Annotated in this window: 46 protein-coding genes and 1 pseudogene (1 of these 47 cut by a window edge); 19 read left to right on the plus strand and 28 right to left on the minus strand. The window is 72.0% G+C overall.

What is annotated here, in order from left to right; translation table 11 throughout:
• The 4 genes from IAG44_RS10220 to miaA form a co-directional block, all read right to left on the minus strand.
• Positions 1–151: the 5' portion of a RelA/SpoT family protein gene (locus IAG44_RS10220; protein WP_187746823.1), read on the minus strand. The gene continues 2,000 nt to the left of window position 1, outside the view; 151 of the gene's 2,151 nt are visible here — the first part of the coding sequence; its start codon is at positions 149–151; the stop codon falls past the left edge of the window.
• A gap of 289 nt (positions 152–440) precedes the next feature.
• On the minus strand, positions 441–1,319 hold the full coding sequence (gene dapF / locus IAG44_RS10225) for a diaminopimelate epimerase (protein WP_187746824.1): 879 nt from the start codon (positions 1,317–1,319) through the stop codon (positions 441–443).
• Positions 1,320–1,411: 92 nt separating this feature from the next.
• Positions 1,412–1,972: a hypothetical protein gene (locus IAG44_RS10230; RefSeq protein ID WP_425508518.1), complete on the minus strand. Its 561-nt coding sequence runs from the start codon at positions 1,970–1,972 to the stop codon at positions 1,412–1,414.
• A gap of 249 nt (positions 1,973–2,221) precedes the next feature.
• The gene (gene miaA, locus IAG44_RS10235) at positions 2,222–3,160 is read right to left on the minus strand and encodes a tRNA (adenosine(37)-N6)-dimethylallyltransferase MiaA (RefSeq protein ID WP_187746825.1); all 939 of its coding nucleotides are present in this window, start codon (positions 3,158–3,160) and stop codon (positions 2,222–2,224) included.
• A gap of 148 nt (positions 3,161–3,308) precedes the next feature.
• Between miaA and IAG44_RS10240 the strand changes: the two genes are divergently transcribed.
• Positions 3,309–3,566 (plus strand): antitoxin, encoded by a 258-nt coding sequence (locus IAG44_RS10240; RefSeq protein WP_187746826.1) that lies wholly within the window; start codon positions 3,309–3,311, stop codon positions 3,564–3,566.
• Positions 3,567–3,632: 66 nt separating this feature from the next.
• Here IAG44_RS10240 and IAG44_RS10245 read toward each other — a convergent pair whose 3' ends face one another.
• The 3 genes from IAG44_RS10245 to miaB all read right to left on the minus strand — a co-directional run bounded on the left by IAG44_RS10245 (position 3,633) and on the right by miaB (position 6,518).
• Entirely contained in the window at positions 3,633–4,352 is a 720-nt protein-coding gene (locus IAG44_RS10245) for a class III extradiol dioxygenase subunit B-like domain-containing protein (RefSeq protein ID WP_187746827.1), read from the minus strand.
• A gap of 338 nt (positions 4,353–4,690) precedes the next feature.
• Complete coding sequence (locus tag IAG44_RS10250; RefSeq protein WP_187746828.1) at positions 4,691–5,008, minus strand: hypothetical protein; 318 nt, start codon at positions 5,006–5,008, stop codon at positions 4,691–4,693.
• On the minus strand, positions 5,001–6,518 hold the full coding sequence (gene miaB, locus IAG44_RS10255) for a tRNA (N6-isopentenyl adenosine(37)-C2)-methylthiotransferase MiaB (protein ID WP_187746829.1): 1,518 nt from the start codon (positions 6,516–6,518) through the stop codon (positions 5,001–5,003). Before miaB ends, IAG44_RS10250 begins: the two co-directional genes overlap by 8 nt.
• A 174-nt stretch (positions 6,519–6,692) precedes the next feature.
• Here miaB and IAG44_RS10260 point away from each other — a divergent pair, with 174 nt between their 5' ends.
• Entirely contained in the window at positions 6,693–8,126 is a 1,434-nt protein-coding gene (locus IAG44_RS10260) for an FG-GAP repeat protein (protein WP_187746830.1), read from the plus strand.
• Between the two features lie 314 nt (positions 8,127–8,440).
• Here the strand turns inward: IAG44_RS10260 and IAG44_RS10265 are convergent, their stop codons facing one another.
• On the minus strand, positions 8,441–9,052 hold the full coding sequence (locus tag IAG44_RS10265) for a DsbA family protein (RefSeq protein ID WP_187746831.1): 612 nt from the start codon (positions 9,050–9,052) through the stop codon (positions 8,441–8,443).
• Positions 9,053–9,148: 96 nt separating this feature from the next.
• The gene (locus IAG44_RS10270) at positions 9,149–9,673 is read right to left on the minus strand and encodes a MarR family winged helix-turn-helix transcriptional regulator (RefSeq protein WP_187746832.1); all 525 of its coding nucleotides are present in this window, start codon (positions 9,671–9,673) and stop codon (positions 9,149–9,151) included.
• Positions 9,674–9,837: 164 nt separating this feature from the next.
• Here IAG44_RS10270 and IAG44_RS10275 point away from each other — a divergent pair, with 164 nt between their 5' ends.
• Positions 9,838–11,001 (plus strand): LLM class flavin-dependent oxidoreductase, encoded by a 1,164-nt coding sequence (locus IAG44_RS10275; RefSeq protein WP_187746833.1) that lies wholly within the window; start codon positions 9,838–9,840, stop codon positions 10,999–11,001.
• A 4-nt stretch (positions 11,002–11,005) separates the two neighbouring features.
• Here IAG44_RS10275 and IAG44_RS10280 read toward each other — a convergent pair whose 3' ends face one another.
• On the minus strand, positions 11,006–11,683 hold the full coding sequence (locus tag IAG44_RS10280) for a response regulator (protein WP_187746834.1): 678 nt from the start codon (positions 11,681–11,683) through the stop codon (positions 11,006–11,008).
• 536 nt (positions 11,684–12,219) lie between these two features.
• A pseudogene (locus tag IAG44_RS10285) lies at positions 12,220–13,161 on the minus strand (sensor histidine kinase); the annotation flags it as partial.
• A 242-nt stretch (positions 13,162–13,403) separates the two neighbouring features.
• Here IAG44_RS10285 and IAG44_RS10290 point away from each other — a divergent pair.
• From IAG44_RS10290 to IAG44_RS10300, 3 genes are all read left to right on the plus strand, one after another.
• Positions 13,404–13,889, plus strand: coding sequence for a cation:proton antiporter regulatory subunit (locus IAG44_RS10290; protein WP_187746835.1), 486 nt, complete (start codon positions 13,404–13,406; stop codon positions 13,887–13,889).
• Between the two features lie 4 nt (positions 13,890–13,893).
• Positions 13,894–15,117 carry a cation:proton antiporter gene (locus IAG44_RS10295; RefSeq protein WP_187746836.1) on the plus strand — a complete coding sequence of 408 codons (1,224 nt, stop codon included), beginning with the start codon at positions 13,894–13,896 and terminating at the stop codon, positions 15,115–15,117.
• Positions 15,118–15,463: 346 nt separating this feature from the next.
• On the plus strand, positions 15,464–16,978 hold the full coding sequence (locus IAG44_RS10300) for a hypothetical protein (protein WP_246561620.1): 1,515 nt from the start codon (positions 15,464–15,466) through the stop codon (positions 16,976–16,978).
• Positions 16,979–17,117: 139 nt separating this feature from the next.
• On the opposite strand, the gene IAG44_RS10305 is transcribed toward IAG44_RS10300, so the two are convergent.
• Positions 17,118–17,522: a pyrophosphohydrolase domain-containing protein gene (locus IAG44_RS10305; protein ID WP_187746837.1), complete on the minus strand. Its 405-nt coding sequence runs from the start codon at positions 17,520–17,522 to the stop codon at positions 17,118–17,120.
• Positions 17,523–17,711: 189 nt separating this feature from the next.
• Between IAG44_RS10305 and IAG44_RS10310 the strand changes: the two genes are divergently transcribed.
• Positions 17,712–18,713 carry a TAXI family TRAP transporter solute-binding subunit gene (locus tag IAG44_RS10310; RefSeq protein WP_187746838.1) on the plus strand — a complete coding sequence of 334 codons (1,002 nt, stop codon included), beginning with the start codon at positions 17,712–17,714 and terminating at the stop codon, positions 18,711–18,713.
• On the opposite strand, the gene IAG44_RS10315 is transcribed toward IAG44_RS10310, so the two are convergent.
• Both IAG44_RS10315 and IAG44_RS10320 read right to left on the minus strand, forming a co-directional pair.
• Entirely contained in the window at positions 18,710–20,116 is a 1,407-nt protein-coding gene (locus tag IAG44_RS10315; protein ID WP_187746839.1) for a sensor histidine kinase, read from the minus strand. The genes IAG44_RS10310 and IAG44_RS10315 overlap by 4 nt on opposite strands.
• A 9-nt stretch (positions 20,117–20,125) precedes the next feature.
• Entirely contained in the window at positions 20,126–20,812 is a 687-nt protein-coding gene (locus IAG44_RS10320; protein WP_187746840.1) for a response regulator transcription factor, read from the minus strand.
• 309 nt (positions 20,813–21,121) lie between these two features.
• Between IAG44_RS10320 and IAG44_RS10325 the strand changes: the two genes are divergently transcribed.
• The 8 genes from IAG44_RS10325 to IAG44_RS10355 all read left to right on the plus strand — a co-directional run bounded on the left by IAG44_RS10325 (position 21,122) and on the right by IAG44_RS10355 (position 27,603).
• The gene (locus IAG44_RS10325; protein ID WP_187746841.1) at positions 21,122–21,898 is read left to right on the plus strand and encodes an amino acid ABC transporter ATP-binding protein; all 777 of its coding nucleotides are present in this window, start codon (positions 21,122–21,124) and stop codon (positions 21,896–21,898) included.
• A 56-nt stretch (positions 21,899–21,954) separates the two neighbouring features.
• The gene (locus IAG44_RS10330) at positions 21,955–22,803 is read left to right on the plus strand and encodes a glutamate ABC transporter substrate-binding protein (RefSeq protein WP_187746842.1); all 849 of its coding nucleotides are present in this window, start codon (positions 21,955–21,957) and stop codon (positions 22,801–22,803) included.
• Between the two features lie 109 nt (positions 22,804–22,912).
• Positions 22,913–23,578: an amino acid ABC transporter permease gene (locus IAG44_RS10335; protein ID WP_187746843.1), complete on the plus strand. Its 666-nt coding sequence runs from the start codon at positions 22,913–22,915 to the stop codon at positions 23,576–23,578.
• On the plus strand, positions 23,575–24,480 hold the full coding sequence (locus IAG44_RS10340) for an amino acid ABC transporter permease (RefSeq protein ID WP_187746844.1): 906 nt from the start codon (positions 23,575–23,577) through the stop codon (positions 24,478–24,480). Before IAG44_RS10335 ends, IAG44_RS10340 begins: the two co-directional genes overlap by 4 nt.
• Before the next feature lie 175 nt (positions 24,481–24,655).
• A complete protein-coding gene (locus IAG44_RS10345; RefSeq protein WP_187746845.1) occupies positions 24,656–26,245 on the plus strand; it encodes an FAD-dependent monooxygenase in 1,590 nt (529 codons plus the stop codon).
• A gap of 200 nt (positions 26,246–26,445) precedes the next feature.
• Positions 26,446–26,493: a hypothetical protein gene (locus tag IAG44_RS44515; protein ID WP_309506048.1), complete on the plus strand. Its 48-nt coding sequence runs from the start codon at positions 26,446–26,448 to the stop codon at positions 26,491–26,493.
• Positions 26,494–26,563: 70 nt separating this feature from the next.
• On the plus strand, positions 26,564–27,091 hold the full coding sequence (locus IAG44_RS10350; protein WP_187746846.1) for a cupin domain-containing protein: 528 nt from the start codon (positions 26,564–26,566) through the stop codon (positions 27,089–27,091).
• 134 nt (positions 27,092–27,225) lie between these two features.
• Complete coding sequence (locus tag IAG44_RS10355) at positions 27,226–27,603, plus strand: rhodanese-like domain-containing protein (protein WP_187752606.1); 378 nt, start codon at positions 27,226–27,228, stop codon at positions 27,601–27,603.
• A 12-nt stretch (positions 27,604–27,615) separates the two neighbouring features.
• Here the strand turns inward: IAG44_RS10355 and IAG44_RS10360 are convergent, their stop codons facing one another.
• The 5 genes from IAG44_RS10360 to IAG44_RS10380 form a co-directional block, all read right to left on the minus strand.
• Entirely contained in the window at positions 27,616–30,144 is a 2,529-nt protein-coding gene (locus IAG44_RS10360; protein ID WP_187746847.1) for an FtsX family ABC transporter permease, read from the minus strand.
• Between the two features lie 504 nt (positions 30,145–30,648).
• The gene (gene recX / locus IAG44_RS10365; protein WP_187746848.1) at positions 30,649–31,512 is read right to left on the minus strand and encodes a recombination regulator RecX; all 864 of its coding nucleotides are present in this window, start codon (positions 31,510–31,512) and stop codon (positions 30,649–30,651) included.
• 6 nt (positions 31,513–31,518) lie between these two features.
• Complete coding sequence (recA, locus tag IAG44_RS10370; protein ID WP_187746849.1) at positions 31,519–32,652, minus strand: recombinase RecA; 1,134 nt, start codon at positions 32,650–32,652, stop codon at positions 31,519–31,521.
• A 288-nt stretch (positions 32,653–32,940) separates the two neighbouring features.
• Positions 32,941–34,182: an AI-2E family transporter gene (locus IAG44_RS10375; RefSeq protein WP_246561623.1), complete on the minus strand. Its 1,242-nt coding sequence runs from the start codon at positions 34,180–34,182 to the stop codon at positions 32,941–32,943.
• Between the two features lie 60 nt (positions 34,183–34,242).
• Complete coding sequence (locus tag IAG44_RS10380; RefSeq protein ID WP_187746850.1) at positions 34,243–34,437, minus strand: DUF3046 domain-containing protein; 195 nt, start codon at positions 34,435–34,437, stop codon at positions 34,243–34,245.
• 79 nt (positions 34,438–34,516) lie between these two features.
• Between IAG44_RS10380 and IAG44_RS10385 the strand changes: the two genes are divergently transcribed.
• The 4 genes from IAG44_RS10385 (at position 34,517) to IAG44_RS10400 (ending at position 42,203) form a co-directional block, all read left to right on the plus strand.
• Positions 34,517–35,461, plus strand: a complete 945-nt coding sequence (locus IAG44_RS10385; protein WP_187746851.1) for a hypothetical protein — start codon at positions 34,517–34,519, stop codon at positions 35,459–35,461.
• 68 nt (positions 35,462–35,529) lie between these two features.
• Positions 35,530–40,467: an ATP-dependent helicase gene (locus tag IAG44_RS10390; protein ID WP_187746852.1), complete on the plus strand. Its 4,938-nt coding sequence runs from the start codon at positions 35,530–35,532 to the stop codon at positions 40,465–40,467.
• A 78-nt stretch (positions 40,468–40,545) separates the two neighbouring features.
• Entirely contained in the window at positions 40,546–41,328 is a 783-nt protein-coding gene (locus IAG44_RS10395) for a DNA-formamidopyrimidine glycosylase family protein (protein WP_187746853.1), read from the plus strand.
• A gap of 32 nt (positions 41,329–41,360) precedes the next feature.
• Positions 41,361–42,203, plus strand: coding sequence for an SDR family NAD(P)-dependent oxidoreductase (locus IAG44_RS10400; protein WP_187746854.1), 843 nt, complete (start codon positions 41,361–41,363; stop codon positions 42,201–42,203).
• A 300-nt stretch (positions 42,204–42,503) separates the two neighbouring features.
• Here IAG44_RS10400 and IAG44_RS10405 read toward each other — a convergent pair whose 3' ends face one another.
• The 9 genes from IAG44_RS10405 to IAG44_RS10445 all read right to left on the minus strand — a co-directional run bounded on the left by IAG44_RS10405 (position 42,504) and on the right by IAG44_RS10445 (position 57,448).
• Positions 42,504–42,974 (minus strand): Dps family protein, encoded by a 471-nt coding sequence (locus IAG44_RS10405; protein WP_187746855.1) that lies wholly within the window; start codon positions 42,972–42,974, stop codon positions 42,504–42,506.
• A gap of 184 nt (positions 42,975–43,158) precedes the next feature.
• A complete protein-coding gene (locus IAG44_RS10410) occupies positions 43,159–43,539 on the minus strand; it encodes a helix-turn-helix domain-containing protein (protein ID WP_055724821.1) in 381 nt (126 codons plus the stop codon).
• Between the two features lie 109 nt (positions 43,540–43,648).
• Positions 43,649–44,194, minus strand: coding sequence for a CinA family protein (locus IAG44_RS10415; RefSeq protein WP_187746856.1), 546 nt, complete (start codon positions 44,192–44,194; stop codon positions 43,649–43,651).
• Positions 44,191–45,000: a CDP-diacylglycerol--glycerol-3-phosphate 3-phosphatidyltransferase gene (pgsA, locus tag IAG44_RS10420; protein WP_187752608.1), complete on the minus strand. Its 810-nt coding sequence runs from the start codon at positions 44,998–45,000 to the stop codon at positions 44,191–44,193. The genes IAG44_RS10415 and pgsA overlap by 4 nt, the downstream gene beginning before the upstream one ends.
• 218 nt (positions 45,001–45,218) lie before the next feature.
• Entirely contained in the window at positions 45,219–46,691 is a 1,473-nt protein-coding gene (gene rimO, locus IAG44_RS10425) for a 30S ribosomal protein S12 methylthiotransferase RimO (protein WP_187746857.1), read from the minus strand.
• 65 nt (positions 46,692–46,756) lie between these two features.
• Positions 46,757–47,599 (minus strand): helix-turn-helix domain-containing protein, encoded by an 843-nt coding sequence (locus IAG44_RS10430; protein ID WP_187746858.1) that lies wholly within the window; start codon positions 47,597–47,599, stop codon positions 46,757–46,759.
• Between the two features lie 599 nt (positions 47,600–48,198).
• Positions 48,199–50,910: a DNA translocase FtsK gene (locus tag IAG44_RS10435; protein WP_187746859.1), complete on the minus strand. Its 2,712-nt coding sequence runs from the start codon at positions 50,908–50,910 to the stop codon at positions 48,199–48,201.
• A gap of 192 nt (positions 50,911–51,102) precedes the next feature.
• The gene (locus tag IAG44_RS10440; RefSeq protein ID WP_187746860.1) at positions 51,103–51,786 is read right to left on the minus strand and encodes a response regulator; all 684 of its coding nucleotides are present in this window, start codon (positions 51,784–51,786) and stop codon (positions 51,103–51,105) included.
• Positions 51,787–52,030: 244 nt separating this feature from the next.
• Positions 52,031–57,448, minus strand: a complete 5,418-nt coding sequence (locus tag IAG44_RS10445; protein WP_187746861.1) for a HAMP domain-containing protein — start codon at positions 57,446–57,448, stop codon at positions 52,031–52,033.
• Positions 57,449–57,671 lie beyond the last annotated feature (223 nt).

The following is a 57,671-nucleotide window of genomic DNA, read 5'->3' on the forward strand; positions in this document are numbered from 1 at the left end:
TGATCGCGTCGGGCAGGCGGCCTCTGGTGGCCGGCCCCAGGAAGGCGGCGCGGCCCAGCCTGCGCAGGTCGATACGGGGGCGGTTGCGCCATCGGGGGACGGCGGGCACCACCGGGCCTGGGGTCGCGGGATTAGTCGCCTCCGCACTCATGGGCACCTCCGGCTGCGTGGACCGGCGGACGAGTGCCCCAGGGCGGACACGGCTCGGGGACTGGTTGCGGTCTCCCGTCCGGGCCGGTGCTTGATGCTACCGAGCCCACCATGTGCCGCTGACCGCCTCTCGCCGAGCGTGAAACGGATCACCCATTCGAGCGACCTCGATGGGGTTGACTGTTTCAAGCCATCATGGCTGATGCATGTCGCGTATTCCTCCTTCCGGAGTACGCGAAAGGGGCGCACCCGTACGGTGACGGGCCGCCCCTGCCTGCGATGTGAAGCCACTACACCGCGCGCCGGACGACGTCTTCCAGCCACCCGGATTCGATCGTTCCTTCGGCGACGATCACGGCGGGGCCGGTCATCTCGATCTCCCCGTCGGGCCGTTCGGTGATCACGAGGCGTCCGCCGGGCACGTCCACGGTGTACGTGACGGGGGTTCCGGTGGCGGCCGGGTCGGCGCCGTCCCTGCGCGCGGTGGCCACGGCGACGGCGCACGCGCCCGTGCCGCACGAGCGGGTCTCTCCGGAGCCTCGCTCGTGCACCCGCAGGGCGACGTGCCGGGGGCCCCGGTCGACGACGAACTCGACGTTGACGCCGTCCGGGTAGGCCGCGGCGGGGCTGACAGGCGGCGCGGTGAACAGGTCGCCCGCGTGCGCGAGGTCGTCGACGAAGGCGACCGCGTGCGGGTTGCCCATGTTGACGTTGCGCGCGGGCCAGCTGCGCTCGCCGACGGTCACCTCGACATCGCCCTCGGGGAGGCGGGCGCGGCCCATGCCGACCGTGACGTCGCCCTCCTTGTCGATGTGGACGGTCTTGACGCCCCCGCGCGTGGCGACCGCGAGGTCGCCCTCCTCGACGTGGCCGGCGTGCTGGAGGTAGCGCGCGAACACGCGCACGCCGTTGCCGCACATCTCCGCCACCGAGCCGTCGCCGTTGCGGTAGTCCATGAACCACTCGGCCTCGGCCGCCATCGCGCGCGCCTCGGGGTGCGCCGCGGACCGCACGACGTGCAGCAGCCCGTCGCCGCCGATGCCCGCGCGGCGGTCGCACAGGGCGGCCACGGCGGCGGGCGGGAGGTCCAGGGCGTTGTCCGGGTCCGGGACGATCACGAAGTCGTTCTCGGTCCCGTGCCCCTTGAGGAAGGCGATGCGCGTGCTCATTCCTCGATCGTACGGCGCGGGTACGACAGCGCCGGTCGGACGGGGTGACGGCGTCAAGCACGCGCGTGTGCGGCTCGGCTCCGTCCGGCGGCTCAGCGCAGCCGGGCGACCCGCCAGACGGCCAGGACGACAGCCGCGGCGACCATCACGGCGTACGCGAGGATCACGCGCCAGTCGGGGCGCCGTCCGGAGCCGCGCAGGGGCAGTCCTGGCCACGTGTAACCGACGCGGCGGGCGGCCATCATGCCCCACCCGGCGGCGCAGGAGCAGATCAGCAGGCCGAGCATGGCGACGACGGCGCCGCTGTCGCCGAAGTCGAAGGCGAGGGGGAAGGCGAACATCAGCGAGCCGACGGTGGCCAAGGCGACGATCGGGGCCAACTGCCAGATCCGCAGTCGGCGTTGGGGCCGCAGTTCGACCTCGACCTCAGGGCCTGAGGCGAACATCTCCTCGGGCTCGGGTCCGTCGTCCGTGACCCCGTCGGGCGTCTCGTCGTCCTCGTCGGGGCCGTCGGGGGCCAGCTCGCCGTCGGCGTCCAGGGGGCCGTCCACGGGCTCCTGGGAGGCGTCGGCGGGCTCGGTGGGGGCGTCGTCGTCCTGGCGTGCGTCACGGGGCTCGGAGGAGCCGTTCTCGCGCCCGCCGGGGCGCGGGATGCCGTCGATCAGGTGTGGGGCGCCCTCGGGGTCGGCCGCGAAGCCGTCCGCGCGCGGACGGTCGTCGTCCGGCTTCCGTTCGTCCCGCCCGGAAGGGCGGTTCTCGGTGCCTTGTGCGGTGTCGCGAGGGCCGGCCTCCATCGCCACGCGCCCTCCCAACTCGGACTCCACTTGGTCGATCGAAGCTCGATGATGGCACGGTACGAACGGCCCGGATGACGGCCTGGGCGTCCCGATGCCATGACGTGATCAGGCTGTAACCGGTCGTTCGACCAACGCCGATGCGAGGCGCGGAAGTTCCTCGCGGTCCGCCGCGCCCCCACTCAACCAGTGCACCCTGGGATCGCGCCTGAACCACGAATCCTGACGGCGCGCGAAGCGCTTGGTGGCGCGGACGGTCTCCGCCCGCGCCTCGTCCTCGGTGCACTCGCCGGAGAGGGCCGCCAGGATCTGCTGGTAGCCCAGCGCGCGCGAGGCGGTGAGCCCGTCGCGCAACCCCTGCGCCTCCAGTGCGCGCACCTCGTCGACGAGTCCGGCCTCCCACATGCGGTCGACCCTCAGGGCGATGCGTTCATCGAGTTCCGGGCGGGCGACGTCGACGCCGATCTGGACGGTGTCGTAGACCGAATCGTGGCCCGGGAGGTTGGCGGTGAAGGGCCTGCCGGTGATCTCGATCACTTCGAGGGCCCGGACGATACGGCGCCCGTTGCCCGGCAGGATCGCGCGCGCGGCGTCCGGGTCGGCCGCTGCCAGGCGCGCGTGCAGGGCGCCGGAGCCGCGCAGGGCCAGCTCGTCCTCCAGGCGGGCGCGCACCTCGGGGTCGGTGCCGGGGAACTCCAGGTTGTCGACCGCGCCGCGGACGTACAGGCCGGAGCCGCCGACCAGGATCGGCCAGCGGCCCTCGGCGAGCAGCGCGTCGATCCGCGCGCGGGCGAGGCGCTGGTACTCGGCGACGGACGCGGTCTCGGTGACGTCCCAGATGTCCAGGAGGTGGTGGGGAACTCCGCCGCGCTCCTCGATCGTTAGCTTGGCGGTACCGATGTCCATTCCCCGGTAGAGCTGCATGGAGTCGGAGTTGATGACCTCACCGCCCAACCGCTGGGCCAGGAAGACCCCCAGATCGGATTTTCCGGCCGCAGTCGGTCCGACGACGGCGATGACTCGGGGGGCGGGGGGTGCGCTGCTCACGGCACCAGTCTCGCAAACCTCGCGGGGCGCGCTCGACCGGTGAGGGTGACGGGATCAGAAGTGCGCGAGTACCGTATGAAGTGGGTATGAGCGCTTTTACGAAGTTCGTTCGCTGCAGGTGACGTAACGCGCGAGGGAAGGTGACCCGATGGGTCTCATGGACAATTTGAAGGCCAAGCTCGCCCCGGCCAAGGACAAGGTCTCCGACCTCGCACAGCAGCACGGGGGCAAGATCCAGGACGGCATCGAGAAGGCCGCCAAGGCGGTCGACGAGCGGACCAAGGGCAAGTACAGCGACAAGATCCACTCCGGTACCGACAAGGCCAAGGACGCCGTGGACCGCATCGCGCACAAGGACGACGGCACGACCGGCACTCCGCCGAGCGCGCCGCCCCCGGCGTCCTGATCCGCACCCAGGACGCCTGCCGGCGGACGGCCCTCCGGGGTCGTCCGCCGGCGCGCACCCGAGGGGCTACGACCAGGTCGCGACCACGTACCCGACGCCGTACGGCGCGTCCTCGTACAGCAGCTCGCCGCTGAGCCCCGCGTCCTTGCCCGCGCCCGCCAGGACCTGCCAGGGCGCCCGGCCCGACACCATGAGCTGGCGGGCCAGCTCGACGTCCATGGCTTCGAGCGCCGTCACGTCCGCCTTGCCGAGCGCCTGGCCCGCCTCCGCGTCGAAGGGCGCCGCCCGCTCGTCGAGGTAGCCCGGCGCCTTCAGCGTCCGGCACGCGCTCGCGTCGCCCATCACCAGCAGCGCGACCCGCTCGGCCCGCTCGGCGGCCTCCCGCCCGAACCGCACGCACTGCTCCGCACCGAAGGGCTCCCCGACCCCAAGTCCCTCGATCGGGGCATCCCCCCAGCCGACCTTCCCGAGCAGCCAGGCCCCCACCGCGAGCGACGGCGGCAGTAGCCGCCCGCTCCCGTCGCCGTCCCCGTCGCCCTGCCCCAGCCGGACGACGATGTCGGCGCCGAACCCCCGGAACGACCCCGGCGTCCCCTGCGCGTACGGGCCGCACCCGTGTTCCGCCGCGGGGCCCACGACCACGAGCCGGTCGGGGCGGGCGGCGGCGATCACACCCAGTGCGTCCAGGCAGGCGGCTCTGGCGGCGTCCAGTTCGGGCGCTGCTCCCGCGGCGATCTCGGGCACCAGGAGCGGCGGACAGGGACAGACTGCGGCGGCGACAAGCATGATCGGCAGCGTATCCCCGGGAAGCGGTCACACGTCACAAACGGGTCGGTCGGACATGGAAGGGATCGGCCTGGCGGGCGGCGTGAGGACGGGACCGTACCGACGCGAGGACGAGGCCGTGCCGACGCGACGGCAGCGTCAAAACGCATCCGTATCGTCGCTACGCCAGCGTGAGGACGGACCCGTCGCGACCTGACGCCCACGTCACGACGGCGACGAACCGTCCTGACGGCAGCGTCGGGACGCTACGGACTCGTCGCGACGCACCCCGATCCGACGAACCGGTACCGTCCCGACGCCGCTCTCCCGCCACGCCGCACCCCGCCCCGCGCCCCGTCTCAACGAGCCGCGCTGTCCTCGATCAGCTCGGCCAACGAGAACCGCGTCAGAAACGTCTCGAACTGACCGTCCGTGAGAAGAAGGAACCCGTCGTCCTGCCGGTACAGCCGCGTACGCCGGGGCATGCGCGGGTGCGTGGGGCTGAACGCGCGCGCCTGGAGCTCCAGTTCGCACAGGGCCTGCTCGCGGGTCCCCTCGATCTCACCGAGCACGGAGGCGGACCAGCGCTTGCCGTCGCCGCTCCCGGAGGTCGACTCGACGACGAGCCCCCACCGCCGGACGACGGCGTCCGAGAGGCCGCCTGTGCCGTCAGTCAACGCTGCATCCGCCCGTGGCGACCGGCAGCGGGGCGGGGACGCCGACCTTGGGGAGGCCGAGCATGACGCCGGCCGGGGCGGCGGCCTTCTCGGCGGTGCGCTTCTCCCAGGCGTCGCCCGCGCGCGTGCGGCGCACGTCGAGGACGGGGCCCTCGGCGAGGAGGTGGTGCGGGGCGGCGTAGGTGATCTCGACGGTGACAATGTCGCCGGGGCGGACGTCCTGGTCGGGCTTGGTGAAGTGGACGAGGCGGTTGTCGGGGGCGCGGCCGGACAGGCGCCGGGTGGCGTCGTCCTTGCGACCCTCGCCCTCGGCGACCATCAGCTCCAGGGTGCGGCCGACCTGCTTCTTGTTCTCGTCCCAGGAGATCTCCTCCTGGAGGGCGACAAGGCGCTCGTAGCGCGCCTGGACGACCGCCTTGGGGATCTGGCCCTCCATGGTCGCCGCGGGCGTCCCGGGGCGCTTGGAGTACTGGAAGGTGAACGCCTGGGCGAAGCGGGCCTCACGGACGACGTGGAGGGTCTGCTCGAAGTCCTCCTCGGTCTCCCCGGGGAAGCCGACGATGATGTCGGTGGAGATCGCCGCGTGCGGGATGGCCGCGCGGACCTTCTCGATGATCCCCAGGTAGCGCTCCTGGCGGTAGGAGCGGCGCATCGCCTTGAGGACGGTGTCCGAGCCGGACTGGAGCGGCATGTGGAGCTGCGGCATCACGTTGGGCGTCTCGGCCATGGCGGCGATGACGTCGTCCGTGAAGTCCCGGGGGTGCGGGGAGGTGAAGCGCACGCGCTCCAGGCCGTCGATCTTCCCGCAGGCGCGCAGGAGCTTGCTGAACGCCTCGCGGTCGCCGATGTCGCTGCCGTACGCGTTGACGTTCTGGCCGAGCAGGGTGATCTCGGAGACGCCCTCGCCGACCAGGGCCTCGATCTCGGCCAGGATGTCGCCGGGGCGGCGGTCCTTCTCCTTGCCGCGCAGGGCCGGGACGATGCAGAAGGTGCAGGTGTTGTTGCAGCCGACGGAGATCGACACCCAGGCCGCGTAGGCGCTCTCCCGGCGCGTGGGCAGCGTGGAGGGGAACGCCTCCAGGGACTCGGCGATCTCGACCTGCGCCTCTTCCTGCACGCGTGCGCGTTCCAGCAGGACCGGCAGCTTGCCGATGTTGTGGGTGCCGAAGACGACGTCCACCCAGGGCGCCTTCTTGACGATCGTGTCGCGGTCCTTCTGCGCGAGGCAGCCGCCGACGGCGATCTGCATGCCCGGACGGGACGCCTTCTTCGGCGCGAGGCGGCCGAGGTTGCCGTAGAGCCGGTTGTCGGCGTTCTCACGGACCGCGCAGGTGTTGAAGACCACGACGTCGGCGTCCCCGTCGGAGCCCTCGGGCGCGCGGACGTATCCGGCGCCCTCCAGCAGACCGGCCAGGCGTTCGGAGTCGTGGACGTTCATCTGGCACCCGTACGTGCGTACTTCGTAGGTCTTCACGTCCACGGGCTGGCTCCGGTCGCTGCTGCTGGTCATGGCTCAAGGGTAGGCGGTGCCCCGGACAGCCTCGTCCCCCAGTCGGAGCAACCGCTTGTCACTGCTTCGTCACAGCCCGCGTTCACGGGGCAACTCCCGCCAGGCATCCCGTGTCGAACCGGTTGTCAGCGACAAACGGGGAAAGACCGATCACCAGGGAATGGTGGACACGTCATGAGGAACCGCAGGAATCTCGCGCTCGGCGCGGCCGCGCTCCTGCTCCTGACCGGGGCCGGGATCACCACGGCGCCCGCCGCCTTCGCGGGGACGCCGGGCGGCACGTACGCGAACGACCGCAACAGCGACTTCGACGGCGACGGGTACGACGACGCCCTGACCGGCGCCCCGGGCGGCACGGTCGGCGGCCAGGCGGGCGCGGGCTACGTCACCGTCCAGTACGGCTCGGCGAAGGGGATCGTCGCTCCCAGGGGCCGCACAGCCGTTCTGAACCAGGATTCCGCCGGGGTCCCCGGGGCGGCTCGGTCGGGGAACGGCTTCGGGTCCGCCGTGGCGACCGGCGACGTGAACGGGGACGGGTACGACGACGCGCTCGTGGGCGTGCCGGGCGAGGACGTCGGCGGGAAGGCGGACGCCGGCCGCGCGGTCGTCCTGTACGGCTCCGCGCGCGGGCTGCGCGGCACCGGGGCGGTCTCCCTGACGGCCGTCGAGCCGCAGCAGGAGGCGCGGTACGGCACCGCCGTGGCCGCCGCGCACTTCACCGGCGCGACCCCGGGCGACGGGATCGCCGTGGCCGACACGGGCGGCGTGGACCTCTTCTCGGACGAGGGCCCGATGCTGCGGGTGACGCGCCTGGAGACCGTCGACGACCCGGGCGGCGTGTCCGTCGTCCCCGTCGGCCTGACGACCGGGAACTTCGACGGCGACGGGTACGCCGACCTCGTCGTCTCCGGGCTGAGCCTGGTGGACGGCGAAGGGGTGCGCGGGCGCACGGTCGTCTTCCGGGGCGACCCGTACGCCCTGCGCTACCACCGCGACCTGACCGGTGGCCCGGCAGAGGCGGCCGGGGACGTCAACGGCGACGGCTACGACGACCTGGCCACCGGCGAGGAGGGCGGGCCGTCCTACGGGGGCCTCGTGCTGCTCCGGTACGGCAGCCCCGAGGGGATCACCGAACTCGCCGACGAGCTGTCCCAGGACACGCCCGGCATCCCCGGCACCGCGCGCGAGGGCGACGCCTGGGGCACCGACCTCTCGATCGCCGACACGGACGGCGACGGCCATGCCGACCTCGCCGTCGGCGCGCCCGGCAAGAACGCCGGCAAGGGCGCCGTCTGGATCGTCCGGGGGCAGGTGCGCGGCTGGACGCCGGACGGCCTCAAGCACTTCGACCTCGACTCGGCCGCCGTCCCCGGCACCGCCCGCCCCGGCGACGCGTTCGGCGCCCAGGTCCGCCTGATCGACACCGACCGCGACGGCCGCGCGGAACTCCTCTCGGCCGCGCCCGGCGCGAACGCCGGCTCCGGCACGGTGACCGCCTTCCCTGCCGCCCCTGACGGCGTGACCGCCAAGGGCTCCCGCCCGTTCGACGGCACCTCCTTCGGTGCCGTCGGCAAGGGGGCGCGGTTCGGGGCGGCGATCGACGAGTGACGGTTCCGCCGGTCAGGTCAGGCACCGGCACCGCCGCACCCACGCGCGGAGAGCCGCGACACGCATGACCGCAGCATCCGGCGGATCAACGGGCTCGCTCCCGGCGCGCGGGCGACGTGCCTCGCCTCGGGAGGGCGCCGTCGGCGTCAGGAGCCTCGCGCCCGCGCGGGGGTGCCAGGGGGCGGGCTGACGCGAGCGTCTGACGTCGCCTCACGCGAGAAGCGGCGGAGCACGAAGCAGCGTCCGATGCGCACGCACGCGTGAACGTCGCACGAAGTCCGACCCGCGCGCGGAAGGAGGCGCCCCTCACCACCTCAGCCCAGCAACGCCAACCGAGCATCCACCTCGTCCGCCGTAGCGTGCCCGTGCGCCAGCGGTACCACCCGCTCACCGTCGACGGCGAGCAGCGTCGGAAACCCGCTCACCCCGAGTTCCGCGCTGCGCCGGAACCCGGCCTGGGCCTCCGTACGCGCGCGGGGTGATGCGAAGGCGGTGACGACGGCGTCCGCGTCCAGGCCGTGGGCCTCGGCGAGCTTCCGGTAGGTGGCCGGGTCGGAGAGGCTGAGGCCGTCGATGTAGAAGGCGTCCTGGAGGGCCGTCGCGAGTTCGACGACCCGGTCGGGCGCGGACGCGCGCAGGGCGGCGAGGCCCCGTGCGGCGGCCTCGGAGTCCATGACGAAGGAGCCGTCCTCGATGAGCCGCCGGTAGGGCTCGGCGAAGACCGCGCCGGTCAGTTCGGTGATCTTCCGGTTGGCGCCCTGGACGTGCCCGAACTCGCGGATCGGAACGCGCCGCGAGCCGGTGAAGAGGCCCCCGGGGACGACCTCGACGGGCAGTTCCGGGTGGCGCGCGGCGGTCTCGCGGACGGTGGCGGAGAAGCCGTGGGACCAGCCGCAGTAGGCGTCGTACACGTAGACGAGCTGCATCGATGACCTCGACAGGGTGCGGCGCTCGCCGGACGCGAGCGATTCACCTGAGGGAACAGTATCTGCCCCCTCAGATATTTCCGTCGCGGCGGAGCCTCAGGGCAGCCGCGGCAGCATGTCCCGCGTGGCATGGCTCAGGACGCGCAGGTCCTCGGTGAACCGCTGCCGGTCCTCCTCGGGCAGCGGCGCGAGGAAGTACCGCTCGATGTTCGCCACGTGCACGCGCGCCGCCGCGACGACGGTCTCCTCGCCGAGGGCCGTGAGGCGCACCAGGCGCCCGCGCCGGTCGCCGGGGTCCTCCACCCGCTCGACGAGCCCCGCGGCCTCCATGCGGTCCACGAGGCGGGTCGCGCCCCCGGTCGTCAGCACCTGCTCCTGGGCCACGGCCCGCATGGACAGCCCGGGTTCACCCGCGCGCCCGAGGATCAGCAGCACCTCGAAGGTCAAGTGGGTGATCCCGCACTCGACCTCAAGCGCGCGCCCCAGGATGTACTCCAGCCGGTTGGCGGCACCCTGCAGCCGCCCGAACGCGAGCACCAGCTCGTCGTTCGCCGCTTCCCGTGCCGTCGAGATCCCCGTCCCCGCGCCCACGCTTCCCCCACCGCTCTCCTCGGTCGCCATGCACCGATCATGCCTGATGGCCGGGGTGAAGCCGCGCACACTCACAAGGATCTGACGCCCGCTCGGCGAGACGGAGGCCGGGCGTCCGATTGTCAGTGGCCTTTCGTACGATGACGACGATCGGAGCAAATCCGGTCGGAGCACCGTTGAAGGGACCTCCCCCCATGAAGCTCGACATCTTCAGCGAAATCCAGGACCCCAAGCCCTGGGCCCCCGATCACCAGCACCTGCGGATGACCCAGGCTCTGGAGCAGGCGGAGCTTGCCGACAGGCTGGGGTACGGCTGCTGGTGGCAGGTCGAGCACCACGGCGCTCAGGAGTTCAGCCTGTCGTCGGCGCCCGAGCTGTTCCTCGCCGCGCTCTCGCAGCGCACCACGCGGATACGGCTCGGGCACGCCGCCGTGCTGGCCCCGCCGCAGATCAACCACCCGATCCGGGTCGCCGAGCGGGCCGCCGTGCTCGACCACCTCAGCGGCGGGCGGGTCGAGTTGGGGCTGACGCGGTCGACGGCCCCGGAGTGGCGGCTGTTCGGGGTGGACCCGGCGACCGTGCGGGAGCGGGTGGCGGAGGTGTTCGAGACCGTCCCGCGCATCTGGGGCGGCGACCTCGCGGTCACCGGGGGCGTGCCCGTCGTGCCCTCGCCCCTCCAGGACCCGCACCCGCCGCTGTGGCAGGCCGCGTCCACGCCCGGGTCGTTCGAGGAGGCCGGGCGCCGGGGCGTCGGGGTGCTCGGGACGACGCTGTGGGAGCCGCTTGAGCGGGTCGGCCGGCTGGTCGAGCTGTACCGCGCGGCGGCGGCCGACTGCACCGCGCCCGCGGGCGCGTTCGTCAACGACCAGATCGCGTTCTTCACGTTCGTGCACTGCGCCGAGACCGACGAGCAGGCCATGCGGGACGGCGCGGCAGCGGCGGCGGCCTGGTACACGGCCCGCGCGCTGACCTTCTTCGAGGCGGCCGACGCGTTCTTGGAGAACATGAACCGCGAGAAGGAGCTGATGGCCTCCCCGGACGGCGGCGGGCGCGCGGGCGCGTTCCTGCGCGCGGAGGCGGACGCGCTGGGCGGGCCCAACGCCGCGCAGCTGGCCATCGGCCGCATCCTCCAGGGCGAGACGGTGCCCGAGGAGGAGCTGTTCGCGGCGCTGAGCGAGCAGGGCTCCCTGATCGTCGGGTCCCCCGAGACCGTCCGCAAGAAGATCCGCGCGTACGCCGACCTCGGCATCGACCGGCTGATGTGCTTCCAGCAGGTCGGCGGGCTGTCGCACGAGAGCGTGCTGCGCAGCATCGAGCTGGTCGGCGAGCTGATCCCCGAGTTCGACCTGGCCGGCTGAGCCCTCAGGGGTCGATCAGGCCGGCGCGGATCGCGTAGCGCGTGAGCTCCAGGCGGTCGCGCATCCCGAGCTTCTGCAGGAGGTTGGCCCGGTGACGCTCAACCGTCTTGGCGCTGATGAACAGGAGGTTCCCGATCTCCTTCGAGGTGTGCCCCTCGGCGACGAGCTTCAGGATCTCCTCCTCGCGCTCCGTGATCGGCCGCTCCGGCAGGCCGTCACCCCGGTGCAGCCGGTCCAGGTAGGACCGCACCAGCGCCCGCTCCGCGCCGGGGTAGATGAACGGCTCGTCCCGCATCGCCGCGCGGCACGCCTCGACGAGGTCCCGGTCGGCGGCCGACTTCAGCACGTACCCGCCCGCGCCGGCCTTCAGCGCCTCGAAGAAGTACTGCTCGTTGTCGTACATCGTGAGGATGAGGATCCGCAGGTCGGGCAGTCTCCGCGACAGCTCCCGCGCGGCCTGCAGCCCCGTCATCCGGGGCATCGCCACGTCCAGCACCGCCAGGTCGACGTCCTCGCTCCGCGCGCGCTCCACCGCCTCCGCGCCATCCCCCGCCTCCGCGACGACGCTCAGATCGGCCTCGCCGTCCAGGATCAGCCGCACGCCCCGGCGCACCAGGGTGTGGTCATCGGCCAACAGCACACGGATCGGCGCCCGCGAACGGCCGGCGGACCGGTCGGTCATTTCCGCCCCCCGGGCGCGGGCGGGAGGCCGGTACGGGAGGGATCGCGCAGGGGCGGGCCGGCGGAGGCCGGGGCGGCCGTCCCGGGCGCGTCGACGGCGGTCCCGGGCACGTCGACGGCGGCGGTCCCGGAAGCCGGTTCAGCGTCCAGGGCCGGGAGGCCGGCGGCCGTGCCGGAGGCGGGCGCGACGCCTCCGACGGCCGCGATCCCGTCGTCGCCGGCGCCTCCCACAGGGCCGGACGGATCACCGGCCGACCGGCGCGCGCACGCGGAGCGCTCGTCCGCCGCGACGCCGCCTCGTGCCCGTTCCGCCCCCGCCACGCCACCGTCCGCCGCCTGGTCGCCCGTCCCCGCGCAGGCGCCCGCCTGTCGGCCGGAATCCGCGAGCCCGGCCCCGCTCGCCCTCTCCCGTCCCTCGGCCGTCGCCCCGTCAACACCGCGCCCCGGAACTCCCCCGACCGGGGACGCCGTCAGCTCGGCGGCGAGCGGTGGAAACCCCATCTCGTGTCCCCGCTGTCCGTCCCCGCCACGCGCCCCCACCGGCAGGACGACGGGAATGCGCAGACGGACCTCCGCGCCCCCGCCGGGGGCGTCCGTGAGGGTGAGACGGGCGCCGACGAGAAGGGCGCGCTCGCGCATGCCGGGTATGCCGGCGCCCTCGGGCGCCCCCCGGAAGCCCTTGCCGTTGTCACGGACGACGAGTTCGGCGCCGCCGGGCACGGGCCGCAGCCGCAGTTCCGCGCGGTCGGCGGTGCTGTGGCGGGCGGTGTTGGTGAGGGCTTCCTGGGCAACGCGGTAGATCACGAGTTCGGACTCCTCGGGGAGCGGGGGCAAGCCGGCGGCGAGGTCGCGCCGGACGGTCAGACCGTGGGTGGTGAACTCACCGGCGAGCGACCGCAGGGCGCTGACCAGACCGAGTTCGTCGAGCACGCCGGGCCGCAGCCGGCGCGCGATGCGGCGGATCTCGTCCAGCCCCGCGCGCGTCGCCTCCTGCGCCTGCCCGATCTCCTCGCGCAGTTCGTCCGGCACCCGGTCGGCGACCCGCTTGAGCTGGAGGAGGACGGCGGTGAGGGTCTGCCCGACCTCGTCGTGCAGCTCGCGCGCGATGCGGTGCCGCTCACCCTCCTGCGCGGACAGCGCCCGCCCGGCACTGGCGGCCCGCTCGGCCTCCAGCCGGTCGAGCATCGCGTTGTACGTCATGATCAGCTCGGCGGTCTCCACCGGCCCCGCGACGACCGCACGCCCGCCGGGCCGCAGCAGGTCGGCGGAGGCCATGGCGCGCCCGAGCCGCCCCAGCGGGGCGAGACCGATGCGCAGGACGACGGCGTTGGCGACGAGCAGCACCACGAGCCCGGCGGCCACGACCAGCGCCTCGGCGGGCAGCACCGGCGTCGAGACGGTGACCGGGCCGAGCAGCAGAGCCGCGGCGACGACGAGGCCGACCGCGTTGAGGCAGAACATCCGCCAGAACAGCGACACGCTCCCGACTCCTCCTCTCCCGCTCCGCGACCCTCGCGAGGTCCCGCCCCGCACCCACGACACGCCCGTGACCAGCATCTTCGCCCGCAGCCAGATCCGTCCATCCGTCATGACACCCATATCGCCACCGTACGGCCGGATGGCAGCATGACGGTTCCGGGCATGTGTCCGGATCACATCGGCAAGACTTCCGTACACCGCGGAACTCTCAGCACGACATCAGCATCAAGGGGAAGAGAAACGTGTCTGCTCCACGCCTCCGGTCGACGCCGTTGCCGGGCATCGGGGTCCAGTACGACCTCGTGACGCGCGACCACCGCCACCTCTCGGTCGTGGCGCACCGCGACGGCACGCGGACGGTGAACGTGTACCGGTCCGACGACCCCGACTCCTGCGCCCAGTCCCTGCGGCTGACCACCGCCGAGGCGGGTTCGCTGATCGACGCGCTGATGCCGTCGCACCACAGCCCGAGCCTGCTCTACACCACCGACCTGGGGCTGGTCGCCGAGCGCGTGGAGGTCGGGGCGACCTCCCGGTGGAACGGGCGGCTGCTGGGCGACACCCGGATGCGCACCGAGACCGGTGCCTCGATCGTCGCGGTGCTGCGGCGCGCGGAGGCGATCCCGTCGCCCGCGCCGGACTTCCGGCTGGCCGGCGGTGACACGGTGATCGTGATCGGCACCCGGGAGGGCGTCGACGCGGCGGCCGCGATACTCGGTCAGGAGTGAACGGGTGCACTCCGCGGTCCTGCTCATCGAGTTCGGCTCCATCATCCTCGGCCTCGGACTGCTCGGGCGGGTCGCCGCCCGGTTCCAGTTCTCGCCGATCCCGCTGTACCTGCTGGCCGGTCTCGCCTTCGGTGAGGGCGGGCTGCTGCCGCTCGGCGCGAGCGAGGAGTTCGTCGCGACCGGCGCCGAGATCGGTGTCATCCTCCTGTTGCTGATGCTCGGCCTGGAGTACACGGCCAGCGATCTCGTCTCGAACCTCAAGTCGCACTACCCCGCCGGGCTGGTCGACTTCTGTCTCAACGCGCTCCCGGGCGCCGCCGCCGCGCTGCTGCTGGGCTGGGGGCCGGTCGCGGCCGTCGTCCTCGCGGGCGTCACCTGGATCTCGTCGTCCGGGGTGATCGCGAAGGTGCTCGGCGACCTGGGGCGGGTCGGCAACCGGGAGACGCCGGTGATCCTCAGCATCCTCGTGCTGGAGGACCTGGCGATGGCGGTCTACCTGCCGATCGTCACCGCGCTGGTCGCGGGCGCCGGGCTCCTGTCGGGCTCGCTGACGCTGGCGATCGCGCTCGGCGTCGCCGGGCTCGTGCTGTTCGTCGCGCTGCGGTACGGGCGCCTCATCTCGCGGTTCGTCTCCAGCGACGACCCGGAGAAGCTGCTGCTCGTCGTGCTGGGGCTGACGATCCTGGTGGCGGGTGTGGCGCAGGAGCTCCAGGTGTCGGCCGCCGTCGGCGCGTTCCTGGTGGGCATCGCGCTCTCCGGTGAGGTCGCCGAGGGCGCGCACACCCTGCTGAGCCCGCTGCGGGACCTCTTCGCCGCCGTCTTCTTCGTGTTCTTCGGGCTGCACACGGACCCGGCGAGCATCCCGCCCGTACTGCTGCCCGCGCTCGCGCTGGCGATCGTGACAGCCTGCACGAAGGTCGCCACCGGCTACTGGGCCGCCCGGCGCGCGGGCATCTCCGTCCGGGGCCGCTGGCGCACGGGCGGCACGCTGGTCGCGCGCGGTGAGTTCTCCATCGTCATCGCGGGTCTCGCGGTCACGGCCGGCATCGAGCCCTCGCTGGGCCCGCTGGCCACCGCGTACGTCCTTCTGCTGGTCATCCTCGGCCCGTTGACCGCCCGCTACACCGAACCCCTCGCAACCCGTTGGGCGTTGCGCCGGGAGAGCGCCAAGGCCCAGGAGCAGGCGCCCGCGCTGGAGAAGCAGGAGCAGACCTCGGTGGGCGACTGAGGTCCCGCCCCGGCCGTACGGCCCTCGGAGCGGTGCGCGGTAGGCGCCGTTTCGGGGGCCGTTCGCCATGCGGGCGCCCGCGGAGTGGACGCGGCTCCGAAGTCGCCCTTCCAGAAGAAGTCGCCCTCCTGGAAAGGGAGTTGAGCGCCCGTCCGACAACTTCTCCCACACCGTCAGGAAGCGTCCGACAACGCCTCCCGCATGACGCAGGTCACATCTCGTTGTGATCAAACCGTGGAACCTCCGTGTGGTTGTCGTGGCATGCTCATGGACCGTTACCGGCGAGTAAGGCGCCCTGCCCCGCCGGTCGTTCACTCCTTCACCCCCCTCACCTCCAGGACTGACGTTGCGCCGACGCACGAGGCCCTACCGCGCCCTCCTGCCCGCCTTAACCGCGAGCGCCCTGCTCCTCGCGGCGGGCTGCTCCGCCGCCCCGGCGGACGACCGCCCCGCCGCGGCCGACGAACAGATCGTCGCGGACCTCTCGACGCCCGCTCCGGACGACGCCCCGCTGGCCGTCGTCGCCGCGCCCGACGACGTGCCGACCGCCACCGCGCGCCCCGGCGGCGGGTCCGGCGGGCGGGTGAAGGCCGGAAAGCTGAGCGTGGCCTCGTACGACAGCCGGACCGGACGGGCCGTCATCTCCTCCAACGGGGGCAAGGGAAGCGAAAGTTCCCCATCGCCCACAAATTCCCCAAGCCCCTCGGAAACCACCGGAAACACGGAGTCGCCCACCGCCTCCGCGTCCCCTTCCGATTCCGAATCGGCCTCGTCCTCCCCGCCGTCCTCTCCCTCGCCCACCGACTCGGCTCCCGCCCAGTCCACCGCCGTGGGCGACGTCATCGCCAGCGCCCCCGCCCCGGGCGCCCCCAACGGTCTGCTCGCCAAGGTGACCAAGGTCCTCGGCGAGACGGACGAGGGCACCGAGGTGGAGACCGAACCGGCGCAACTGAACGCGCTGCTGGCCGACGAGACGGCGAAGGGGAGCGTGCCCGTCGACCCGTCCGCGTTCCGGATCGACAAGCTCCTGCCGGACGTCGACATCTCCTGGTCGAAGACCGAGGACGTACACATCGGCCCGAAGGGCGCGACCGTGCCGCTCGGCAGCCTGCGTCTCGACGTCACCGCCGGGCTGCCGGAGATCGGCGACGCGTCCGCGTCGGCCTCGGCGTCCGTGTCCGGCTTCGTCCAGGTCGCCCCGCAGGTCGACTTCACGTACGGGGGCGAGGGCGCCGACGCCTCCCCGCTCTCGGCGTACCTGGGCGTCTCCGGCGACTGGTCCTCCGGCTGGGCCCTCAGGGGCCGCGCCGCCGCCTCGGCGACCACCCAGCGCATCCCCTTCGCCAAGCTGCACGCCGACCCGGTGCTCCAGGTCGGGCCGGTCCCCGTCGTCGTCAACCTGGACCTGACCTGCTACGTCCAGATCACCGGCGACGGCAAGGTCACGGTCGACGTCGAGCAGAGCGTCGAGGGCGACTTCAAGGCGGGCGGGACCTTCGGGCTCGGCCAGGGCTGGTCGCCGGTCAACTCCTCGACGGTGACGAGCACTCCGGTCCGGACGTCCGTCACGTCCGCCGGTTCCGTCAAGGCGGCGCTGGGCGCGGAGGCGAGCGTGGGCCTGTACGGCACCGTCGGCGTCGTCGCCGACCTCGCGCCGTACGTGCGCGGTGAGGGCCGGCTCTCCGTCACCGGCACGGACGGCGACTTCGAGGCCCGGGGCACCTGGGCGCTGTTCGGCGGCATCGACCTCACCGGGACCCTGCGGTTCCAGTTGTCGATCTTCGGCACGCCCGTGTTCCAGCGGGACATCCCGTTGGGCGCGCTGCACCGCGAGTGGAAGCTGGCGGGCTCACCGGAGTGAGGCCGGGCGGGTCCCCGTACGCGGGGGCCCGCTTGTCCGTGCGGGCGTCCTCGCCATGGACGGCGCCCGCCCTGGCGTCCCTGCCCGGACAAGGGCTCACCTGCCCCTCCTAGCGCCCCCGCCCCGGATGGGGAACCCCCTACCCGTCCTGACTCCCCCACCCCTGCCTCCGCAGCACCGCCGCCACGTCCGGCGCCTCGTAGTGCTCGCCCTTGAGCACCTTCCCGTCCGCCCTGCGGGCGACCTCCCCGTCGGGCCCGAGCTTCGTCATGTTGGACCGGTGGATCTCCGCGAGCACGGCGTCGAGGTCGATCCCGTGCACGAGCGCCGTCCCGTAGGCGACGTACACGACGTCCGCGAGCTCGTGCGCGAGCCGGTCGAGCGGGCCGGTGACGGAGACCTCCGCCACCTCGGCGGCCTCCTCCGCGAGGAGCTTCCCGCGGTGCTCGGCGAGCGCGGGGGCGACCTCGGCGGGCGTACTGCGGGCGTCGAGCCCGAAGGCTCGGTGGAACTCACGGACCAATTCGGCGGGCGACGAACTCATGCACCGACTGTAACGGCGCCCACTGACAGCCCCGCCCCGGCATCCCCGCCCCGGCGGTCGCGGCCCGGACGTCCCCGGGCCCAGGGACACGATCGAGACGCCCCCAGGCCACTCCCCACGCCCCGGCGCTCCCCTCCCCGACTCCCTCCCGCCCTGTTCACCGCCCGCCCCGCCTGGCAGGATCGCGCCATGCCCAAGCTGTCCGCCCGAATCGGCAAACGCCACGCGCTCGAAGGCGCGGCGGCCGGTGTCGTCGTGCTCGGGCTGCTGCTGTGGTGGCTGCTGCCCCTGGGCGACAAGCCACCGTCCGGGTCGATCACGATCAGCACCGGCAACCAGGCGGGCGTCTACTACGAGTACGCGCGCCTGCTGAAGGGCGAGCTGTCCAAGGACATGCCGGACCTGGACGTCACCCTGCGCCAGAGCAACGGCTCGCAGGAGAACGTCGCGCGCGTGGCCGACCGGAAAGCGACCTTCGCGATCGCCGCCGCCGACGCCGTCGGGATGTACGACAGCAGGCACGCGGGCGCGGCGAACGAACTGCGCGCGGTGGCGCGCCTGTACGACGACTACCTCCAGCTGGTCGTGCCGGCGGACTCCCCCGTGACGTCGGTCGCCGGTCTGCGGGGCAAGCGGGTCGGTACGGGGTTGGAGGGTTCCGGGGTGCGCCTCATGGCCGACCGGGTGCTCGACGCGGCGGGCATCGACCCGGACAGGGACATCACGGCCATGGACGAGGGCATCGACTCGGGCCCGGAGCACCTGCGGGAGGGCCGGATCGACGCGTTCTTCTGGTCCGGCGGCGTGCCGACGAAGGGGCTGCAGAAGCTGTTCAGCGCCTCCGGCGAGTTCCGCTTCGTCCCGATCCCCGCCGACCTGGTCGCCAAGATGCACCAGCGGGACGAGGAGACCCGTTTCTACCGGGCCACCAACATGCCTGAGGACGCGTACCCGAAGGTCCAAGACGGCAAGACGGTACCGACCGTGGCCGTCGCCAACCTCCTGATCACGCGCGCGGACACGAAGAGCGACCTCGCCGAGTGGATGACCAAAACGGTCATCAAGAGCCGCGACGAGATCGGCCACCACGTCCACTCGGCGCAGCTGGTGGACCTGCGGACGGCCATCTACACGGACCCGCTGGGCCTCCACGCGGGCGCGCGCCGCTACTACCTCTCGGTGAAGCTCTAGGACGCCGTCCTGGGCACCCGCACCGTCACCCGCAACCCGTGCGGCTCGTGCGCCGCGTACGAGATCGAGCCCCCGCCCGCCGCGAGCAACGCGCGTGAGATCGACAGCCCGAGCCCCGACCCCTTGATGTTCTGGTGCCGTCCGCTGCGCCAGAACCGGTCCCCCACGCGCGCGAGCTCATCGTCGGTGAGACCGGGCCCGTGGTCGGTGACGACGACGGTCGCGTTGGCCCCGTCGACCGCGACGGACACCTGGACCTTCTCGCCCCGGGGGGTGAACTTGACGGCGTTGTCGATGACGGCGTCCAGGGCGCTGGACAGGGCGACCGGATCGACCCAGGCGGTGGTGGCCGGGCAGTCCCCGGCCAGCGTCACCCCTTTGGCCTCGGCGGTGGGCGCCCACGCGGCGACGCGTTCGGCGGCGAGCAGGCCGACGTCGGTGATCCGCAGGTCGGCCTCGGTGTGCTCGGCGAGGGCGAGGTCGAGGAGGTCGTCGAGGACCTGGGCGAGGCGCTTGCCCTCGCTCTGCACGGAGGCGATCTCCTCGTTGCCCTCGGGGAGTTCGTACGCGAGGAGTTCGATGCGCAGCAGCAGCGCGGCGAGCGGGTTGCGCAGCTGGTGCGAGGCATCGGCGACAAAAGCCCTCTGCTGCTCCAGGACGTCCTCGACGGTGTCCGCCATCTCGTTGAACGACCGGGCCAGTCTGCGGAGCTCTGGGGGGCCTCCAGAGGCCGCCACGCGGGACTTGAGCCGGCCGCTGGCGATCGCGTGGGTGGTGGCGTCGAGGATCCCGACCGGTTTGAGGACCCAGCCCGTCAGCCGCAGGGCGGCCCCGATCGCGAGCAGCATCGCGGCGATCTCGCCCGCGCCGATGACGAGCCAGCCGTGCAGGATGCGCGAGCGCAGCGGCCCGGTGGGCGAATCGGTGACGACGACCGCGACGACGTCGCCGTCCCGGATGACGGGCGACGCGACGACGAGCCGGCCGCGGTCCCAGGGCCACACCTGCTCGGGGTCGTGGCTGCGGCGGCTGAGCAGCGCCTCGCCGAACGCCGCGCGTACCTCCTCGTCCGCCGTCGTCAGGTCCCAGCTGGACGGGGCGTTGGCCATGCGCCCCTCGGTTCGGTAGAACACACCGGCACGGATGCCGTAGACGCCGTAGTAGCTCTGGAGCTCCCGCTGGAGGGTGTCGCGCCGCTCGTTGGTGGTGCTCGTGCCCGTGGAGGCGTCGCCCGCGACGGTGACGAACTGGGCGAGCGCGGCGAACCGCGCGGTGTCGTCGATCCGGTCGACGACCACCTTCTGCTGCTGCGCCCCGGCCAGGCTGACGGCCAGGGGGACACCGAAGGCGAGCAGGACGGCCGCCATCAGGACGATGAGCAGCGGCAGCAGGCGTGTGCGCACCCGTGCCCGCTACGCGGCCGGCGCGACGAGCCGGTAGCCCACGCCGCGTACGGTCTCGATGAGCGCGGGCATGCGCAGCTTCGCGCGCAGGGAGGCGACGTGGACCTCCAGGGTGCGCCCGGTCCCCTCCCAGCTCGTGCGCCACACCTCGCTGATGATCTGCTCGCGGCGGAACACCACGCCGGGCCGCTGGGCCAGAAGGGCGAGCAGATCGAACTCCTTTCGGGTGAGCTGTACGACGGTGCCGTCGACGGTGACGCGACGGGTCGGCAGCTCGATGTGGACGGGCCCCAGGACGAGGGCGCTGTCGGCGACGGGGGCGCCCTCCTCGTGCACGGCGCGCCGGCTGACGGCGTGGATGCGGGCGAGCAGTTCCCCGGTGTCGTAGGGCTTCACGACGTAGTCGTCGGCGCCCAGGTTGAGGCCGTGGATACGGGACCGTACGTCGGAGCGGGCGGTGACCATGATGACCGGGGTGGCGGTGCGCTTGCGGATCTTGCCGCAGACCTCGTAGCCGTCCTGGTCGGGCAGTCCCAGGTCGAGCAGGACGACGCCGAATCCCGGGCCCTCGGGCACGAGCGCCTGGAGGGCTTCCTCGCCGCTGCGCGCGTGGGTGACGTCGAAACCGTGCCTCCTGAGGACCGCGGACAGGGCCGCGGCGACGTGGTTGTCGTCCTCGACGAGCAGCAGTCTCATTCCGGCCTCCCCCAGTTCATTCGGTCGTGGCTCCGAGCCCTTGTGATGACCCCGGGGCCCGGTGCCGAAACACGCCCTACGCGCGCGTGCACCAAGGCAGTCACGCTGATGGACGACGACGCCGTCAAGCGGGTTCCGGTTGCGCGCGCCTTCCGTTACCTGGCCGATATGCGTCTCGCCCGTCCGGGCCACCACCCGTGTCCGATTGCTATCGGATCGTGATGCTCAGATTCACCTCAGATGTAATGACGCTGGTCGTGACTGGTTACTACTGTCCTCGAAACCCGAGGAGGACGGAGCCAGAGAGCGATGACCGAAGTTTCGGTGGCCAAGCAGGACGCGGCCGCGACCGACGAGCTGGTCGTCCTGAAGAGCGTCAACAAGCACTTCGGCGCGTTGCACGTTCTCCAGGACATCGATCTGACGATCGCCCGCGGTGAGGTCGTCGTGGTCATCGGACCGTCAGGGTCCGGTAAGTCCACGCTGTGCCGCACGATCAACCGTCTCGAGACGGTCGACGAGGGCACCATCACGATCGACGGCAAGGCACTGCCCCAGGAGGGCAAGGAGCTGGCCCGGCTGCGCGCCGACGTCGGCATGGTCTTCCAGTCGTTCAACCTGTTCGCGCACAAGACCGTGCTGGAGAACGTGACGCTGGGGCAGGTCAAGGTCCGCAAGGCCGACAAGAAGCAGGCCGAGGAGAAGGCCAGGACGCTCCTGGACCGCGTCGGGGTGGGTACCCAGGCGGACAAGTACCCGGCGCAGCTCTCGGGCGGCCAGCAGCAGCGTGTGGCCATCGCGCGGGCGCTGGCGATGGACCCGAAGGTGATGCTCTTCGACGAGCCGACCTCCGCCCTGGACCCCGAGATGATCAACGAGGTCCTGGAGGTCATGCAGCAGCTCGCCCGGGACGGCATGACGATGATCGTCGTCACCCACGAGATGGGCTTCGCCCGTTCGGCCGCCAACCGTGTGGTGTTCATGGCGGACGGCCGCATCGTCGAGCAGGCCGCGCCCGAACAGTTCTTCAGCAACCCGCGCAGCGATCGCGCCAAGGACTTCCTGTCCAAGATCCTGCACCACTGACGGCCCGCACCCGCACCGCCGGACCAGCACTCCTTCCAGCTCCCTAAGGACGTCCCATGAAGCTTCGCAAGGTCACCGCCGCCTCGGCCGCCGTCCTCGCCCTCTCCCTCGCCGCGACCGCCTGCGGCAGCGACAAGAAGGACGACGACGCGAGCAGCTCCTCCAGCGGGGGCAGCGGCAAGGTCAAGATCGGTATCAAGTTCGACCAGCCCGGTGCCGGCCTGAAGAAGCCGGACGGCTCCTTCGCGGGCTTCGACGTGGACGTCGCCAGGTACGTGGCCAAGGAACTGGGCTACCAGCCGAACCAGATCGACTTCGTCGAGACGAAGAGCGCCGACCGCGAGAGTGCTCTCGCGCGCGGTGACGTGAAGTTCATCGTGGCCACGTACTCGATCACCGACGCGCGCAAGGCGAAGGTCGACTTCGCCGGCCCGTACCTGCTGGCCCACCAGGACCTGCTGGTCAAGGCCGACTCGGACATCTCCAAGGGCACGGACCTCAACGGCAAGAAGCTGTGTTCCGTCACCGGTTCGACGTCCGCGCAGAACGTGCAGAAGTCGATCGCTCCGAAGGCCAACCTCCGGGAGTACAGCTCCTACTCGGAGTGCCTCTCCGGCCTCCAGAGCGGTGCCGTGGACGCGCTGACCACGGACGACGACATCCTCGCCGGTTACGCCGCGCAGGACCAGTACAAGGGCAAGTTCAAGCTCGCGGGCCTGAAGCTCAGCAACGAGAACTACGGCATCGGCGTCAAGAAGGGCGACACCGCGACCGTCGACAAGATCAACAAGGCGCTGGAGAAGATGGTCTCCGACGGCTCCTGGCAGAAGGCGGTCACCGCCAACTTCGGTCCGGCGAACTACAAGAACGAGCCGGCCCCGAAGATCGGCGCCATCGTCAAGTAAACGCAGGGCACCCCCGAAGGGTTCCCGAGGCGTGCCGCCGTACGTCGCGATCACGGCGGCGGCGCGCCGCGCCCGCCCATAGACCACCCACCCGGAAGCGCGGGAGATCGTGTTCGACTTTCTTGAAGGTTACGACGTCCTCGGGGCGTTCTGGATGACGGTGAAGCTCACCGCGCTCTCCGCCGTGGGCTCCCTGATCTGGGGCACCCTGCTGGCCGCGATGCGGGTCAGTCCGGTCCCGTTGATGCGCGGGTTCGGCACCGCGTACGTCAACATCGTCCGGAACATCCCCCTGACGGTCATCATCCTCTTCTGCTCGCTCGGCCTGGCCGACGTCTTCGGGGTCACCATGGGCTCCGACGACTTCAAGATCCAGGGCTTCCGGCTGGCCGTGTTCGGCCTGGTCGCGTACACCGCCGCGTTCGTCTGCGAAGCGCTGCGCTCCGGCATCAACACCGTGCCGATGGGGCAGGCGGAGGCCGCCCGAGCCATCGGCCTGAACTTCACGCAGACCCTGCGGCTCATCGTGCTGCCGCAGGCGTTCCGCGCGGTCATCGGCCCGCTGGCCAACGTCCTGATCGCGCTGACCAAGAACACCACGGTGGCGGCGGCGATCGGTGTCGCCGAGGCCGCCTACCTGATGAAGACGATGATCGAGAACGAGGCGCAGACGCTGCTCATCGGCGCGGTCTTCGCGTTCGGCTTCGTGGTGCTGACCCTGCCGACCGGCCTCTTCCTCGGCTGGCTCGGCAAGCGACTGGCGGTGAAGCGATGAGCTCGGTCCTCTACGACACTCCCGGCCCCCGCGCGCGGGTGCGCAACATCGTCCTCTCGGTGGTCTTCGCCGCCCTGCTCGTCCTGCTCGTGTGGTGGGTGTGGCAGAAGATGGACGACAATGATCTGCTGACGTCCGCCCAGTGGAGTCCTTTCACCGAGTCGGATGCCTGGACGACGTACCTCTTGCCCGGCCTCGGCAACACACTGAAGGCCGCCGCGCTGGCCATGGTGATCGCCCTCCCCTTGGGTGCGGTCCTCGGTATCGCCCGCCTCTCCGACCACCGCACAGTGCGCGCGGCGTCCGGGACGATCGTCGAGTTCTTCCGGGCCATCCCGGTACTGCTGCTGATCCTGTTCGCCAACCAGTTCTTCTCCGACTCGACGAACGTCACGAGCGAGGACCGGCCCCTGTACGCCGTCGTGACGGCTCTGGTGCTCTACAACGCGGCCGTGCTCGCCGAGATCGTCCGCGCGGGCATCCTGGCCCTTCCCAAGGGCCAGACGGAGGCCGCCTACGCCATCGGTCTGCGCAAGAGCCAGACGATGAGCAGCATCCTGCTCCCGCAGGCCGTCACGGCGATGCTGCCGGCGATCGTCAGCCAGCTGGTCGTCATCGTGAAGGACACCGCGCTGGGCGGGGTGATGATCGGCTTCACCGAGCTGCTCAACTCGCGCGGGACGCTGGCGGCCAACTACGCCAACCAGATCCCGAGCTTCATCGTCGTCGCGATCATGTACATCGTCCTGAACTTCCTGCTGACCAGCTTCGCGAGCTGGCTGGAGAAGCGTCTGCGGCGCAGCAAGCGCAGCACGGGCGCGGTGTTGGATCCCTCTTCTGCCGCCGTCGACGGCACGTTCGGCGCGGGCGCAGGCGGTGCACCAGGAGGCACAGCCATCTGACACCCCCTCACATCCCTTGACCTGTACGGAGGCAGTGGCGTGCGCGCCGCTGCCTCCGTCACTTGACGCAAGCACCGGCAATGGGTTGCATACGTTCTGTGATCGTGCACCCTGCTCCCACCTCGAAATCACTTACGTCCCTGAGGGCACCGTCGCAGGCAGGGGGCGGACGTCCGTGGACCCGGTGATCATCGTCGGAGCGGGCCCTGTGGGGCTCACGCTCGCCCTGGCGCTCGCGCGTCAGGAGGTGCCGTCGATCGTCCTGGACGAAGGCCCGGGGAAGGACGAGCCGAGGCTCGCGCGGACGGCCGTCCTGCGGGAGGACACCGCCGCCCTGGCGGAGCGGCTGGCCGGTGCCCCGCTGGACGGGCTGCGCTGGACGGGCTGGCGGTCGCTGCGGCGCAAGCAGACGATGCGCGAGGTCACGTTCGACGACACGGAACCGGCCCCCCTGCACCTCGCCCAGCACGCCCTCACGCGCGCGTTGCGCACGGCCGTCGCGCGCGAGCGCCTGGTGAAGCTCTGCCCGGACAGCCGTCTGGACACGATCGAGCAGGAGGCGTCCGGCGTCACCGCGCACACGCGCGGGCCGCAGGGCACCTGGTGGCGCGGGAGCTACCTGGTCGGCTGCGACGGCCCCCGCTCCACGGTCCGCAAGCTCCAGGACATCCGCTTCCCGGGGCGCACCGCGGTCGAGCGACACGCCGTGGCCGCGCTGCGGGCGGAACTTCCGTGGGAGGGTCGGTCGTTGCTCCATCGGATGCCGCCGTGGCGGACGTCCGGACCGTCGGCCGGGGAGGTCACCGCCCGCCCCCTCCCGGACGGCGTCTGGCGCCTCGACTGGCTGCTTCCGCCCGGCAAGGACCTCGTCACGCCCGAGCTGCTGGTGGCCCGCGTACGCGAAACCCTCACCGGCTGGAACGGCGGCGCGACCCCGCCGTACGAGCTGCTGGACACCGGCGTCCACACGGTGCACCACCGGCTCGCCCGGCGCTGGCGCGCGGGCCGGGTCTTCCTCGCCGGGGACGCGGCACACCTGCTGGGCGCGTTCGGGACACACGGGCTCGACGAGGGCCTGCGGGACGCCGACAACCTCGCCTGGAAGCTGGCGGCGGCCTGGCACCACGGCCCGCGCGAGGCGCTGCTCGACAGCTACCAGGCGGAGCGCCGCGCGGCCGTCTCCGCCCGGCTGCGCGCCGCAGACCAGACGCTGCCGCTGCTGCGCGGCGGCGGGGGCCTGCGCGCGTACGTCCCCGGCGCCGCCCGGGGGCACGACGCGCTGCTCGCCGACGGCCACCTCGGCCGCGGCCCGCTCGGCGCCCCCGGCGACCACGCCGACTCGCCGCTCGCGCCCCGGCACCTGGCCGCCGAGGTGCCGGTGGACACCCCGCCCGGCGCGCAGGTCACCGACGTCCGGGTGACCGCCGAGGACGGCTCCTTCGTCCGCCTGCGCGACCGGCTCGGCCGGGGCGCGCTGCTCGCCGTGCTGGTCGCGCCGGGTACGGGCGTGTGGGAGCGCAAGCACTGGGTGGGCGCCGGGATCATGCCCCGCCTCGCCGCCGCCGTGACCGCGCTGCCCTATCCGGCGGAGCTGCTGGTCGCCGAGAGCTATCCGGGGGCCGCTCCCCACACGGTGCTGCTGATCCGTCCGGACGGGCATCTGGTGGCCGCGCTGAACGGGGTGCGGCCGGCGGATCTGTACGCGGCGGCGGAGACGGCGGTGGGAGGGGCTGAGCGGGAGGGGGTGGAGGCGGGGGTGCAGTGAGGGGCGGGGGTCCGCTTTCTGACGGGAGGGAGGCGTTTCCCCGGTCGTGAGGGAGCCTCATTTCCGGTCGTATCGTCCGATGAAATCACCGTCCGTTCCCTGACCGTCCGTATGGTGACGGCCAGTTGACCGGCCCGCACGCCCATGGTCTACTCCGGATCGTGACCGACACCTGTGTGCACCTGTGGCGGAGGGTCCATATGGACCTCGTCCGCTACGCGGGCTGCGTGTGTCGCCCGTCCTGCTGATTCGCCTACCTCACCTCCACGCGCGCGTGCCTGCCGCGTGCTCTCCGCGAACCCCACCAGGACGGTGTACGTGTCTGTCGCCCCTTCCTCCCCCACGCTCACCCGCACCCCCACCCAGGCCGACCTCCTGGACTTCGTACGGCGTACCGCCGACGACGCCGAGCTGATCGCGTCCCTCCCGCTCGACCCCGAGGGCCGCACCTGGATCCGTCTCGAAGGGCCCGGCGGCAGTGAGGCGTGGCTCATCGGCTGGCCGCCCGGCACTGGTACCGGCTGGCACGACCACGCCGACTCGGTGGGCGCGTTCCTCACCGCCCGGGGCACGCTCAAGGAGCACTCCCTGGCGGCCCGCCTCCCGACCGACGGCTGGAAGACCCTGGAGCTGACGGAGGACGTCGACCGCGAACGCCGTCTGCCCGCCGGCCAGGGCCGCGCCTTCGGCCGTCATCACGTCCACGAAGTCCTCAACGAGTCCGCCGACGCGCACGCGGTCTCGGTCCACGCGTACTACCCGCCGCTCCCCCGCATCCGCCGCTACAGCCGGACCGGCCAGGTGCTGCGCCTGGAGCAGGTCGAGCGGCCGGAGGACTGGCAGTGAGCGGGCGCGCGGAGGACGAGGCCACTGTGGACGAGACTGCCGTGGACGGCGCCGTCGGCGAGGGCGGTCCGGGGCCCGGCGGTCCGGTCGCTGCGAGCGGCCCCGAGGCCCAGGAGGGCCACCCCGCGAGTCCCCTGGGCATAGACGCCCTCCTGGAGCAGGTGCGCGCCCGCTACGCGCGCGTGGAGGCACGGGAGGTGTACGACGCCACGCGCGCGGGCGACGCGCTGCTCGTCGACATTCGGTACGCGGCCCTGCGGGACCGGGACGGGCTGATCCCCGGCGCCCTGATCGTCGAGCGCAACGAACTGGAGTGGCGGCTCGACCCCCAGGGCAGTCACCGTCTCCCCGAGGCGACCGGCCACGACCTGCGCGTCGTCGTGATCTGCAACGAGGGCTACGCCTCCAGCCTCGCCGCCGCCTCCCTGCACCAGCTCGGTCTGCACCGGGCGACCGACCTGGTCGGCGGGTTCCAGGCGTGGAAGGCGGCGGGGCTGCCGGTGACGCGGTAGCCGCGCGGGCGCCTACTCCCGCGCCGTCGCCACCGTCACCGCCCGCACCCGCAGCGCCACCCGCCCCGGCACGGCCGTCGCCACCAGCGCGAGCAGCCCGGCCACGGCGACGACGGTGACGTACACGAGCGGAGCGACGGCCGGCGCGGCACGCCCCGTCATGCCGACGCTGAACGCGCTCAGCACGGCGAGGGCGATGCCGCTGCCGAGCGCGGTCGCGAGCAGCAGGATCGACAGCGCCTCGGTGCGCAGCATCCGCAGTACCTGCCGGCGGGTCGCTCCGGCGAGACGCAGCAGCGCGAACTCCCTGACCCGTTCAGCGACGGACATGCCGAGCGTGTTGACGACGGCGATGGCGGTGAAGGCCAGGACCAGCCCCATCGCGAGCAGGTTGACCTCGGCGTTCTGCTGCTGCCTGGCGGCCTGGAGCGAGTCCGCCGCGTCCGGCGAAAGAATGTCCAGATCCGGGAACTCACGGAGAGTGTTCGCGAGTTCTCTGTGTGTACGGCTGGTGCTGACGAGGAGGGAGGCGGACAAGGGGTTGTCGACATGGCGTGCGACGAGGTCGTGCGCGAGGGTGAGGTCCCCGAAACCGAGCCCCCTGGAGTAGACGGCGACGACGGTGAGCGTGGCGGGCGTCCCGTCGCCGAGCGTCAGCTTCAGGGCGGAGCCGGGCGCCAGGCCGAGCTGGTCCGCGGCCAGTTCGCTGACGGCGACGGTGTTCCCGGCGAGCCGGTCGAGGGAGCCCGCAGTGACGCCGGGATCCCAGGTACGGGCGAGACCGGCCGGGGTGACGCCCTGCGCCGGGTACTTGTCGAGGCCGACCCGGACGGTGGTGCGGACGACCTCGGTGACGGCATCACCGGGTGCGCGAAGCCGCCGCGCCGCCTGGGCAGGCACACCGGGCCCCGCCGAACCGACGACCCAGTCGGCGCGCACCCCCTCCCTCGCCTGGGCGCGGGCCGCGTCACCGAGGGTGGGCTGGACGAACAGAACGGTGCAGGTCATACCGACGAGCAGAGTGAGAGGGGTGACGACGGAGGCCATCCGGACGGCGTTGCCGCGCAGGTTGGCGGTGGCGAGCCGCCCGCCGTGGCCGGTCAGCCCGAGCGGGCCGGCGAGGAGCAGGGTGGCCGCTTTGACGAGGAGCGGGCCGAGGAGCGCGACGGAGGTGGACAGGACGATGACGGCGAGGAAGGTGACCGGGGTCGCGGCGGGCTCGGTGCGCAGGACGCCGAGCACGGCGACCAGGACGCCGCCGCCCGCGAGCAGCAGCAGGCCGGCGACGATCCTGCCCCACGCGGGCCGGGCGTTCACGGTCGTGGTCTCGGCAAGCGCCTCGACGGGCCGGATCCGGGCGACCCGCCGGGAGGCGACCCGCGCGGCGGCCCAGGCACCCAGCAGGGTCACGGCGAAGGCGGCGAGCGACGGGAAGACGCTGACGGAGTGGTCCAGCGTGGCGGGTACGGCTCCCAGGGCGACGAACCTGCCGTGCAGCCAACTCCCCAGCGGCAGCCCGGCGGCGGCACCCACGGCACCGGCAACCGCGCCGATCAGCAGCGCCTCCCGGCCGAGCAGCCGGCGGATCTGGCCGGAGGTGGCGGCGACGGCGCGGAGCAGGGCGAGTTCCCGGTGGCGCTGCTGCACGCTGAGTCCGAAGGTCCCGACGACCACCAGCACGGCGACGAGCAGCGAGGTCCCGCCCATCGCCCCGCCCATGCTGATCAGCTGGACCCGCACGGCAGCGGCGTCCAGGAACTCGACGGGACCGCGCGCGTCGCCGGCCGCGACCTGGGCGGTGGTGCCGTCCAGCGCCCGCGCGACCGCCCGTTTCAGCGCGCCGGGGTCGGTGCCCTCGGCCGGGAGCACGCCGAACGCGCTCACCTGCCCGGGGTGCGCGGCCAGCCTGCGGGCCTCGCCGGCGGAGAAGAAGAGGGACGTCTGGTGGCGCACGTCCGTCGCCGGGGTCGCGATTCCGCTGATCCGGTAGGCGCGCGGGGCCTGTGTCGACTGCACGGTGAGCCGGTCGCCGACCGTGAGGCGGGCCCGCTGCGCGAGGTAGCTGTCGATGACGAGGTCGGTGGCGTTCCGGGGAGCGGTGCCGCTCGCGAGGCGGTACGGCGTCAGGGCAGCGGAGTCCCAGGCGTGGCCGTAGGAAGGGCGGCCGGGGTCGGTGCCGGGGGTCGACGGGGCGGCGAGGAAGGTCAGTTCAGGGACGACGCGGGCCACGCCGGGGACGGTGGCGATCCGTCGCTCCAGTCCCGTCGGCAGCCAGGCGCGTTCGGCGATGGGTTTGGCCTTGTGTTTGACCTTGGTCTTGTCGCCCTTGTGCTTGACGGTGGTCTGGTGGACGTTCTGGTCACCGGAGACCAGGACGGGCGTCGCCGCGTACCGCTCGGTCCGGATCGTGCCGCGCAGTCCCGTCTCCAGGAGGGTGCCGCAGGCGGTGACGAGCGCCGCCGCGCACATCAGGGCGAGGAAAGCGCCGAGGAAGCTCGCCTTGCGGGCGCGGACCGACTTCAAGGCGTAACGCAGCATCATGGGGGCGGGTTCTCTCTTTTGTTGTGCGGGGTGTGGAGTGCACGTGTCCACACTCGCCCGCACGCCCGTGCCCGTGCACTGCGGTGATCCGGCGTCTTCGTAGGGGGGTTGTCCCCACCCCGGATTCCGGGACGCGGCACCGTCCGCGCCGCTCCCCGCGCGGGGGACCCGCCGCTCCCGGGCAGCTCACCGGGCCCGGCCCGGACACGATCGGCGCCCCCGCGCGTCCACCCTGTCCGGAGCCGGTCCTCCGATGCCCCCACCTCGACGGCCACCCGTCCCGGAGCCGATGCCCCGGGCCGGATACCGGCCGTCGCCCCCACGACTGCACCCCCGCCTCAGCAGGACAACGCTTCACCAGCGCCAAGAGGCACGCGCCTGCGCCGAAGAGTTCGGCGGGGCGCCCTGCTTCGTGGTGACGCCCGTTCGCACCGCGCGCCGCCTGGAGCCCTCACGTCCCGCGCCCCCGCGCACGGCCCCCGTCCGGCACCACCCGACGCCGGCTCAGAACTCCTCCCCGTCCAGGAAGTCGGTCTCCTGCCCCTCCTCCTCCAGCGCTTGGCGGACGACCCTCAGGGCCATGCCCTCGGGGTAGCCCTTGCGGGCGAGCATGCCCGCGAGGCGGCGGACGCGCTTGTCCCGGTCGAGTCCCCGAGTGGTACGCAGCTTGCGGGCGACGAGTTCACGGGCGGTGGCCTCCTCCTGCTCGGAGTCGAGCTGGGAGACCGCCTCGTCGATCAGCGTCGAGTCGACGCCCTTGGTGCGCAGTTCCCGGGCGAGAGCCCGTCGGGCCAGGCCCCGGCCGTGGTGCCGGGACTCCACCCAGGCGCCCGCGAAGGCGCCGTCGTCGATCAGCCCGACCTCCTCGAACCGGGAAAGCACCTCCTCGGCCACCTCGTCCGGGATCTCCCGCTTGCGCAGGGCGTCCGCGAGCTGTTTCCGGGTGCGTGGGGTCCCGGTGAGCAGGCGCAGGCAGATCGCCCGCGCCCGCTCAGCCGGGTCCCCCGAAGACTCCCCCTTCTCGGCCCTCGACGAGTCGGAAGCGCCTCCGTTCTCGGCGGACCGCCCGGTGGACGGTTCCCCGAAGCCGTTCCGGCGACGCCCGCGCCCCGCGCGCGGACCGCCCCCGCCGACCCTGCCACGCCCCGCACGGCCGCCTCTCGTTCGGCCGTCTCCCGGCCGGTCGCCGCCCGGGGAAGAGTCGCCTCGGGATCCGTCCCCGGATCCGTCGGCGTCGTACGGGCTCTCCCCCGGCCAGCCGCCGTCCGCGAAGGGGCTGTCACCGTCCCGCCGGGGCCCGGCGTCGTCCGCCGGGTCCCAGAAGGCGTCGGGGTCGGTGTACTCGGCCCAGTCGGTTCGTCGTGTCACGGAGGATCAGCTCTTCGCAGCCGCGGCCTTGGTCTTGGCGGCCTTGGCGGCGGGAGCGGGAACCTTGGACGCGTCGTCCGCGGCGCCGGCCGCCGGCGCGGAGATCGCGGCGTCCGCGCCCGGCTCGGCGGCGGGCTCCTCCGGACGGACCCCGACGCCCAGCTTCTCCTTGATCTTCTTCTCGATCTCGTTGGCGAGGTCGGGGTTGTCCTTCAGGAAGTTGCGGGCGTTCTCCTTGCCCTGGCCGAGCTGGTCGCCCTCGTACGTGTACCAGGCGCCGGCCTTGCGGACGAAGCCGTGCTCCACGCCCATGTCGATCAGGCCGCCCTCGCGGCTGATGCCCTGGCCGTAGAGGATGTCGAACTCGGCCTGCTTGAAGGGCGGCGCGACCTTGTTCTTGACGACCTTCACGCGGGTGCGGTTGCCGACCGCCTCCGTGCCGTCCTTCAGGGTCTCGATGCGGCGGATGTCGATACGCACGGAGGCGTAGAACTTCAGCGCGCGGCCACCCGTCGTGGTCTCCGGGGAGCCGAACATCACGCCGATCTTCTCGCGGAGCTGGTTGATGAAGATCGCGGTCGTCTTGGACTGGTTGAGCGCGCTGGTGATCTTCCGCAGGGCCTGGCTCATGAGCCGGGCCTGGAGGCCGACGTGGCTGTCGCCCATCTCGCCCTCGATCTCCGCGCGCGGGACGAGCGCGGCGACGGAGTCGATGACGATGAGGTCGAGGGCGCCGGAGCGGACCAGCATGTCCACGATCTCCAGGGCCTGCTCGCCGTTGTCCGGCTGGGAGAGGATCAGGTTGTCGATGTCGACGCCGAGCTTCTTCGCGTACTCGGGGTCGAGGGCGTGCTCCGCGTCCACGAACGCGACCTGGCCGCCGGCCTTCTGCGCGTTCGCCACCGCGTGCAGCGTCAGCGTGGTCTTGCCGGAGGACTCCGGTCCGTAGACCTCGACGACGCGGCCACGCGGCAGGCCGCCGACGCCGAGCGCCACGTCGAGCGCGGTCGAGCCGGTCGGGATGACCTCGATCGGCTCCATGGACCGCTCGCCCATGCGCATGACCGCGCCCTTGCCGAATTGCCGTTCAATCTGTGCGAGCGCGGCGTCCAGCGCCTTCTCGCGGTCCGTGCCTGCCATGGGTTCCACCCGGTTTGCTTGAGTCGATCGCTTCACGTCCAAGACGCTAACGCCTGCCACTGACAACGCGCCTCGACGCCGGTCCAGCCTGTGGATAACTCGGCCACTTATCCGCCCGAACTCGGGCAAATCAGCCACAGAAGTTCCCGCCGAAAGCCTCGCCGGAACCTCAATCAGAATGGATGTTCGATTTTCATGTCAAGCGCACCACACGGCTGTCCGAGCGTAAATCCACACCCTCTCCACACCCCGCTCCTCACCCCACGTGTCCCCCGGGACACCCCCGGCCTACCGCCCCCGAACCCCCCGCGCACGCTCCCCGAGCCGCCCCCACACATCCCGCAGCCGGGTCGTGCTCTCCCGCCGGGGCCGCCCCTGCACCCGCGGATCGTCCGTCACGTCGTACCGCTTCACATACGCCCCGAGGAACGCCTGGAGCGTCGCCACCGCGGGGATCGAGATCAGCGCCCCCACGGCTCCCAGCAACGCGGTCCCGGCGATCACGGACCCGAAGGCGACCGCGGGATGGATGTCCACCGTCCGGGACGTCAGCTTCGGCTGGAGCATGTAGTTCTCGAACTGCTGGTACACGACCACGAACACCAGCACCCACAGCGCGTACCAGGGATCGACGGTGAACGCGATCAGCATGGGCAGCGCCCCCGCGAGGTACGTGCCGAGCGTGGGGATGAACTGCGAGACAACCCCGACCCACAGACCGAGCACGGGCGCGTACGGGATCTCCAGGACCTGGAGCAGTATGTAGTGCGCGACCCCGGAGATCAGCGCCATCAGCCCGCGCGAGTAGAGGTATCCCCCGGTCTTGTCAACGGCGATCTCCCAGGCCCGCAGCACCTCCGCCTGCTTGGCCGGCGGCAGCACCGAGCACAGCCCCCGCCGCAGCCGGGGCCCGTCGGCGGCGAAGTAGAACGAGAACAGGGCGATCGTCAGCAGTTGGAAGAGCCCGCCGAGCACCTGCGTGGAGACGTCGAGCACCCCGGCCGCGCTGTTCTGCGCGTACTTCTTCAGCCAGTCGGAGTGCAGCAGCCCCTCCTGGATGTCCACCCGTTTCAACTCGGTGTGGAACGTCGTGTTGACCCAGTGGATGACCGAGTCGAGGTACTGGGGAAACCCGTCGACCATCTTGACGATCTGCCCCGCGAGCATCGACCCGAGGAGCGTGATGAACCCGGCCACGGCGATCAGCAGCCCGAAGAAGACCAGGAACGTCGCGAGCCCCCGGCGCATCCCGTAGGACGCCATCCAGCTGACGGCGGGTTCGACGGCGAGCGCGAGGAAGAACGCGATGAGGATGTTGATCAGCAGCCCGAGCAGTTCGTGGAACGCCCAGGTGCCCAGCTGGAACACGCCGATGAGGGCCAGCGCGAGCGCCATCGCGCGCGGCAGCCACCGCGGCATGCGCTCCCCCGCCGCGTCCCTGCCGTCGGCCGGCGGCTCCGCGGGCGGCGTCGCCGCGCCGGACGATGGTGTCTGCGGGGCGAGCCGCCCGGTCTCCTCAGTCGATGCCACGCCCCAAGTCTCGCCCACGCCACCGACATTCCGGCACTCTCCCGCGATCTTCGCCGCGGATCAGCGTTTCTCGTGCGGAACGTTCATCACCGCGCACACGACACGCCACACGTCCTTCGCGTCCCAGCCGGCCGTCAGCGCCTCGTGCACCGTCCGCCCGCCGAGTTCCGCCATCACGTGATCCCGCGCGAAGGTCTCGGAGTACCCCGCCCCGAAATGCTCCGCCATCCGCTGCCAGAAGACCGTCAACCGCATGACACCAGTATCCCGCCCCCCGGGTACACCCTGGCCGTGTGTCCCCACCGGAACCGCTTTCCGCCCTACGGTCGGCGACATGCCCGAACCAGGAGCTTCCCCCCTCCCCCCGACGCCCCCGGCGCGCTCCCCGCTCGCGCGCGCGGAGCGCTTCGTCTGGCTCAACGCGCGCGTGCTGGAGCAGCGGCTGTTCGCCCACCACTTCCTGGGCGCCTCCGCCGACCCCGTGGAGACGGCGCTCGACGCCTACCGCACCGCGGACGGCGGGTACGGCCACGCCCTGGAGCCCGACCTGCGCGGGCCCGTCGGCCAGCCCCCGCACGCCGTGTACGCGCTGCGCGTCCTGGACGCCGTCGCGCGCTGCGGCGGGCGGCGTGTCGAGCAGCTGTGCCGCCATCTGACGTCGGTCTCGACGGCCGACGGCGCCCTGCCGGCCCTCCTGCCCGCCCAGCGGGGGTACCCGGCCGCGCCGTCCGTGCCGGTCGTGGACGCCCCGCCGAGCGCGCTGCTGACCACCGGCCCGGTGACGGGTCTGCTGCACCGCAACGAGGTGTGGCACGCCTGGCTGTTCCGGGCGACCGACTTCTGCTGGCGCGCGGTGGAGTCCCTGCACGGCTCCCATCCGTACGAGGTGGAGGCCGCCGTCGTCTTCCTGGACTCCGTTCCGGACCGCTCCCGCGCGGAGGTCGCCGCCGACCGTCTGGGCCGCCTGGTGCGCGAGCAGCGCCTCGCCGCCCTGGACCCGGACCGTCTGGAGGAGTGTCCGGTGGCCGACGGCTACGCGCCCGGGGAGCACCGCTTCCCCCATGACTTCGCCCGCACCCCGCACTCCCTCGCGCGCGCGTGGTTCACCGACGCCGAGATGTCCCGCTCCCTGGACTTCCTCGCCGCGGAGCAGCGGGACGACGGCGGCTGGCCGGTCCACCGCCGCCACTGGGCCCCCTCCGCGGCCCTTGAGGCCCGCTCCGTGGCGACGCTCGACGCCCTGCGCACTCTGCGGGCGTACGGCCGTCCCCTCGCCTGACTCGTCCCCCTGCACCCGCAAAATCCCAGCTCAGCCCGATTGTCAGTGCCGAGGTGCAGGATGGGGGCATGGTCAGTTCCGCACACCGAGCCCTGGACGGCTTCTCCCCCGCGACCCGCGGCTGGTTCACGGGGGCGTTCTCCGCGCCCACCGCAGCCCAGACGGGTGCGTGGCAGGCGATCCAGCAGGGTTCGGACGTGCTGGTCGTCGCTCCCACGGGCTCGGGCAAGACGCTCGCCGCGTTCCTGGCGGCGCTGGACGGCCTGGCGTCGACACCCCCGCCGGCGGACCCGAAGAGGCGCTGCCGGGTGCTGTACGTGTCCCCGCTGAAAGCGCTGGCCGTGGACGTGGAGCGCAACCTCCGCAGCCCTCTGACGGGCATCCGCCAGGAGTCCGTCCGTCTCGGCCTCCCGGAGCCGGAGGTGAAGGTCGGCATCCGCTCGGGCGACACCCCGCCCGCGGAGCGCCGCGCGCTGGCGACCCGCCCGCCGGACATCCTGATCACGACCCCGGAGTCGCTGTTCCTGATGCTGACGTCGGCGACGCGTGACGCGCTGGCGGGCGTGGAGACGGTCATCCTGGACGAGGTCCACGCGGTCGCGGGCACGAAGCGGGGCGCGCACCTGGCGCTGACCCTGGAGCGGCTGGACGAGCTGCTTGCGAAACCGGCCCGCAGGATCGGCCTGTCGGCGACGGTCCGCCCGGTGGACGAGATCGCCCGCTACCTCGCCCCGCGCGGGCGCGTGGAGATCGTCCAGCCGGTGTCGGCGAAGGAGTTCGACCTCTCGGTGGTCGTCCCGGTGGAGGACCTGGGCGAGCTGGGCGGCTCCCCCGTGGACGACGCCAAGGCCGAGCGCCCGTCGATCTGGCCGCACGTGGAGGAGCGGATCGCGGACCTCGTGCAGGCCCATCGCTCGACGATCGTGTTCGCGAACTCCCGCCGTCTGGCCGAGCGCCTGTGCAACCGGCTGAACGAGATCGCCTACGAGCGGGCGACCGGCGAGCCCTTGACGGAGCATCACACGCCGGCCGAGCTGATGGGCGGTTCGGGCGCGGCCCAGGGCGCCCCGCCGGTCCTCGCGCGGGCGCACCACGGCTCGGTCTCCAAGGAGCAGCGCGCGCTGGTCGAGGAGGACCTGAAGGCGGGCAGGCTGCCCGCGGTGGTCGCGACGTCGAGCCTGGAACTCGGCATCGACATGGGCGCGGTGGACCTGGTCGTCCAGGTGGAGTCGCCGCCCTCGGTCGCCTCCGGCCTCCAGCGCGTGGGCCGCGCGGGACACCAGGTGGGCGCGGTCTCGACCGGCGTGGTCTTCCCGAAGTACCGGGGCGACCTGGTGCAGGCGGCGGTGGTCACCGAGCGGATGCGCGAGGGCGCCATCGAGTCGCTGCGGATCCCCGCGAACCCGCTGGACGTGCTGGCGCAGCAGGTGGTGGCGATGGTGTCGATGGACACCTGGCAGTTCGACGACCTGCTGGCCGCCGTCCGCCGCGCGGCCCCCTTCGCGTCGCTCCCCGAGTCGGCGTTCACGGCGACCCTGGACATGCTGGCGGGCCGCTACCCGTCGGACGCGTTCGCGGAGCTGCGCCCGCGCGTGGTGTGGGACCGCGTGGCGGGCACGGTCACGGGCCGTCCTGGCGCCCAGCGCCTCGCCGTCACCTCGGGCGGCACGATCCCGGACCGCGGTCTGTTCGGCGTCTTCCTCGCGGGCGCCGATCCCAAGAAGGGCGGCGGCCGGGTCGGCGAGCTGGACGAGGAGATGGTCTACGAGTCGCGGGTGGGCGATGTCTTCACGCTCGGTACGAGTTCCTGGCGCATCGAGGACATCACGCGTGACCGCGTCCTGGTCTCCCCCGCCCCCGGGGTGCCGGGCCGGCTGCCGTTCTGGAAGGGCGACCAGTTGGGCCGCCCGCTCGAACTGGGGCGCGCGGTGGGAGCGTTCCTGCGCGAGGTCGGCTCGCTGCCCGAGGACGCCGCCCGCCAACGCCTGCTCGCGGCGGGCCTGGACGCGTGGGCCGCCGGCAACGTCCTGTCGTACCTCGCCGAACAGCGCGAGTCCTGCGGTCACGTCCCGGACGACCGGACGATCGTCGTGGAGCGCTTCCGGGACGAGCTGGGCGACTGGCGTGTGGTCGTCCACTCCCCCTTCGGCGCCCAGGTCCACGCCCCGTGGGCGCTCGCACTGGGCGCCCGCCTCGCCGAGCGGTACGGCATGGACGCCCAGGTGATGCACGCGGACGACGGCATCGTCCTGCGTCTCCCGGACGCCGACCTGATGGGCCTCGACCTGCTCGGCCAAGAGCCCGTGAAGGCGGGCACCGAGTACGACGCCGACCAGGCTCCCGTGGGCGCGCAGGACGTCGTCTTCGACAAGGGCGAGGTCGACCAAGTCGTCACCGACCAGGTCGGCGGCTCGGCGCTGTTCGCGTCCCGGTTCCGCGAGTGCGCCGCCCGCGCGCTGCTGCTGCCGCGCCGCAACCCAGGCCGGCGCACACCCCTGTGGCAGCAGCGTCAGCGGGCGGCGCAACTGCTCCAGGTGGCGAGCGAGTTCGGATCGTTCCCGATCGTCCTGGAGGCCGTCCGCGAGTGTCTTCAGGACGTCTTCGACGTTCCCGGGCTCGTGGAGCTGATGGGCGACCTGGAGTCCCGCAAGGTGCGCCTGGTCGAGGTCACCACCCCGGAGCCGTCCCCCTTCGCGCGCAGCCTGCTCTTCGGGTACGTCGCCCAGTTCCTGTACGAGGGCGACTCACCGCTCGCCGAGCGCCGGGCGGCGGCGCTGTCGCTGGACTCGCGGCTGCTGGCGGAGCTGCTGGGCCAGGCGGAGCTGCGCGAACTGCTCGACGCGGACGTGCTCACCGAGCTGGAGCGTGAACTCCAGTGGCGCACCGAAGAACGGCGTCTCAGGGACGCCGAAGGGGTCGCCGACGCCCTGCGCGTCCTCGGCCCGCTCACCGACGCCGAGCTGGCCGCGCGCGGCGCCGACCCGGGCTGGGCGCCGGAACTGGCCGCCGCCCGCCGCGCGATCCGCGTCCGGGTCGCCGGCATCGACCACTGGGCGGCGATCGAGGACGCGGGCCGCCTGCGCGACGCTCTGGGCACCGCGCTGCCGGTCGGCGTCCCGGAGGCGTTCACGGAACCCGTCAAGGACCCCCTGGGCGACCTCCTGGCACGCCACGCGCGCACGCGCGGCCCGTTCACGTCCGCCGACGCCGCGACCCGCTTCGGCCTCGGCACGGCCGTCACCGAGGGCGCGCTCCAGCGGCTCGCGGCGAGCGGGCGCGTCGTCCAGGGCGAGTTCCACCCGGCGGGCATCGGCCAGGAGTGGTGCGACGCGACGGTGCTGCGACGCCTGCGCCGGCGCTCCCTGGCCGCGCTGCGCCAGGAGCTGGAGCCGGTTCCGCCGCCCGCGCTCGCCCAGTTCCTGCCCCAGTGGCAGCACGTCGGCAGGAGTCACGCCCTGCGGGGCACCGACGGCCTGGTCCGCGCGGTCGAGCAGCTTCAGGGCGCCGCCGTGCCCGCCTCGGCGCTGGAGAAGCTGGTCCTGCCGTCCCGCGTGCGCGACTACTCCCCGGCGATGCTCGACGAACTCACCGCCGCCGGAGAGGTCGTGTGGGCGGGCGCGGGCGCGCTCCCCGGCAAGGACGGCTGGATCTCCCTGTACCTCGCGGACACAGCCCCGCTGCTCCTGCCCCCGCCGCACCCCCTGGAGCCGACGGCCCTGCACGAGTCGGTGCTCACCGCCCTCACCGGCGGCTACGGCCTGTTCTTCCGCCAGATCGCCGACCAGGTCCGCGCCACCACCCACCCCGACGCCACCGACCCCCAGCTCGCCGACGCCCTCTGGGACCTCGCCTGGTCCGGCCGCCTCACCAACGACACGCTCGCCCCCATGCGCGCGCTGCTCGGTTCCGGCCGTACCGCGGGCTCGACGGCCCACCGCGCCCGGCGCGCGGTCCCGCGCGGGCGCTACGGCTCGCTCACCGCCGCCGCCCGCCCCGCCTCGCGCGGCGGCCCCCCGACCGTGGCGGGCCGCTGGTCCCTCCTCCCGGCCCCCGAGGGCGACCCGACCGTCCGCGCCCACGCCCTGGCCCGCACGCTCCTCGACCGGCACGGCGTGGTGACGCGGGGCGCGGTCGCCGCCGAGGGCGTGGAGGGCGGCTTCTCGGCGGTCTACCGCGTGCTGTCCGCCTTCGAGGACACCGGCCAGGCCCGCCGGGGGTACGTCATCGAAGGGCTCGGCGCGGCCCAGTTCGCCATGGACGGCGCCGTCGACCGCCTCCGTGCGGTGGCGAACGCCCAGGACCGGGACGAGTCCGCGCCCGCCGCCCCCGCGACCCCGGCCGACTACGGCTTCCCGGCGAGCGCGACGCGCGGCATCAGGCCGACACCGGACACCTTCCCGACGTCCTCGGCGTCTCCGGCACTCCCGGCGTCCCCGGAAACCGACGCTCTCACCCGCCCGCCGTCCCTCGAAACCACCCCTGCCTTCCCCAACCTCGACTGGTCCACCCCCGCACCCGGCGACGCCCTCGACTTCGCCTCCCCCGACGCCGCCTCCCACCGCCCCACCCCGCCCCCGCCCTACGCCCACGGGCACCCCCACCGCCGCACACCCCCCTCCCGAGCCGTCATCCTGGCCGCGGCCGACCCCGCGAACGCCTACGGCGCCGCCCTCTCCTGGCCGGAACCCCCCACCGGCGCCGGCCACAAGCCAGGGCGGAAGGCGGGCTCCCTGGTCGTGCTGGTCGGCGGCGAGCTGACGCTCTACATGGAGCGCGGCGGAAAGACCCTCCTGGCATGGCCGAGCACCCAGGACGACGCTCCCGCGGACGACGCGCGCCTGCGCGAGGCGGCCGAAGCGCTCGCCGAGGCCGCCCGCGCGGGCACGCTCGGCACGGTCACCGTGGAACGCGTCAACGGCGCCCAGGCCCTGACCTCCCCCTTCGGCCCCCTCCTGGAGGCGGCCGGCTTCATCGCGACCCCGCGCGGCCTGCGCCTACGGCCATGACAACGCCCGGCACCACGGCCACGACGACGCCCCGCGCGCGGGAGCCCCGCCGCCACCCCGCACCCCCGAAGGCCGCCCATGCCCGAAGGTGACACGGTCTTCCGGACGGCGAGGCACCTGCACACCGCCCTCGCAGGCGCGCCGCTGACCCGCTTCGACCTGCGCGTCCCGAAGTACGCGACGGTCGACCTCACCGGCCGGACCGTCCTGGACGTCACCCCGCGCGGCAAACACCTCCTCACCAGGATCGAGGGCGGCCTCACCCTCCACTCGCACCTGCGGATGGAGGGCGCCTGGAAGGTGTACGCCGAGGGACAGCGCTGGAGCGGCGGCCCGGGACACCAGATCAGGGCGCTCCTGGGCACGGCGGACCGTACGGCCGTCGGCTACCGCCTGACCGTGCTGAACCTGATCCGCACCCCGGAGGAGGACACCCTGGTCGGCCACCTCGGCCCGGACCTGCTGGGCCCCGACTGGGCGCCGGACCGAGCGCTGGCCAACCTCCTGACCGACCCCGCCCGCCCCCTCGGCGAGGCCCTGCTCGACCAGCGCAACCTCGCCGGGATCGGCAACGTCTACAAGAGCGAGCTGTGCTTCCTGACCGGTGCCACCCCCTGGCTCCCCGTCGGCGCGCTTCCCGCCGACCGCACGGCCAAACTGCCCGCCCTGGCCCACCGTCTCCTGGCGGCCAACAAGGACCGCCCGGTCCGCACGACCACCGGCCGCCGGGGCCAGGACCTGTTCGTGTACGGCCGCGCGGGGCGCCCGTGCCTGCGCTGCGGGACCGTCGTCCGCGTGGCCGGCCAGGACGACCGTCCGACGTACTGGTGCCCGCGCTGCCAGCGCGGGCCCACCAATTGACGGACCGTCAGATTCCCTCGTACGGTCCTTGAATGGCCGTGAAGGCGTACGACCTCAGCGGGCGCACCGCGTTCGTCACCGGAGCCGCGAGCGGCATCGGCCGCGCCTGCGCCGTCCTGCTCGCGCAGGCGGGCGCGACCGTACACGCGGCGGACCGGGACGCGCGGGGGCTGAAGGAGACGGCGAGGCTCGCCGAGGCAGCGCGAACCGAAGCGGCGCAAACCGCAGCCCTTCGCCCTGAAGCAGCGCAAGCCGACGCCCCCCGCCCAGAAACCCCCCACCCCGAGGCCGTCCACACCCACCGCATGGACGTCACCGACCGCGCCCAGCTCCACCGCGCCATCACCTCCTGCGACCGCCTGGACATCCTGGCCGCCGTCGCCGGCGTCATGCACAGCAGCACCGTCCTGGAGACCCGCGACGAGGACCTGGACAGGGTGTGGGCCGTCAACTTCAAGGGCGTCCTGTACGCCTGCCAGGAGGCCGCCGGTCTGATGATCGAACAGGGCTCGGGCGGCAGCATCGTCACGATGGCCTCAGGCGCCGTCGACACGGGCGGCGCCGGGCTCCTGTGCTACGGCGTGGCCAAGGCCGCCGTCGTCCAGTTGACGAAGACCCTCGCGACGGAGGCCGGCCCGCACGGCATCCGCGTCAACGCGGTCGCCCCGGGCTGGATCCGCACCCCGATGACCGACCGCCCGGACGCCGCCGCCCAGGCCCGCACGGAGGCGTCCATGGCCCGCCTGTCCCCACTGAGGCGGGTGGGCGAGCCGGAGGACATCGCCCACGCGGTCCTGTATCTAGCGTCGGACGCGTCGGCCTTCGTCACAGGCCAGATCCTGCGCCCCAACGGCGGCGTCGTGATGCCCTGGTGACCCCGACAACTCACCTCATCCGAAAATCACACCCCCACCACTCCCTCCCCATCCGACCTCACCCCCCACCCCCACTCCCACCCCCACTCCCCCGCCAAGCCTCCCGCCACCTCCCCACAGCAACCGCCCCCACCGCCGCAGCCCGAGGCACACAGTGCACCGGCAACAGACTCAACCCCCACCCCCCACCCACGACCACCCCCTCCACCACCCCCGCGTCCGGCGAGACCACGAGCCGCGCGGCGGCCCACCACCACACCACCCCGAGTCCCAGCCGGACTATCCACCCCACCAGACCCCCTACACGTTCTCGGCCTGGAACATCCAATGATGCTTCTCCAGATCCGCGGTGATCCCGATGAAAATGTCCTGGCTCACCGGATCCGCGTCACCCGTAACCGCCACACGTTCCCTCATACGAGTGATGACCGCCCCCAGCGCCGAGACGAGCGTCCCCACCGCGTCGGCGTCCTTCACCCACCCCTCGCCCACACTCCCGATCCCACTGCCGGCGGCGACAGTGGCCGCCCGCCCGTCCGGCGAGACCCCCAGCGCGGAGGCCCGCTCGGCGACCGTGTCGGAGTGCGCACGGGCGATGTCGACGACCTCGTCAAGCTGGAGATGGACGGACCGGAACCGGGGCCCGACGACGTTCCAGTGGACCTGTTTGGCGACCAGCGAGAGGTCGATCAGGTCGACGAGGGCGCCCTGCAGCGCCTCGGCGACGGTACGCAGATCGGCGTCGGACAGCGGGCTCTTCACGACGTACATCCGTAAACCTCCGGTGTTCGGGTCACGCCGTTCCACGATGCCCGCGCCCCCGGACCCCGGCAAACGGAGCGAACGAGAGCACCCCGGGACAGGGAACACCCGAGACGGAGGGCACCCCGGAACATACGAAAGCCCCGACCGGGTCCCCGGCCGGGGCTTCACGCAAACGCCTTTCCGCAACGCCTCAGGCGGCGACCACATCCACCGCCTCGGCAGGCGCCTTGATCGTCACCCGCTCCGGCGGCACACCGGCCACCGAAACGGAACCCAGCATCGGACGCACCGGGGCCGGCACGGGCTGGCTGGGGGTGGCCGCAGCGGACTGGGCCAGTTCGGCGAGGGCGAGTTCGTCGCTCACTTCCCGCATGAGTTCGGACATCCGTACGTCCAGCGCGTCGCAGATGGCGGCGAGCAGCTCGGAGGATGCCTCCTTCTGCCCCCGCTCCACCTCGGAGAGATAGCCGAGCGATACTCGGGCGGACGAGGAGACTTCGCGCAGAGTACGGCCCTGGCGCTGGCGCTGCCGACGCAGCACGTCACCCAGCAGGCGACGGAGCAGAATCATCGGTGGCTCCCTCCTCGGACCGCGTAGCCGCATCCTTCTCGCCCCACCGTACCGCCTAGCGCCGCGGCCGTGCGGGGAGCGATGTCGTGTTCACTCAGGGCTGCAAACATCAAAACCCCCCGTTCTGTTCCGTATCCTGTGCCCGCTCATTCCCGGTCTGTTCGCCCGCAAGCTCCTCAAGGAGCAGTGCGAGTACGCTCCGTACACTCTCTCTACGAATTTCCGCACGGCTGCCGTTCAACCGCAGCGCCTTCACTTTTCCGCCAGGGGCAGAACCGGAATCGGAGCCGAACGGTCCGTCGATCGCGACGAAGACGGTCCCGACGGGCTGCCCGTCCTGCGGCTCGGGACCCGCGACGCCGGTCGTCGCGATCCCCCAGTCCGCGCCGAGCGCCTTGCGGACGCCGGCCGCCATCTGGGCCGCGACCTGCGGATCCACCGCCCCGCGCGCGTCCAGCAGCTCCGCGTCGACGCCCAGCACCTCGCGCTTCAGGTCGGTCGCGTACGCCGTGACCGAGCCCCGGAACGCCTGGGAGGCGCCGGGCACCGAAGTGATCTCCGCCGCCACCAGACCACCCGTCAGCGACTCGGCGACGGCAAGCACCTCGCCCCTCACCGTCAGTAGTCGCACCACGTCAGTGGCCGTGGAACTCACGCTTCCGTCTCCTCCAACGCCGCCTTGCGCTCGGCGATTCCCTCTCGGCGCAGCACAATGGCCTGTCTTACGTAGTCGAGGCCCGTCACGACGGTCAGGACGACCGCCACAGCCATCACCCAGAACCTCAGGGTGGCCAGCCACCCCGTCAGCGCCAGGACGTACATCCCGACGGCGACGCCCTGGGTGAGGGTCTTCATCTTGCCCCCGCGGCTCGCGGGGATCACGCCGTATCTGATGACCCAGAAACGAAGGAGCGTCACGCCGAGTTCCCGGCCCAGGATCACGATCGTCACCCACCACGGCAGATCGCCGAGCGCGGACAGACAGAGCAGCGCCGCGCCCATGATCGCCTTGTCGGCGATGGGGTCGGCGATCTTCCCGAAGTCGGTGACGAGGTCGTAGGTCCGCGCGAGGTGCCCGTCGAACAGGTCGGTGATCATCGCCACGGCGAACGCGGCCCACGCGAACGCGCGCCACGCCGGGTCGTACCCCCCGTCGGCCAGCATCAGCGCGACGAACCCGGGCACCAGGATCAGCCGCAGCATCGTCAGCAGATTGGCGATGTTCCAGACACTCGCCTGGTTGACGGCGGCAGCGGCGATCTTCGCGCCCCGCGCGCCACGCGCGCTCTCGGACGAACCTCCAGCAGACGAGGCACCCGCGGACGAACGCTCAGCAGTCGAGCCACCCACGGACGAGGCACCCGCGGGCGAGGCGCCGGCAGACAGACCCCCCGCGGACGAGCCACCCTCAACCGCACCCCCCTTCGACGAGGGCGAGGGCGAGGAGACGTCCCCCGCCACCGCGTCCCGCCGCACAGCCGCCCCTCCAGAGGCCCCGGCACTCCCTGCGCCCCCAGTCCCGGCACCCTCACCGGAACCTCCAGCCCCCAAAGCCCCCTCCGCCCCCTCGGTGACCCCAGCCCCACCGACCTCAGGCGAAACCCCCGCAGCCCCTCCGGAGCCCCGCGCCCCCCTCACACCCCGCGAGGAGCCGCCCGCGGCCGACGCCGGAACACCCGTCATCTGCCTGTCTCCTCACTCCACCCGTTCGAGCGCTCCAACGGCTCGGCCACGAGGTCGACGCCTTCCGTGCCGACCACCTTCGCCTCGACGATACGGCCGACCTCCAGCCCCTCGCCGCTCGTGAGGAGCACCTGGCCGTCGGTCTCGGGCGCCTGGTGGTCCGCGCGGCCGTAGACACCCTCCACCTCGTCGACGGACTCCACAAGGACGCGGACGCTCTCGCCGACCCGCTCCTCCGCGCGCTGCGAGACCAGTTCCTCGGCGAGCCGGGACACGCGCGCCAGGCGCTCGGCGACGACGTCCTCGGGGAGCTTGTTCTCGTACGTGGCGGCCTCGGTGCCGTCCTCGTCGGAGTACCCGAAGACGCCGATCGCATCCAGCCGGGCCCCATTCAGGAACCGCTCCAGCTCGGCGAGGTCGTGCGCGGACTCGCCGGGGAAGCCGACGATGAAGTTGGAGCGCACGCCCGCGTGGGGCGCCTTGCTCCGGATGGTGTCGAGCAGTTCGAGGAACCGGTCGGTGTCGCCGAAGCGCCGCATCGCGCGCAGGACGTCCGGCGCGGAGTGCTGGAAGGACAGGTCGAAGTAGGGCACGACCTTGGGCGTCGAGGTGAGGACGTCGATGAGGCCGGGCCGCATCTCGGCGGGCTGGAGGTAGCTGACCCGCACCCGCTCCAGGCCCTCGACCTCGGCCAGCTCCGGCAGCAGCGACTCCAGGAGGCGGATGTCGCCGAGGTCCTTGCCGTACGACGTGTTGTTCTCGGAGACCAGCATGATCTCCTTGACGCCCTGCTCGGCCAGCCAGCGCGTCTCGTTGAGGACGTCGGAGGGGCGGCGCGAGATGAAGGAGCCCCGGAAGGACGGGATGGCGCAGAAGGAGCAGCGCCGGTCGCAGCCGGAGGCGAGCTTGACGGAGGCGACCGGCGAGCCGTCGAGCCGGCGCCGCAGGGGCGCGCGCGGGCCGGAGGCGGGCGCCAGCCCCTCGGGGAGGTCCACCGGGCCGTGGCCCGGCAGGGCGACCGCGGCGGCCGACTCCTGCCGCTCGGCGGGGCTGATCGGCAGGAGCTTGCGCCGGTCGCGCGGGGTGTGCGAGGCGTGGATGCCGCCGTTCAGGATGGTCTGGAGGCGGTCGGAGATGTCCGCGTAGTCGTCGAACCCGAGCACGCCGTCGGCCTCGGGCAGCGCCTCGGCGAGTTCCTTGCCGTACCGCTCGGCCATGCAGCCCACCGCGACGACGGCCTGCGTTCTCCCGTGTCCCTTCAGGTCGTTGGCCTCCAGGAGGGCGTCCACGGAGTCCTTCTTCGCGGCCTCGACGAAACCACAGGTGTTGACCACGGCGACGTCCGCTTCGTCGGCGGACTCCACGAGCTGCCAGCCGTCCGCCTCCAGACGGCCCGCGAGCTCCTCCGAGTCCACCTCGTTACGGGCGCAGCCAAGGGTGACGAGTGCGACGGTACGGCGTTCAGGCATGGGCTCAAGACTACTTTGTCCCACCGACATCGGACGCCGACGGGGTTGACCAAGATCGTCTTTTCTTACCCGGCCTGCGGATCGCCCTTCGTGTAGGTCAGCCGCTCGACCGCCCCCGGCTTGAAGTCGTTGTCGAGCTTCTTGCCGTTCACCCAGAGGTCGATCGCCCCGGCGTCACCGAGGACGAGATTGATCTTGCTGCTGTCCTGGAAGGTCTCCGACTCGCCCTTCTTGAGGAGGTCGTCGAAGATCAGCCGGCCGTTGTGGTCCTTGGCGGAGATCCAGCTGCGCCCGTGGACGGCGCTGACGCGCACGGTGACCTTGTCCTGCGGGGCGGCGGCGATGGCGTCGTCGGAGGGCGTGGGACGGACGTCGGTGGTGGGCTTGTCGTTCTTCGGCGTGGGCGGGCTCGGGGAGGCGGACGGCGTGGGGGTCGTACCCCCGGCGATCTGATCGGAAGAGTCGCTGTCGCCGCCCTTGAAGGCGGTGAAACCGACAAAACCGATCACGGCGACGATCGCGGCGACCATCGCGGCCGTCCAGTTCGGCCCTCTGCGCTCAGGGCGGATACGTTCCGCCTCGAAGAGCGGCGCGGCCGGCGTCGGCGCGGGACGGCCGCCGTGCGAGGCGTCGAAACGGGCGATCAGCGGGGCGGGATCGGTGTGGACGGCACGCGCGAGCGTGCGGATGTGCCCGCGCGCGTAGACGTCGCCGCCGCAGGCCGTGAAGTCGTCCGCCTCGATAGCGTGGACGATCGCGATGCGGATCCGGGTGGCGGTACTGACGTCGTCGACGGTCATCCCGGCGGCGATCCGGGCCTGCCGGAGCACATGACCGATGGTGGGGGCTTCCTCGGAGGAAACGTCCTGGAACGGACGCTCGTCTTCAGGGGAGTTGCCGATGGACACGGGGGCGCCTTTCGAGCGTGTAGCCGCCTGTGCTGGAGATTCAGTCTAGGGGGGGTACAAAAGGGTGGGGCAACCGGGCGGTCGGACTTTGTACGCCATCGGTATGGCCGAGGTGCGACCGGACACGCCGACGGCGAGGCGGGCCGGGCCCAGCATGGGGCCCGTACCTGTCCTTCGCTCAACTGGACGTGCGACAAAGGGAAACGGTTGCCCGACGATCTCTAACGGGTGAGTCACGGAGAGCACCGACCTCAGCGCCCCCGCACCCCCTGGCCCCAACGCCCCTCGCGTCCCGGCTCCGGAACCCCTTCACCACAGACCCAGGCGCCCCCGTACCCCTGGCCCGGCGCCCTCACGCCCCGGGGACTCAGCTCCCCCCTCGCCCCGGCCCCCGCAACCCCCGCTCCCCCGCCCCTGGATCTCTGAACCCGGCGTCCTCGCCCCCGGGACTCAGTGCCCCCGCACCCCGGCCCCGGCACCCCGTCACCACCGACCCCGGCCCCCGCACCCCGGCCCCCGCAACTCCCGTCCCGGCGCCGCCCCTCACCCCCACCCCAGCGCCCCCCTCTGCCCTGCACCCCAACCACCCCACCCCCGCCTCAGCCACCCCCCCTGATCACATCCAGCACCCCATCAAGATCGTCCGGCTTCACCAGCACATCCCGCGCCTTGGACCCCTCGCTGGGCCCGACGATCCCCCGCGACTCCATGAGGTCCATCAGCCGCCCGGCCTTCGCGAAACCGACCCTCAGCTTGCGCTGGAGCATGGACGTCGACCCGAACTGCGTGGACACGACCAGCTCAGCGGCCTGGCACAGCAGATCGAGGTCGTCACCGATCTCCTCGTCGATCTCCTTCTTCTGCTTCGACCCGACGGTGACGTCGTCCCGGAAGACCGGCGCCATCTGGTCCTTGCAGTGCTGCACGACGGCCGCGACCTCGGCCTCGGTGACGAACGCCCCCTGCATACGGGTCGGCTTGTTCGCGCCCATCGGCAGGAACAGCCCGTCGCCCTTGCCGATCAGCTTCTCGGCGCCCGGCTGGTCCAGGATGACGCGCGAGTCGGCGAGCGAGGACGTCGCGAACGCCAGCCTGGAGGGCACATTGGCTTTGATCAGACCGGTGACGACGTCCACGGACGGCCGCTGCGTCGCGAGCACCAGATGGATGCCCGCCGCGCGCGCGAGCTGCGTGATGCGCACGATCGAGTCCTCGACGTCCCTGGGGGCGACCATCATCAGGTCGGCCAGCTCGTCGACGATCACCAGCAGGTACGGGTACGGCTGGAGCTCCCGCTCGCTGCCCTCGGGCGCTTTGACGCCCCCCTCGCGCACCGCCTTGTTGAAGTCGTCGATGTGCCGGTACCCGTACGCCGCGAGGTCGTCGTAGCGCAGGTCCATCTCCCGGACGACCCACTGCAGCGCCTCGGCGGCCCGCTTGGGGTTGGTGATGATCGGCGTGATCAGGTGCGGGATGCCCTCGTACGCGGTCAGCTCGACGCGCTTGGGGTCGACCAGGATCATCCGGACGTCCTCGGGGGTCGCCCGGATCATCACCGAGGTGATCAGACAGTTGATGCAGGACGACTTGCCGGACCCGGTGGCACCGGCGACCAGCATGTGCGGCATCTTCGCCAGCGAGTGCATGACGTACCCGCCCTCGACGTCCTTGCCGAAGGCGACCAGCATCGGGTCGTCGTCCTCGGCGGACTCCGCGAGCCGCAGCACGTCCCCGAGGTTGACCATCTCCCGGTCGGTGTTGGGGATCTCGATCCCGACGGCCGACTTCCCGGGGATCGGGCTGATGATCCGCACGTCGGGACTGGCGACGGCGTACGCGATGTTCTTGGTCAGCGCGGTGATCCGCTCGACCTTGACGGCCGGTCCCAGCTCGACCTCGTAGCGCGTGACCGTCGGCCCGCGCGTGAAGCCGGTGACGGCGGCGTCGACCTTGAACTCGGTGAAGACGTTGGTCAGGGACGCGACGACGAGGTCGTTGGCCGCGCTGCGCGCCTTGCCGGGGCCGCCGCGCTCCAGGAGGTCCAGGGAGGGCAGCGAGTACGTGATGTCCCCGGCGAGCTGGAGCTGTTCCGCGCGCGCGGGCAGGTCCCGGATCTCCTCCGGCGCCGCCTTGGTGAGGTCCGGCACTATCCCCGGCGTGAGCTTCTCCTGCTTGGCCCCCTTGGGCCGGGCCCCCGGGACGGGCGTCGGCCGCGTCGGCTCGCGGTCGCCGACGGTGACGCCCTGTGTGAGGTCGGCGACGAGCGGCGAGGGCGGCATGCCGTGCAGGACGGCCCCGTCGAGGTCCGCCGCGGCGGCCGCCGCGATGTCCACAGCGTCCATCTGACGGTCCGCCGCGGTCTGGGGCGCCCCGAGCCGCCTGGGACGCCCGCGACGCCGTGACAGGGCCTCCTGCTCCGCGTCCTCGGGGTCGTACCCGGCCGGCTGGGCGGTGCGCCGGCGCCCGCGCGCGGGAAGCGCCTCGCGCCACTGCTCGTCGTAGCGGGCGTCGTCCTCGCCGTACGCGTCGAACTCGTCCGGGTCGTGCAGGATGCCGAGCTTGACGCCGAGCAGACGCAGGCGCTGCGGGATCGCGTTGACCGGGGTGGCCGTGACGACGAGCAGCCCGAAGATTGTCAGCAGCACCAGGAGGGGGACGGCGAGGACTTCGGTCATCATGAACGTCAGCGGGGTCGCCGCCGCCCATCCGATGAGGCCACCGGCGTCCCTTATGGCCTGCATGCCGTCGTCGCGCGCGGGCGACCCGCACGCGATGTGCACCTGCCCGAGGACGCCGATCAGCAGCGCGGACAGCCCGATGACGATCCGCCCGTTGGCCTCGGGTTTCTCCGGGTGCCGCACGAACCGTACGGCGATCACCGCGAGCAGGATCGGCACGAGCAGGTCGAGCCGCCCGAAGGCGCCGGTCACCAGGATCTCGACGAGGTCGCCGACGGGCCCCCTGAGGTCCGCCCAGGTGCCCGCCGCGACGATCAGCGCGACGCCGAACAGCAGCAGCGCGACGCCGTCCTTGCGGTGCGCCGGGTCCAGGTTCTTCGCCCCGTTCCCTATCCCCCGGAACACCGCCCCCACGGCGTGCGCCGTCCCCAGCCACAGGGCGCGGACGACGCGGTAGACGCCGCCCGTGGGGCTCGGTGCCGGCTTGGCCGCGGCCTTCTTCGCCGGCGCCTTGCGCGCGGGCGCCTTCTTCGCCGGGGCTTTCTTCGCTGCGGCCTTCTTCGCCGGAGCCTTCGCGGGAGCAGCGGCCTTCTTGGCGGGCTGCTTCTTGGCTGCGGAGGGACGTGAGGCCATGGGTGTGAGGGTACCGGCGGAAGCGATACGGGACACGTGTGCCCACAGCTTCACCCGTTCGTGTCGCCCCTGAGCGGGCCCGAAACTGACGGCACGCCTGAAGACGGCTCCCGCGCGGGAGTTACCGGTGGATCCGGACGGCGCGGGCGAGCGGACCCCGCCCGCCCGGACCCGTACCGGACGACGTGCCGCTCAGCCCTGCGAGGGCACCGTGGGCGCGCCGCCCCCGGCTCCGGGCTCCAGCGCGTCCAGGGCCCGCCGCAGCCCCGTCAGCTTCCGTTCGAGGTGCGCCGCGGTGGCCACGGCGGCCGCGTCCGCGGAGTCGTCGTCGAGTTGCTTGGACAGCGCCTCGGCCTGTTCCTCGACGGCCGCGAGGCGCGCGGACAGCTCCGCGAGGAGCCCCGGCGCCTCCTTGCCGTTGTCGACTCCGGGCCGCCCGCTCCCGTCCAGTTGGAGCCGCAGGAGTGCCGCCTGTTCCCGGAGCTGACAGTTCTTCATGTAGAGCTCGACGAAGACCGAGACCTTCGCCCGCAGCACCCATGGGTCGAACGGCTTGGAGATGTAGTCCACCGCGCCGGCCGCGTACCCCCGGAAGGTGTGGTGCGGTCCGTGGTTGATCGCGGTGAGGAAGATGATCGGGATGTCCCTGGTCCGCTCCCGACGCTTGATGTGCGCGGCCGTCTCGAATCCATCCATTCCCGGCATCTGGACGTCCAGCAGAATGACCGCGAAGTCGTCCGTCAGCAGTGCTTTGAGCGCCTCTTCCCCGGACGATGCCCGCACCAGTGTCTGATCCAGCGCCGAGAGGATCGCCTCCAGCGCCAGCAGATTCTCCGGCCGGTCATCGACCAGGAGGATCTTGGCCTTCTGCACCATGGCCCGCCCTCCTCGCCCCGGCAGTGCACCGGGCGCCGCCCCTGGGGACGACTCCTTTGCGCCGCCCTTCCTTGTGCCGGTCATGGTAGCCGTACCCCGACCGCCGCCACACCCTGTCACCGCGATGTCACAGTGCACGTAGCAGGAACGCAGCGGGAGACCAGAAGGTTCCCCGAACACCGTCCCGCTGCCCAGAGCCGGCCACCCTGAGTCAGCGCGTCACGGCACCTCCACACAATTCCCGTCACCCTTCCCGCATCCACTGCTCCATCACGGACAGCAGGTGGTCGGGGTCCACGGGCTTGGTCACATAGTCGGACGCACCGGACTCGATGGCCTTCTCCCGGTCGCCCTTCATCGCCTTCGCGGTGAGCGCGATGATCGGCAGCCCCGAGAACTGCGGCATCCTGCGGATCGCCGAGGTCGTCGCGTAGCCGTCCATCTCCGGCATCATGATGTCCATCAGGACGACCGCGACGTCGTCGTGCTGCTCCAGGACCTCGATGCCCTCGCGGCCGTTCTCGGCGTACAGCACCGACAGCCCGTGCTGCTCCAGGACGCTGGTGAGCGCGAAGACGTTGCGGATGTCGTCGTCCACGATGAGCACCTTGTCGCCGCCGAAACGGATGTTCACGCGCGCGTGGGCCTCGTGCTCGCCGTTCTCCTCGCCGGACGCGCCGCGCCGCCGGCGCCGGAAGAGGGCCGCGGCCCCGTTCTGCGCCTCGCGGTACGACGTCACCTCGGCCGGCGTCTCCGCCTGCGGGTCGGACAGCCCCGCGAGCTCCGCCGTCCCGTTCTCCGAGGCGACCAGGTCGCCCGCCTCCAGCGCCGGCACGCCCTGCTGGTAGCCCTGCGGCGGCAGCTCGCTCGGGCGCAGCGGCAGGTACAGCGTGAACGTCGACCCGCGGCCCGGCTCGCTCTGGGCGTAGATCTCACCGCCGAGCAACTGCGCGATCTCCCGCGAGATGGACAGGCCCAGTCCCGTGCCGCCGTACTTGCGGCTGGTGGTGCCGTCGGCCTGCTTGAACGCCTCGAAGATCACCCGCATCTTGCTGGCCGCGATCCCGATGCCGGTGTCGGTCACGGAGAACGCGATCAGCGGGGCGTCCGCGTCGGTCATCGAACCGGTCTCCAGCAACTGCTCCCGGATCACCACCGGTACGTCGGCCCCGGCGGGCCGGATCACCAGCTCCACGGAGCCGGAGTCGGTGAACTTCACCGCGTTGGACAGCAGGTTGCGCAGCACCTGCAGGAGGCGCTGCTCGTCGGTGTGGAGCGTGGCGGGCAGCTCCGGGGAGACCCGTACGGACAGGTCGAGGCCCTTCTCGGCGGTCAGCGGCCGGAAGGTGGCCTCCACGTAGTCCACGAGCTGCACGAGCGCGATGCGCGTCGGGGAGACGTCCATCTTGCCCGCCTCGACCTTCGACAGGTCGAGGATGTCGTTGATCAGCTGGAGCAGGTCGGACCCGGCGCCGTGGATGGTCTCGGCGAACTCGACCTGCTTCGGCGAGAGGTTGCCCTCGGCGTTGTCCGCGAGCAGCTTGGCGAGGATGAGCAGCGAGTTGAGCGGGGTGCGCAGCTCGTGCGACATGTTGGCCAGGAACTCGCTCTTGTACCGCATGGACACGGCCAGTTGCTCGGCGCGCTCCTCCAGGACCTGCCGGGCCTCCTCGATCTCGGTGTTCTTCACCTCGATGTCCCGGTTCTGCCGGGCCAGCAGCTCGGCCTTCTCGCCCAGCTCGGCGTTGGACGCCTGGAGCGCCTTCTGCCGCTGCTCCAGCTCGCCGGAGCGCTCCTGAAGCTGCTCGGTCAGCTCCTGCGACTGCTTCAGCAGCCGCTCCGTCTTGGTGTTGACGGAGATCGTGTTGACGCTGGTGGCGATCATCTCGGCGATCTGGTTCAGGAAGTCCTTCTGGATCTGCGTGAACTCCCCGAACGTCGCCAGCTCGATCACCCCGAGCACCTTGCCCTCGAACAGCACCGGCAGGACGATCACCTGCGCGGGCGGCGCCTCCCCGAGCCCCGAGGAGATCTTCAGGTAGCCGCTGGGCGCGTCGGAGACGATGATCGTGCGCTTCTCCAGCGCGGCCGTCCCCACCAGCGCCTCACCGGGCCTGAACGACGTCGGCATGGACCCCATCGAATAGCCGTACGAGCCGAGCATCCGCAGCTCGTACTGGTCGGGGCCGGCGTCCGGGGTCGGCATGCCCAGGAAGAACGCGCCGTGCTGGGCGGCGACCAGGGGCGGCAGTTCGCTCATGATCAGCGAGGCCACGTCCACCAGGTCGCGGCGGCCCTGCATGAGCGCCGACACGCGCGCGAGGTTGCCCTTCAGCCAGTCCTGCTCCTTGTTGGCGATCGTGGTGTCGCGCAGGTTGGCGATCATCTTGTTGATGTAGTCCTGGAGTTCCTGGATCTCCCCGGACGCGTCCACGTCGATCTTCAGGTTCAGGTCCCCCCGGGTCACCGCGGTCGCCACGCGCGCGATCGCGCGTACCTGCCGGGTGAGGTTCCCGGCCATCTCGTTCACGGACTCGGTGAGGTCGCGCCAGGTGCCGTCCACATCGCGCACGCGCGCCTGCCCGCCGAGCTGCCCCTCCGTGCCCACCTCGCGCGCGACGCGCGTGACCTCCTCGGCGAACGACGACAGCTGGTCGACCATCGTGTTGATCGTGGTCTTCAGCTCCAGGATCTCGCCGCGCGCGTCGATGTCGATCTTCTTGGTCAGGTCGCCGTTGGCGATGGCCGTCGTGACCATCGCGATGTTGCGGACCTGGCCGGTCAGGTTGGACGCCATCTGGTTCACCGACTCGGTGAGGTCCTTCCAGGTCCCCGACACGCCCGGCACGTGCGCCTGGCCGCCGAGGATGCCGTCCGTGCCCACCTCGCGGGCCACCTTGGTGACCTGGTCGGCGAACGAACTCAGCGTCCGCACCATCGTGTTGAAGGTGTCCGCGAGCTGCGCGACCTCCCCGCGCGCCTCGATCGTCACCTGCCGCGTCAGGTCGCCGTTGGCGACGGCCGCCGCGACCTGGGAGATGTTGCGCACCTGGATGGTCAGGTTCTTGGCCATCAGGTTGACGTTGCCGCTGAGGTCCTTCCAGATGCCCGTGATCCCCGGCACGTGCGCCTGCCCGCCGAGGATGCCCTCGGTACCCACCTCGCGCGCGACCCGGGTCACCTGCTCGGCGAACGACGACAGCTGGTCGACCATCGTGTTGACGGTCGTGACGAGCTCCAGGATCTCGCCCTTGGCATCGACAGTGATCTTCTTCGACAGGTCGCCCTTGGCGACGGCGGTGGTGACCTCGGCGATGTTGCGGACCTGGATGGTCAGGTTGTTCGCCATGAAGTTCACGGACTGCGTGAGGTCCTTCCAGGTCCCGGAGACCCCCTGCACCTCCGCCTGGCCGCCCAGGATGCCCTCGGTACCCACCTCACGGGCGACCCGGGTCACCTGCTCCGCGAACGACGACAGCTGATCGACCATCGTGTTCAGGGTGTTCTTCAGCTCCAGGATCTCCCCGCGCGCGTCCACGGTGATCTTCTGGGAGAGGTCACCGCGCGCCACCGCGGTGGCGACCTGCGCGATGTTGCGGACCTGCGCGGTCAGGTTGCCCGCCATGCCGTTCACGGAGTCCGTGAGGTCCCGCCACACCCCGGCCACCCCGGGCACCTGCGCCTGCCCGCCGAGCCGCCCGTCGGTGCCCACCTCGCGCGCGACGCGCGTGACCTGCTCGGCGAACGACGACAGCTGGTCGACCATCGTGTTGATGGTGTTCTTCAGCTCCAGGATCTCCCCGCGCGCGTCCACGTCGATCTTCTGCGACAGGTCACCGCGCGCCACCGCTGTCGTCACCTGAGCGATCTGACGCACCTGCGAGGTCAGGTTCCCGGCCATGAAGTTGACGGAATCGGTCAGTTCCTTCCACGTCCCCGACACCCCGTCCACGCGCGCCTGCCCGCCCAGCCGCCCCTCCGTGCCCACGTCCCGGGCCACCTTGGTGACCTGGTCCGCGAAGAGCGACAGCTGGTCCACCATCCGGTTCACGGTGTTCTTGAGCTGGAGCATCTCGCCGGAGACGTCGACGGTGACCTTCTGCGACAGGTCACCGTTGGCCACCGCCGTCGTCACCTGGGCGATGTTGCGGACCTGCCCGGTGAGGTTGCGGAACGCCGTGTTGACGGAGTCCGTGAGGTCCTTCCACGCCCCCGCCGCGCCCGACACCTGCGCCTGACCGCCCAGCTCGCCCTCGACGCCGATCTCCCGCGCCACCCGCGTCACCTCGGCGCCGAACCCCGAGAGCTGGTCCACCATCCCGTTGACGGTGTTCTTCAGCTCCAGCATCTCGCCGGCCACGTCGACGGTCACCTTCTGCGACAGGTCACCGTTGGCCACGGCCGTCGTCACGTAGGCGATGTCCCTCACCTGAGTGGTGAGGTTGCGGAACACCGTGTTGACGGAGTCCGTGAGGTCCTTCCAGGTCCCCGACACACCGGGGACGTTCGCCTGCCCGCCCAGCCGGCCCTCGGAACCCGTCTCGTTGGCGACCCGCGTCACCTCGTCCGCGAAGATCCGCAGGGTCTCCGTCATCTGGTTGATCGTGTCGGCGAGCTGCGCGACCTCCCCGCGCGCGGGGACGGTCACCTTCCGGGACAGGTCACCGTTGGCGACCGCCGTCGTCACCTCGGAGATCCCGCGCACCTGGGCCGTCAGGTTCCCGGCCATGGTGTTCACGGAGTCGGTGAGCTCCTTCCACACCCCGTCCACACCGCGCACCTGCGCCTGCCCGCCGAGGATGCCCTCGGTGCCCACCTCGCGCGCCACGCGCGTGACCTCGGAGGAGAACGCCGACAGCCGGTCGACCATCGTGTTGACGGTCTCCTTCAGCTCCAGCATCTCGCCGGCCACGTGCACGGTGACCTTGCGCGACAGATCGCCGTTGGCCACCGCCGTCGTCACCAGCGCGATGTCCCGCACCTGCGCGGTCAGCCGGTCCGCCATCGTGTTGACCGACTCGGTCAGGTCCTTCCACGAACCCGACATCCCGCGCACCTGCGCCTGCCCGCCGAGCTTGCCCTCGGTGCCGACCTCGCTGGCCACGCGCGTGACCTCGTCGGTGAACGTCGACAGCTGGTCGACCAGGTTGTTGACGACCCGCCCGACCTTCAGGAACTCGCCCCGCAGCGGATGCCCCGCCCCCTCAGGCGTGTGCGCGCGCAACTCCATCCGCGGCGACAGATCGCCCTCCGCGACCGCCGACAGCACCCGGCTGACCTCGGACACCGGCCGCGACAGATCGTCGACCAGCGAGTTCGAGGCGTCGATCGCCGCCGCCCACGAGCCCTCGCAGACGCCCGTCTCCAGCCGCTCCGTGAGCTTCCCCTCGCGCCCCACCACACGCCGTACGCGCGCCAGCTCACCCGTCAGATGCAGGTTCCGGTCGGCCACCTCGTTGTAGACGGCCGCGATCTCCGACATCACGCCGTCCCCGGACACCGTGAGCCGCTTGCGGAAGTTGCCGTCCCGCATGGACATCAAAGCCGCCAGGAGCCGGTTCAGGGCCGCCGTGTCGACCACGGTCGTCCCTCCCGCGCGTGAGGCGCGAGGCCCGCCTTTCACACGCGCCTTCGTGCCCCGCGTCGCTGCGCCAGACTCCACTTGTCCCTCCCGCACGGGTCGCCCTTACCGCTCGTCGCCATACAGCCCTGCCGCGTATCGCTGCCCGATGTAATCAGGCCACAGTGAAGGCTGCTGCCCGACGTACACGGAAGACACCCAGTCTGCCCGGACCTTCACAAGAAGCTTTCCCAGTGTTTCACCCTCACCGAACACGGCCATAACAGTTCGGCGGCTGTGCACACCGTCCGCACACACCGGGGAC

Source organism: Streptomyces roseirectus (genome assembly GCF_014489635.1).
GTDB lineage: Bacteria > Actinomycetota > Actinomycetes > Streptomycetales > Streptomycetaceae > Streptomyces > Streptomyces roseirectus.

What these genes read in the sequence shown, in the direction of transcription:
- dapF (WP_187746824.1), bottom strand. Translation starts at nt 1,319, where the DNA reads ATGAGCACGCGCATCGCCTTCCTCAAGGGGCACGGGACCGAGAACGAC.
- IAG44_RS10240 (WP_187746826.1), top strand. Translation starts at nt 3,309, where the DNA reads ATGGGTCTCATGGACAATTTGAAGGCCAAGCTCGCCCCGGCCAAGGAC.
- IAG44_RS10245 (WP_187746827.1), bottom strand. Translation starts at nt 4,352, where the DNA reads ATGCTTGTCGCCGCCGCAGTCTGTCCCTGTCCGCCGCTCCTGGTGCCC.
- miaB (WP_187746829.1), bottom strand. Translation starts at nt 6,518, where the DNA reads ATGACCAGCAGCAGCGACCGGAGCCAGCCCGTGGACGTGAAGACCTAC.
- IAG44_RS10260 (WP_187746830.1), top strand. Translation starts at nt 6,693, where the DNA reads ATGAGGAACCGCAGGAATCTCGCGCTCGGCGCGGCCGCGCTCCTGCTC.
- IAG44_RS10265 (WP_187746831.1), bottom strand. Translation starts at nt 9,052, where the DNA reads ATGCAGCTCGTCTACGTGTACGACGCCTACTGCGGCTGGTCCCACGGC.
- IAG44_RS10270 (WP_187746832.1), bottom strand. Translation starts at nt 9,673, where the DNA reads ATGGCGACCGAGGAGAGCGGTGGGGGAAGCGTGGGCGCGGGGACGGGG.
- IAG44_RS10275 (WP_187746833.1), top strand. Translation starts at nt 9,838, where the DNA reads ATGAAGCTCGACATCTTCAGCGAAATCCAGGACCCCAAGCCCTGGGCC.
- IAG44_RS10280 (WP_187746834.1), bottom strand. Translation starts at nt 11,683, where the DNA reads ATGACCGACCGGTCCGCCGGCCGTTCGCGGGCGCCGATCCGTGTGCTG.
- IAG44_RS10305 (WP_187746837.1), bottom strand. Translation starts at nt 17,522, where the DNA reads ATGAGTTCGTCGCCCGCCGAATTGGTCCGTGAGTTCCACCGAGCCTTC.
- IAG44_RS10310 (WP_187746838.1), top strand. Translation starts at nt 17,712, where the DNA reads ATGCCCAAGCTGTCCGCCCGAATCGGCAAACGCCACGCGCTCGAAGGC.
- IAG44_RS10320 (WP_187746840.1), bottom strand. Translation starts at nt 20,812, where the DNA reads ATGAGACTGCTGCTCGTCGAGGACGACAACCACGTCGCCGCGGCCCTG.
- IAG44_RS10325 (WP_187746841.1), top strand. Translation starts at nt 21,122, where the DNA reads ATGACCGAAGTTTCGGTGGCCAAGCAGGACGCGGCCGCGACCGACGAG.
- IAG44_RS10330 (WP_187746842.1), top strand. Translation starts at nt 21,955, where the DNA reads ATGAAGCTTCGCAAGGTCACCGCCGCCTCGGCCGCCGTCCTCGCCCTC.
- IAG44_RS10340 (WP_187746844.1), top strand. Translation starts at nt 23,575, where the DNA reads ATGAGCTCGGTCCTCTACGACACTCCCGGCCCCCGCGCGCGGGTGCGC.
- IAG44_RS10360 (WP_187746847.1), bottom strand. Translation starts at nt 30,144, where the DNA reads ATGATGCTGCGTTACGCCTTGAAGTCGGTCCGCGCCCGCAAGGCGAGC.
- recA (WP_187746849.1), bottom strand. Translation starts at nt 32,652, where the DNA reads ATGGCAGGCACGGACCGCGAGAAGGCGCTGGACGCCGCGCTCGCACAG.
- IAG44_RS10380 (WP_187746850.1), bottom strand. Translation starts at nt 34,437, where the DNA reads ATGCGGTTGACGGTCTTCTGGCAGCGGATGGCGGAGCATTTCGGGGCG.
- IAG44_RS10385 (WP_187746851.1), top strand. Translation starts at nt 34,517, where the DNA reads ATGCCCGAACCAGGAGCTTCCCCCCTCCCCCCGACGCCCCCGGCGCGC.
- IAG44_RS10390 (WP_187746852.1), top strand. Translation starts at nt 35,530, where the DNA reads ATGGTCAGTTCCGCACACCGAGCCCTGGACGGCTTCTCCCCCGCGACC.
- IAG44_RS10395 (WP_187746853.1), top strand. Translation starts at nt 40,546, where the DNA reads ATGCCCGAAGGTGACACGGTCTTCCGGACGGCGAGGCACCTGCACACC.
- IAG44_RS10400 (WP_187746854.1), top strand. Translation starts at nt 41,361, where the DNA reads ATGGCCGTGAAGGCGTACGACCTCAGCGGGCGCACCGCGTTCGTCACC.
- IAG44_RS10405 (WP_187746855.1), bottom strand. Translation starts at nt 42,974, where the DNA reads ATGTACGTCGTGAAGAGCCCGCTGTCCGACGCCGATCTGCGTACCGTC.
- IAG44_RS10410 (WP_055724821.1), bottom strand. Translation starts at nt 43,539, where the DNA reads ATGATTCTGCTCCGTCGCCTGCTGGGTGACGTGCTGCGTCGGCAGCGC.
- rimO (WP_187746857.1), bottom strand. Translation starts at nt 46,691, where the DNA reads ATGCCTGAACGCCGTACCGTCGCACTCGTCACCCTTGGCTGCGCCCGT.
- IAG44_RS10435 (WP_187746859.1), bottom strand. Translation starts at nt 50,910, where the DNA reads ATGGCCTCACGTCCCTCCGCAGCCAAGAAGCAGCCCGCCAAGAAGGCC.
- IAG44_RS10440 (WP_187746860.1), bottom strand. Translation starts at nt 51,786, where the DNA reads ATGGTGCAGAAGGCCAAGATCCTCCTGGTCGATGACCGGCCGGAGAAT.